Annotated in this window: 46 protein-coding genes (1 of these 46 running past the window's edge); 22 read left to right on the top strand and 24 right to left on the bottom strand. The window is 35.3% G+C overall.

Annotated elements, in window-relative coordinates:
* The 6 genes from VKJ25_RS08815 to VKJ25_RS08800 form a co-directional block, all read left to right on the top strand.
* A protein-coding gene (locus tag VKJ25_RS08815) for a hypothetical protein (protein WP_324236255.1) crosses the window boundary here: on the top strand, positions 1–103 show its 3' portion. Its footprint begins 134 nt before the window's first position; the window shows 103 of its 237 coding nt (coding positions 135–237); the start codon falls outside the window, past its left edge; it ends in the stop codon at positions 101–103.
* A gap of 172 nt (positions 104–275) precedes the next feature.
* On the top strand, positions 276–581 hold the full coding sequence (locus VKJ25_RS24540) for a transposase family protein (RefSeq protein ID WP_375340315.1): 306 nt from the start codon (positions 276–278) through the stop codon (positions 579–581).
* Positions 506–691, top strand: a complete 186-nt coding sequence (locus VKJ25_RS24535) for a transposase family protein (RefSeq protein WP_375340314.1) — start codon at positions 506–508, stop codon at positions 689–691. The genes VKJ25_RS24540 and VKJ25_RS24535 overlap by 76 nt, the downstream gene beginning before the upstream one ends.
* The gene (locus VKJ25_RS08810; protein WP_324236254.1) at positions 654–1,034 is read left to right on the top strand and encodes a hypothetical protein; all 381 of its coding nucleotides are present in this window, start codon (positions 654–656) and stop codon (positions 1,032–1,034) included. The genes VKJ25_RS24535 and VKJ25_RS08810 overlap by 38 nt, the downstream gene beginning before the upstream one ends.
* An 86-nt stretch (positions 1,035–1,120) precedes the next feature.
* Positions 1,121–1,294 carry a hypothetical protein gene (locus VKJ25_RS08805; RefSeq protein ID WP_324236253.1) on the top strand — a complete coding sequence of 58 codons (174 nt, stop codon included), beginning with the start codon at positions 1,121–1,123 and terminating at the stop codon, positions 1,292–1,294.
* Positions 1,295–1,307: 13 nt separating this feature from the next.
* Positions 1,308–1,760: a hypothetical protein gene (locus VKJ25_RS08800; protein ID WP_324236252.1), complete on the top strand. Its 453-nt coding sequence runs from the start codon at positions 1,308–1,310 to the stop codon at positions 1,758–1,760.
* Positions 1,761–1,946: 186 nt separating this feature from the next.
* Here VKJ25_RS08800 and VKJ25_RS08795 read toward each other — a convergent pair whose 3' ends face one another.
* Positions 1,947–2,345 (bottom strand): PIN domain-containing protein, encoded by a 399-nt coding sequence (locus tag VKJ25_RS08795; RefSeq protein WP_324236251.1) that lies wholly within the window; start codon positions 2,343–2,345, stop codon positions 1,947–1,949.
* Entirely contained in the window at positions 2,342–2,593 is a 252-nt protein-coding gene (locus VKJ25_RS08790; RefSeq protein ID WP_324236250.1) for a UPF0175 family protein, read from the bottom strand. The genes VKJ25_RS08795 and VKJ25_RS08790 overlap by 4 nt, the downstream gene beginning before the upstream one ends.
* Before the next feature lie 109 nt (positions 2,594–2,702).
* On the opposite strand from VKJ25_RS08790, the gene VKJ25_RS08785 reads away from it, so the two are divergent.
* From VKJ25_RS08785 to VKJ25_RS08775, 3 genes are all read left to right on the top strand, one after another.
* On the top strand, positions 2,703–3,554 hold the full coding sequence (locus VKJ25_RS08785) for a DUF4058 family protein (protein ID WP_324236249.1): 852 nt from the start codon (positions 2,703–2,705) through the stop codon (positions 3,552–3,554).
* 209 nt (positions 3,555–3,763) lie between these two features.
* Positions 3,764–4,072 (top strand): hypothetical protein, encoded by a 309-nt coding sequence (locus tag VKJ25_RS08780; protein ID WP_324236248.1) that lies wholly within the window; start codon positions 3,764–3,766, stop codon positions 4,070–4,072.
* A gap of 13 nt (positions 4,073–4,085) precedes the next feature.
* A complete protein-coding gene (locus tag VKJ25_RS08775) occupies positions 4,086–4,538 on the top strand; it encodes a hypothetical protein (RefSeq protein WP_324236247.1) in 453 nt (150 codons plus the stop codon).
* Between the two features lie 233 nt (positions 4,539–4,771).
* Here VKJ25_RS08775 and VKJ25_RS08770 read toward each other — a convergent pair whose 3' ends face one another.
* The 6 genes from VKJ25_RS08770 to VKJ25_RS08745 all read right to left on the bottom strand — a co-directional run bounded on the left by VKJ25_RS08770 (position 4,772) and on the right by VKJ25_RS08745 (position 10,847).
* A complete protein-coding gene (locus VKJ25_RS08770) occupies positions 4,772–6,787 on the bottom strand; it encodes an FAD-dependent oxidoreductase (protein ID WP_324236246.1) in 2,016 nt (671 codons plus the stop codon).
* Positions 6,788–7,248: 461 nt separating this feature from the next.
* Positions 7,249–8,046 carry a DNA-binding domain-containing protein gene (locus VKJ25_RS08765; RefSeq protein WP_324236245.1) on the bottom strand — a complete coding sequence of 266 codons (798 nt, stop codon included), beginning with the start codon at positions 8,044–8,046 and terminating at the stop codon, positions 7,249–7,251.
* The gene (gene bufB / locus VKJ25_RS08760; protein WP_324236244.1) at positions 8,046–8,945 is read right to left on the bottom strand and encodes an MNIO family bufferin maturase; all 900 of its coding nucleotides are present in this window, start codon (positions 8,943–8,945) and stop codon (positions 8,046–8,048) included. The genes VKJ25_RS08765 and bufB overlap by 1 nt, the downstream gene beginning before the upstream one ends.
* A gap of 378 nt (positions 8,946–9,323) precedes the next feature.
* The gene (locus tag VKJ25_RS08755) at positions 9,324–9,599 is read right to left on the bottom strand and encodes a BufA1 family periplasmic bufferin-type metallophore (RefSeq protein WP_324236243.1); all 276 of its coding nucleotides are present in this window, start codon (positions 9,597–9,599) and stop codon (positions 9,324–9,326) included.
* A 322-nt stretch (positions 9,600–9,921) separates the two neighbouring features.
* Complete coding sequence (locus VKJ25_RS08750; RefSeq protein WP_324236242.1) at positions 9,922–10,311, bottom strand: DUF3226 domain-containing protein; 390 nt, start codon at positions 10,309–10,311, stop codon at positions 9,922–9,924.
* 194 nt (positions 10,312–10,505) lie between these two features.
* Positions 10,506–10,847, bottom strand: coding sequence for an AAA family ATPase (locus VKJ25_RS08745; RefSeq protein ID WP_324236241.1), 342 nt, complete (start codon positions 10,845–10,847; stop codon positions 10,506–10,508).
* A gap of 171 nt (positions 10,848–11,018) precedes the next feature.
* Between VKJ25_RS08745 and VKJ25_RS08740 the strand changes: the two genes are divergently transcribed.
* Positions 11,019–13,811, top strand: coding sequence for a CHASE domain-containing protein (locus VKJ25_RS08740; protein ID WP_324236240.1), 2,793 nt, complete (start codon positions 11,019–11,021; stop codon positions 13,809–13,811).
* 675 nt (positions 13,812–14,486) lie between these two features.
* Here VKJ25_RS08740 and VKJ25_RS08735 read toward each other — a convergent pair.
* Positions 14,487–14,972: an ankyrin repeat domain-containing protein gene (locus VKJ25_RS08735; RefSeq protein WP_324236239.1), complete on the bottom strand. Its 486-nt coding sequence runs from the start codon at positions 14,970–14,972 to the stop codon at positions 14,487–14,489.
* Positions 14,973–15,143: 171 nt separating this feature from the next.
* Here VKJ25_RS08735 and VKJ25_RS08730 point away from each other — a divergent pair, with 171 nt between their 5' ends.
* Both VKJ25_RS08730 and VKJ25_RS08725 read left to right on the top strand, forming a co-directional pair.
* A complete protein-coding gene (locus tag VKJ25_RS08730; protein ID WP_324236238.1) occupies positions 15,144–16,547 on the top strand; it encodes a glycosyltransferase family protein in 1,404 nt (467 codons plus the stop codon).
* Between the two features lie 284 nt (positions 16,548–16,831).
* Entirely contained in the window at positions 16,832–18,061 is a 1,230-nt protein-coding gene (locus VKJ25_RS08725) for an SGNH/GDSL hydrolase family protein (protein WP_324236237.1), read from the top strand.
* A gap of 239 nt (positions 18,062–18,300) precedes the next feature.
* Here VKJ25_RS08725 and VKJ25_RS08720 read toward each other — a convergent pair whose 3' ends face one another.
* A complete protein-coding gene (locus VKJ25_RS08720) occupies positions 18,301–19,464 on the bottom strand; it encodes a patatin-like phospholipase family protein (RefSeq protein WP_324236236.1) in 1,164 nt (387 codons plus the stop codon).
* Positions 19,465–20,376: 912 nt separating this feature from the next.
* Between VKJ25_RS08720 and VKJ25_RS08715 the strand changes: the two genes are divergently transcribed.
* Together VKJ25_RS08715 and VKJ25_RS08710 are read left to right on the top strand one after the other, a co-directional pair.
* Positions 20,377–22,104, top strand: coding sequence for a succinate dehydrogenase/fumarate reductase flavoprotein subunit (locus tag VKJ25_RS08715; RefSeq protein WP_324236235.1), 1,728 nt, complete (start codon positions 20,377–20,379; stop codon positions 22,102–22,104).
* A gap of 450 nt (positions 22,105–22,554) precedes the next feature.
* Positions 22,555–22,869 (top strand): hypothetical protein, encoded by a 315-nt coding sequence (locus VKJ25_RS08710; RefSeq protein WP_324236234.1) that lies wholly within the window; start codon positions 22,555–22,557, stop codon positions 22,867–22,869.
* Between the two features lie 419 nt (positions 22,870–23,288).
* Here the strand turns inward: VKJ25_RS08710 and VKJ25_RS08705 are convergent, their stop codons facing one another.
* Positions 23,289–23,537, bottom strand: coding sequence for a hypothetical protein (locus VKJ25_RS08705; RefSeq protein ID WP_324236233.1), 249 nt, complete (start codon positions 23,535–23,537; stop codon positions 23,289–23,291).
* A gap of 340 nt (positions 23,538–23,877) precedes the next feature.
* On the opposite strand from VKJ25_RS08705, the gene VKJ25_RS08700 reads away from it, so the two are divergent.
* Entirely contained in the window at positions 23,878–24,027 is a 150-nt protein-coding gene (locus tag VKJ25_RS08700) for a hypothetical protein (protein WP_324236232.1), read from the top strand.
* 15 nt (positions 24,028–24,042) lie between these two features.
* Positions 24,043–24,636, top strand: coding sequence for a Uma2 family endonuclease (locus VKJ25_RS08695; RefSeq protein ID WP_324236231.1), 594 nt, complete (start codon positions 24,043–24,045; stop codon positions 24,634–24,636).
* A 130-nt stretch (positions 24,637–24,766) separates the two neighbouring features.
* On the opposite strand, the gene VKJ25_RS08690 is transcribed toward VKJ25_RS08695, so the two are convergent.
* The 9 genes from VKJ25_RS08690 to rsmH all read right to left on the bottom strand — a co-directional run bounded on the left by VKJ25_RS08690 (position 24,767) and on the right by rsmH (position 38,110).
* Positions 24,767–26,206, bottom strand: a complete 1,440-nt coding sequence (locus VKJ25_RS08690) for a phosphoglucomutase/phosphomannomutase family protein (protein WP_324236230.1) — start codon at positions 26,204–26,206, stop codon at positions 24,767–24,769.
* Between the two features lie 671 nt (positions 26,207–26,877).
* Positions 26,878–27,609: a GTP cyclohydrolase I FolE gene (folE, locus tag VKJ25_RS08685; protein WP_324236229.1), complete on the bottom strand. Its 732-nt coding sequence runs from the start codon at positions 27,607–27,609 to the stop codon at positions 26,878–26,880.
* 590 nt (positions 27,610–28,199) lie between these two features.
* A complete protein-coding gene (gene accA / locus VKJ25_RS08680) occupies positions 28,200–29,174 on the bottom strand; it encodes an acetyl-CoA carboxylase carboxyl transferase subunit alpha (protein WP_324236228.1) in 975 nt (324 codons plus the stop codon).
* Positions 29,175–29,821: 647 nt separating this feature from the next.
* Complete coding sequence (locus tag VKJ25_RS08675; protein ID WP_324236227.1) at positions 29,822–31,066, bottom strand: M16 family metallopeptidase; 1,245 nt, start codon at positions 31,064–31,066, stop codon at positions 29,822–29,824.
* A gap of 1,168 nt (positions 31,067–32,234) precedes the next feature.
* Positions 32,235–32,864, bottom strand: coding sequence for an HAD-IA family hydrolase (locus VKJ25_RS08670; protein WP_324236226.1), 630 nt, complete (start codon positions 32,862–32,864; stop codon positions 32,235–32,237).
* A 574-nt stretch (positions 32,865–33,438) separates the two neighbouring features.
* Positions 33,439–34,365 carry a tRNA epoxyqueuosine(34) reductase QueG gene (gene queG / locus VKJ25_RS08665; RefSeq protein ID WP_324236225.1) on the bottom strand — a complete coding sequence of 309 codons (927 nt, stop codon included), beginning with the start codon at positions 34,363–34,365 and terminating at the stop codon, positions 33,439–33,441.
* Positions 34,366–34,966: 601 nt separating this feature from the next.
* Positions 34,967–35,398 carry an ATP-binding protein gene (locus tag VKJ25_RS08660; RefSeq protein ID WP_324236224.1) on the bottom strand — a complete coding sequence of 144 codons (432 nt, stop codon included), beginning with the start codon at positions 35,396–35,398 and terminating at the stop codon, positions 34,967–34,969.
* 5 nt (positions 35,399–35,403) lie between these two features.
* Positions 35,404–37,056 (bottom strand): SpoIIE family protein phosphatase, encoded by a 1,653-nt coding sequence (locus VKJ25_RS08655; protein WP_324236223.1) that lies wholly within the window; start codon positions 37,054–37,056, stop codon positions 35,404–35,406.
* Positions 37,057–37,258: 202 nt separating this feature from the next.
* On the bottom strand, positions 37,259–38,110 hold the full coding sequence (gene rsmH / locus VKJ25_RS08650) for a 16S rRNA (cytosine(1402)-N(4))-methyltransferase RsmH (protein WP_324236222.1): 852 nt from the start codon (positions 38,108–38,110) through the stop codon (positions 37,259–37,261).
* Between the two features lie 1,072 nt (positions 38,111–39,182).
* Here rsmH and VKJ25_RS08645 point away from each other — a divergent pair.
* The 4 genes from VKJ25_RS08645 (at position 39,183) to VKJ25_RS08630 (ending at position 45,108) form a co-directional block, all read left to right on the top strand.
* Entirely contained in the window at positions 39,183–40,367 is a 1,185-nt protein-coding gene (locus tag VKJ25_RS08645) for an NAD(P)H-quinone oxidoreductase subunit H (RefSeq protein WP_324236221.1), read from the top strand.
* Positions 40,368–40,998: 631 nt separating this feature from the next.
* Positions 40,999–43,224 carry an FdhF/YdeP family oxidoreductase gene (locus VKJ25_RS08640; RefSeq protein ID WP_324236220.1) on the top strand — a complete coding sequence of 742 codons (2,226 nt, stop codon included), beginning with the start codon at positions 40,999–41,001 and terminating at the stop codon, positions 43,222–43,224.
* Between the two features lie 529 nt (positions 43,225–43,753).
* Positions 43,754–43,888, top strand: a complete 135-nt coding sequence (locus tag VKJ25_RS08635) for a hypothetical protein (protein ID WP_324236219.1) — start codon at positions 43,754–43,756, stop codon at positions 43,886–43,888.
* A gap of 329 nt (positions 43,889–44,217) precedes the next feature.
* The gene (locus VKJ25_RS08630; protein ID WP_324236218.1) at positions 44,218–45,108 is read left to right on the top strand and encodes a hypothetical protein; all 891 of its coding nucleotides are present in this window, start codon (positions 44,218–44,220) and stop codon (positions 45,106–45,108) included.
* 763 nt (positions 45,109–45,871) lie between these two features.
* Here VKJ25_RS08630 and VKJ25_RS08625 read toward each other — a convergent pair.
* The 3 genes from VKJ25_RS08625 to VKJ25_RS08615 all read right to left on the bottom strand — a co-directional run bounded on the left by VKJ25_RS08625 (position 45,872) and on the right by VKJ25_RS08615 (position 51,961).
* Positions 45,872–49,099, bottom strand: a complete 3,228-nt coding sequence (locus tag VKJ25_RS08625) for a HEAT repeat domain-containing protein (RefSeq protein ID WP_324236217.1) — start codon at positions 49,097–49,099, stop codon at positions 45,872–45,874.
* Between the two features lie 168 nt (positions 49,100–49,267).
* Positions 49,268–51,172: a HEAT repeat domain-containing protein gene (locus VKJ25_RS08620; RefSeq protein WP_324236216.1), complete on the bottom strand. Its 1,905-nt coding sequence runs from the start codon at positions 51,170–51,172 to the stop codon at positions 49,268–49,270.
* Between the two features lie 636 nt (positions 51,173–51,808).
* Positions 51,809–51,961: a hypothetical protein gene (locus VKJ25_RS08615; RefSeq protein ID WP_324236215.1), complete on the bottom strand. Its 153-nt coding sequence runs from the start codon at positions 51,959–51,961 to the stop codon at positions 51,809–51,811.
* A gap of 241 nt (positions 51,962–52,202) precedes the next feature.
* On the opposite strand from VKJ25_RS08615, the gene VKJ25_RS08610 reads away from it, so the two are divergent.
* Positions 52,203–53,381, top strand: coding sequence for an LptF/LptG family permease (locus VKJ25_RS08610; protein WP_324236214.1), 1,179 nt, complete (start codon positions 52,203–52,205; stop codon positions 53,379–53,381).
* A gap of 623 nt (positions 53,382–54,004) precedes the next feature.
* The gene (locus tag VKJ25_RS08605; RefSeq protein WP_324236213.1) at positions 54,005–55,789 is read left to right on the top strand and encodes a hypothetical protein; all 1,785 of its coding nucleotides are present in this window, start codon (positions 54,005–54,007) and stop codon (positions 55,787–55,789) included.
* Between the two features lie 343 nt (positions 55,790–56,132).
* Here the strand turns inward: VKJ25_RS08605 and VKJ25_RS08600 are convergent, their stop codons facing one another.
* The gene (locus VKJ25_RS08600; protein WP_324236212.1) at positions 56,133–57,272 is read right to left on the bottom strand and encodes a hypothetical protein; all 1,140 of its coding nucleotides are present in this window, start codon (positions 57,270–57,272) and stop codon (positions 56,133–56,135) included.
* Positions 57,273–57,671: the final 399 nt, after the last annotated feature.

Genomic DNA, 57,671 nt, shown 5'->3' with positions numbered 1-57,671 from the left:
TCAACGCTCTATTGGAGGAGGCCGTAAGGCTCGTTTACGCACCAATCAAGACAAATTGTTTGACATTCTATTCTACTTTAAGTGTTACCCAACTTTTGATTGAGCTGGTATCTTATTTGATATCGACCGTAGTCAGGCACATTATTGGGTTCATCGCTGACAACCCCTAGCATTAGAAGCAGCTCTGGAAGAAAAAAAGGTGCTACCAGAGCGTCAAGTTAACAGTGTCCAAGGATTCATAGAACGTTTCCCTGGAGTAAAACGAGTGATAATGGATGGCACTTCAGCGGCCAGTGCAACGACTAACTGACTCAGAAAAACCAAAACTGAATTATTCGGGAAAAAAAAAGCGTCACACTCGTAAACATTTAGTTGCAGTCAATCAAAACCAGAAAGTACTGGTATTGAGCCAGGCACGAGAAGGAAAGCTACATGATAAGAAGTTCCATGATCAGGAGAAATTGCGCTTGAAATATACCTGTAGAGATTCCGATTCAAGTAGACAGTGGTTTCCAAGGTATCCACGCATCAGTATGAAAATATCCGCATTCCCCATAAAAAACCAAAAGGGGGAGAGTTAAGTGAGCAACAAAAATTAGAAAATCGGAAATTGAGCCAATCAAGGGTAGTATGTGAAAACGCATATCAAGGGTATGAAACGTTATGGAGTTGTCAGTCAGATTTATCGTAATCATAAGTATGATTTTGATGACAAATTAATGCTAACAGCAACTGTACCCGTGGAACTTATATCTGATGGCAGCATAAGTAATCAAATTACTCAGGAAATCTATCAGTTTTCGTTTGAGTTTTTTTCTAACCTAAGTTATTTCCCAACAACTCTAATGTTAATTATGCCCTTTGAGAAACCCGGTTTTTCCGAAAAACCGGGTTTCTGGCTTTCCCTAAGTTTGGTTTTTATCAAGAGTGATCGCTTTTATTTTATAATTAGAATCAACCTTTTTTACCAAGCAAAAAACAACACTGTGACAACAGGCCCGATTCCCGATGAAACACCCAATAACTTAGAATAGCAACTACTTCTAGAAGATGCCAAAAAGGGCAAAGTAAGACCATCTTTAATGGCAGTAAAGAACCGCTAAGATACGCTTCGCAACTTGTGGCCAACTATGGCGGTTCTCTCGAAGACTGGGATCAAATGACAACTAAACAGTCTGTATTAATTGATGGAGCTTCCGTACAAGTCCATTGGTATAGAAACAACAAAACAGCTCAAAACGTTGAGTTCAAATTTAAACGGGAATATCCCAAAACAGCACCTAAAAATCAATAAGGAACATCAACCCATGAAAATTCGTTGTATCGCTAACACTGGCGCATCTCTGCCAGAGCATGATCTCGATCCTAATGGAGGTTACACTAGAGACCTAGAATTTGGATTAACTATTGGCAAAGAGTATGTTGTTTATGCTTTTTATGAATGGAAAGGACAAATTTGGTACTACATTGCTGACGACCATTATATGTATTACCCGATGCAAAATCCCGCCCCGTTGTTTGAGGTAGTAGACGATCGACTATCTAAATATTGGCGCTTTAATTTAAGGCCAAACGGCTTGTTAAGAGTAGCGTTTTCTCAATGGTTTACCATTCCCTATTTCTATGATAAATTAACAGACCAAGAACCGGCAGAAGTCGATTTGTTTAAAAGGATAAGATACCTCATGGATAGAGAAGCAGAAAAACCGCCAGAAGCAACAGAAACAGAGGATAAAGAGTTAGCAACTGCTCCCGCTTAATTGTTTAAGAAACCTAGTTTTTTCAAAAAAACCTGGTTTCTGGCTTTCCCTAAATCTGGTTTTGATGTGGAGCGATCGCAACCTTCCCTTTTTAACACTTCACTCACTAGATCAAGTAATAATTCGCTGGTATAAACGATCACTTACTCTAAAACCAGCCTCCTCAATAAGGGTATCCATAACAGGTTATACCATTGGAATTAAACCTTTTTGTTTGGCAGCGACTAAAATCCCCAATACACCAATAACAGATAATCCGAGTTGCAAAGCTTCTCGTCTTCCGAGTCGCTCATCAATAAGCAGATCGTCTGCCTTAAGCTCGATTGCTAAAGCTATGGCCTTGGCTTCTCCTGGATATAATCCCCGCTTCCTCTGAAGGCTTTCAGCAACCTTTGTTAAACTAAGAGTTCGGATTTGTATCCATTCTAGGTGGCAAATATTTTGAATATCCAGATTGCTAGCAGCAGCAAGTTCCTCAGCCACAACATGAGGAATTATAACTATACCATAAAGTTCTCGCAATAACCAGAGAGAATTAACCAGTTGTAGATTACATAAAGGTGAAGTATCGCTAACAATAATCATAACCAACCCCGCTCTTCTAAATGCCGAATGTCTTGTTCAAACTCTTCAACATCGTAATGAATGCAGATACCGCGACTGGCAATTAGCTTTTGAAAATCCATTTGGTGCATTCGGGCAATCCTGCTAGCACGAGCGAGAGTTATTAATTCTTTTTGAAATAGAGCGATCGCTATTTCCTGCAACCATTCTCCTTCGTTTAATCCTTTTCCTTGAAGCATCTCATCAGGAATTTCCAAAGTAATTTGCATTTTGTCCTCCAATCAAGAAGTGAATTTATTTTCTCAAAATTATGTTATCATATCGTTAGAGAAAAAGTTAGCAACAACTCCCGCTTAATTGTTTAAGAAACCCGGTTTTTTGGAAAAAACCGGGTTTCTGGATAGTCTTCAGAAAGCGATCGCCACCCATTCTGCTACATTAAATAAAACCAACTACCTCAGAAAAACCATGCCCAATCCATTTCCCGGAATGAATCCTTATCTCGAACAACCTGAATATTGGTCTGACTTCCACAATCAACTGGTTGCTGCCATAGCTAGAAACCTGGTTCCACCGCTCGCTCCCAAATACCGAGTCGTCACTGACAAGTGGGTTTATAAAATCGGCAACTCAACCTCCATTACTATCGGTAGACCAGACGTTAGCGTACAAAATAATCGAGAATCAAAAACTACGCTGGCAGCAACCATTACTGCCCAAAAACTCTCAGTCAAACCCGTGAAAGTAGCCATTCCCCTACGAGAAGAAGTCCGGCAATCCTACATTGAAGTCAAAGATACAGCCACAAAAGAAGTAGTCGCGGTTGTAGAAGTTCTCTCCCCTGCTAATAAAACAGGAGAAGGTCACCAGAAGTATCTAGCCAAACGACAACAAATCTTAGAAAGTATGACTCACTTAGTAGAAATAGATTTATTACGAGGTGGCTCTGCCATGCCAGTTTTCCACAATAGCAAATCAAAACACTATCGTATATTAGTTAGTCGTGGTAATACTCGCCCCACCCCAGATTTGTACAGTTTTAACGTAGGCGATCGCCTTCCCAGTTTCCCTTTTCCCCTTTTGCCAACAGATATCGAACCGATATTAGATTTACAGCAATTAGTATCTGAGTTATACGAGCAACTCGGATACGAATATTTTATTGACTACAATAAGAATCCGCCTTCGCCTTGGAGTTTTGATGATGTTAAATCTTGGGTATCTTTTTAATGGATAATTGATAATGAAAGAGTGGGGGTTAATGACCATAAACTCCTACAGGTTTCTATTAATTTTATGTCAACCCAGCCCTTTGAGAAACCCGGTTTTTCGGAAAAACCGGGTTTCTGGCTTTCCTTAAACCTGCTTTTGATAAGGAGCGATCGCTTTTATTTTATAATTAGAATCAACCTTTTTTACCAAGCAAAAAAAACAACACTGTGACAACTGGCCCGATTCCCGATGAAACTCCCAATAACTTAGAAGAGCAACTGCTTTTAGAACAGGCTAAGGCTGGGATAGCCATAGAAATTCAAGGAACGCCATTAAAACCTTTGAGATGTTCTCCCCGACTCGTCGAAAATTATGGCGGCGAACCAGGAGACTGGGTTAAAATGTCAAGTACGAATAGTTTAATACTTGATGGAGCAGCGGTACAAGTCCACTGGTACAGAAACCGCAAAACTGCTCAAGACGTTGAGTTTAAATTCAAACGAGAATATCCCAAAGCAGCACCAAGAAATCAATAAGGAAAATAAACCCATGAAAATTCGTTGTATTGCCAACACTGGCGCATCTCTTCCAGAAAATTATCTCGATCCAGCTGTTAATCGAACCACAGAAACCCTCTTTAGATTAACAGTAGGTAAAGAATATATTGTCTATGCTATCGATCAAGCAGAAGGAAAGTTTTGGTACTACATTTGCGATGACAATTTTATCTATTATCCTCAGAAACATTGTGCCCCATTATTTGAGATAGTCGATGATCGAGTATCAAAATACTGGCGTTTTAAACTCTGGGAAAATGGTTTATTAGAAATAGCTTTTCCCCACTGGTTAAATGACCCCTATTTTTACGAAAAATTAACAGACAAAGAACCGGCAGAAGTCGATTTATTTAAAAGGATAAAAGCACTCATGGATATAGAAGCAGAAAAACCTCCAGAAGCAACAGAAATAGTAGAGAAAGAGTTAGTAACTGCTCCGATTTAATTGTTTAAGAAACCCGGTTTTTTGAAAAAAAATCTGCTTTCTGGCTTTCCCTAAATCTGGTTTTGATCGGGAGCGATCGCCTTTTTCAATGAATAATTAATAATTGATAATTGATAATTGATAATTGATAATTGATAATTGATAATTGATAATGAAAGAGCGAATTACATTCGCTCTTTCCTTCTTCCTTCTCTCCTAGATAACTAAAGCCTTCTTTCTTCTTTCTTCTTTCTTTACTTTTGTAATTGGAAATTCATCTGTGGTTGACCGACATTATAAGTTAAAGCATAACTATTAGCTAATATCCAAAACCATAAACCAGGAAAACGAGGTTCTAACCAAGGTTGAATCGAACGAGCAAAACTAGGGAACCATCCGAATAACCAACTTATTAAACTAAACAAAGTGAAATTAATATAACTGGTTATCCACAGTAATATTTCCTGGAAATTAATAAAGTCTAGAATCCAGAATAAAAGATAAGGATTGATTCTGGCTGCTTTGAGAGCTAGTTTTGTAAAAGTCCACCAATCAGCCCTATCTTTAATAAAAGTATCTGCTACTTCTGGGGGAGAATCTGCTAATAAGCCAAAGAATGTATTCAAAATAGAATTGATTTTTTGGGGAGGTAAAAACTTACCAGTAGGAACCATCATACCTTTAGAAAATAACCAAGTAATGGCAATATTGCTTTGATAAGCACGAATTTTATTTAAGTTATTGGCACTGAGTAAATCATATTTTAAAGCAGTATCTAAAAGTTCAGTTAAACGAGGTAAATTTCTCACTAAAGAACCAAAACCAGTAAATACTAAGGGAGACTGGAGAGAAGCAGCATCACCAATACAAACTAGACGGTCAAAAGCAACTTGGCGATCGCTACCTTTAATACTAAAATGCCCAGGAATATAACCAAATGTTGGCTTTTTCCATACTAATTTATCCAGATCACAGCGTCGATATTCTGGTAAAATAGTGAAAAAATCTTCATACATTTCTAACAGAGAACCAGGGTTTTCTGGATGAACTTGATGATAATGAAATAGATAAATTGTTAACTCATTATCTTTACCAGGAAATAACTCCCAAATTAATTGTCTCCCGCGAGAAATATCTCCATGACTATTGAGAACATCTCCATAATTTGAATCCCAAACACCTGGTTCAAATCCACCATCTATTACAGCTCCGACTGTGGGACAAACACTATCGAAAGCTCGTTTTCCATTTAATTGCCAAGCGATAGGAGAAGCAGTACCCATAGCATCTATTAACAAACGACCAGAGAAAATTTGTTCAGTTTTGGTAGATAGATTTTGAGTGTAAACTACTACTTTTTCTGGTTCAATATCAGCTTTAATAAATTCTGTTTCATCGACGATTTTTCCACCAGCTTCTAGGAGTTTATTTCCACATAAAGTTAATAATTTTTCTGAATCTAATGCCAAATTTAAAACTGTGGGAGTATGGAGAATTTCTGCTTTACAAAAATCCGGATTATTAGCATCAAAAAAATTATTAAATCCATCTTTATATTCTCTGGCAATTAAGTTTTCTACTTCTGTATTTGTAAATAAACCTAAATCAATTAAACCTTGAATTTCGGAGCGAGAAATATTCCATTCTCGATTCATTGTACCGAAACGTAAACGTTCTAATAATAATACTTTATATCCCAATCTTGCCATGACTGCTGCATGAACTATTCCCAGAGCGCCACCAACATAAATTAAGTCATATTCAACTGAATTATTATTAGTTTCTGACTCTTTTTTCCAAAGCACCTGTTTAGGTTTTTGAGGATTTTTAACTGATTCTCGCCAACGTTTTTCCCACCAATATAAACGGTTGAGATAATACTCTCCTTTAGGCATTTTTTGAAAGTATTTAACTGTCAAGGGATAATCAGATGCTAAAGCTGTAAAAATTGACTGATTAGATAGATCAATTTGGGGAGGTTCTGGATAGTTTAGAGGAAATTCTTTTCGTAAATTGTTAGTTAAATTTGAGGTAAATTTTTGCTGTATTGAAGATATATTTCCTTCAGCAAATACTTTCAGATAGGTAGTTCGTTGTAATGACCATAAAAAGACAGATATTTCCTGAGTAGGGTCTTCAGGAAGTTTGAGAATAAAGCCATCTGGAGTTATATTTTTTTGGCCAAAACCAGGTTGAAATTGAGATTGTAGCCATTGACAAACAGTTTTCGTATCTGGCGTTGGTACTTCTAAGTAAAGGATTTCTTTCATCTATTCTTTTTTAAGAACTTAAGGTAAACATTTAGCTCTCAGCTATTAGCTATTAGCTTTGAGTTATTAATTTATTATCACACTAAAGAAAAAAGAAGTAAAGAAGGAAGAATAAAGAAGAAAAAAGGAAGAAGGAAGAAGGAAATTACATAAGTCTATGTTCTAATATATAGCAATCCTAAATAGATTGTAAGATTTTATGGTAGGGGTAGGTTTGGTTTCTCAAGGGAAGTGCCAAGGAATTTGGAGATTAAACCCCTACCGTTTTTTTTCTCACAAATGATTTTTATGGCTACAAAATAACAGTTGAATGGATGATTAATTATTTGATAAATGAAAGGGTGGGTTTATATAAATCTTAGAATAAGTATGGAAATTTTAGTTAAAACCCACCCCTACTATTAATTATTTGATAAATGAAAAGGTGGGTTTATATAAATCTTAGAATAAGTATGGAAATTCTAGTTAAAACCCACCCCTACTATAGAAAAATTAGTAATCCAACCTCGTTGCACAAACAATGGCAGTAACAAACCAACATCCACTTCAGATTCAACATCAACTAATTTTTCACAGATAATTTCAACTGGATAATTTCCTTGAAAAACTGTTAATAATTCCCACTCATCATCTTTAGGTAAATCAATTCGCATATCATAACCTTGTCGCCACAAAAATATTTTTACTCCACCTTCATCTAAACTAACTACTTCATCCCCTTGATAATCAGATTGATTAACTTGCCAAATTCTATGAATAGGATAGATAGACTCTAATAAAACACTATTTTTTGGTAAATAAAAAATCAATTCCCCCCATTTTTCTTGAGGAATTTCTCCTAAAGTTTGGAAATCTAAACCATTTGTATTTTCACCAGCAAAAATACGATGCCAATGCCATTCTAAACGGGCTACATCTGACAAATATGGTAAATCTTTTACAGGTTCAAAATTAGCCAAAAAATCTGCAAACTCTTCCCCATAATCTCCTAAGTCTGGTGATAAACAAGGAAACTTTTCAATAAATTTTAATCCCGTAGCATTAAAAAATTTTTCACCTAATAACTGACAACAAACAGGATAAATTGAGACTAATGTATTACTTAAATTTCCCACAACATTATTGTGGTAAATTGCCAAACTTTCGGCAGGTGTTAAATTATTCGGTGCTTTAATATGTTGACTTAATTTTTCTATACTAAAACTATCTTTTTCCAAAACAGCTTGTAGAAATAAATTTTGTAGAGTTATCGCTTCCATTACTTTATATTTTCTAATAATTTTTCAGCTTTATTTGCTTCTGCCATTAATACTTCAAAAGAGGGAATATTAGTATCCCATTCTATTAAAGTTGGTACAGCACCGAACCTAGTTAATGCTTCTTTATACAATTCCCAAACTGGAGAATGTACAGGATAACCGTGGGTATCTAATAGATAATTTTCTTTTGCTTCGTAACCTGCTAAATGAATTTGTTTAACTCTATTCGGAGGAATACTATCTAAATATTGTAGGGGGTCAATTTTATTATTTATGGCATTGACATAAAGATTATTTACATCTAAAAGTAAATAACAATCTGCTGTTTTAAGTAATCCTTCAATAAACTCCCATTCTGACATAGTTGAATCTGTAAAAGTTAAATACGGGGAGGGATTTTCAATCAAAATTTGTCTGCCTAAAAATTCTTGTACTTGCAAAATTCTAGATGCCACAAAATCCATTACCTCTTCTGTATAAACCAAAGGAATTAAATCATTAAGATAGTGACCATTAACAGATATCCAAGATAAATGATCGGAAATTAAATCTGGTTCAACTTTTGCTGCTAATTTTTTTAATCTAGTTAAATAATCTAAATTTAATGGGTCTGTTGAACCCAGAGACATTCCTACTCCATGTAGAGTAACTGGATAATTTTGACGAATTTTTTCTAAATTAAATAGTGGTAAACCACCTGCACAAAGATAGTTATCTGATAAAACTTCAAACCAATTTATTTTGGGTTTTTGACTAAGAATATATTGATAATGTACAGAACGTAATCCAATTCCTGCACCTTTAATAGAGCGTGAATTAATATAGGGAATGTTTGGATTTGTTTGCAATTTAGAACTAATATCAATTTCTAAATTTTTAGATTTTAAATAGGTTGCCATTTCAGTTATTAGTACCTTCTACTGATTGGAAAAAAGAATGCTACAAAAATATAGATGTTTATCGGAAATCCTCAAAAATAGCTGCTCCAATTAATTTTAGATATTTATCTCTATCATTTATTCCTTTTTGTTAAATGTTTCTTCCTTCTTCCATTTGTAACAAATATTTATCACACTTGGTATAAGCTATTTTTATGAAAAAATATGGCATTCTTAAATTTTCAGTTGATTTAATTAACGAACAATAAATAGAAGAAAAGGGGTTTATATATATTCCAAAAAATCACCCCCTTTCCTATTTTTATTATTCTTAAACCATGACTTTATTCAAAAATGCCTGACAATCATTACCTAAATTTTTAACTTATATGTTTTAGCCTATTTATTAACAATTTTTGCACCAACAATTTTCTGACAAGTACCTTCAGGAACGTAAATCCATTCGTTAGGATCTGAATCATTCTTAGCTAGACCTGCACAACTATGACCATTAGCACCACAATCATTTTGACCTGCTTTAACAATACCAGCACATTTCTCCATACCTTCTTTTTCAGCAAGAGCTTCTTGATTATTACCTAGAGTAGCAATACCAACAGCTAATACACCAGTCATTGCAGTAGCTAAAGCTAACTTTTTGTTGATGTTTTTCATAATGTTGTTCCTTCCAGTTAATTAAATTTAATTTTCGCTTATGTATAAAGTATGGAGAATCAATATTAATTTATTCTGTGAAAAATATGAGACTTATATAAGAAATTGATAAATAGTTGGTGAGTATTTTTAGGGAACAGGGAATATGTATGGAAGAAAAAAGTCTTTTTGCAATATTGAGATGAATCCTGATTCTGACTTATTTAGGATTTCTACGATAATCTTTTATAAGGTGGAATCTTAACTGTGTAAATAATTCTGTTTAGGTGCTTAAGGGAGTGCAGCATATTCTGAATATTTGAATGGTAATTAATAATTCGATTCAAAGGCTTTTTATAAAATTTATTAATTCGTTAAATTTTTCGTTATTACAGTCAATATATCCTGCTTTAGCAACTTCATCTAAACGTTTATCTGGTTTTGTTTGAGTAGATAACCAAGCGTAAATTTTAGCTTTAGAAAATTCATTTGGTTCTCTATTTGTATTTTTATTAATGCACTGAAAAAAATCTTCAATACAACTCATTTCATAACTATCAATTGCTTTTAAACAAAGGTAGTATAACATTCCTGCAGACTTATTGTCTGCAAAGATATATGTTTTGATTGTTAAATTTTTACGATCTTTTATTAGTTTAATAAAACCATCAATACTTTGAGAAGCATTATTGAATAATTCATCAGCATCTCTAGTAATTAATAAAGAGCGCAAATCCGAAAACCCTGGACTAAATGCAAAGTTTTTAAACCCTCGTTAAGCTTGGTTTTTCCTCCATAACTAAGAACTTGAATATCATCAATTTCTAAATGTTGAATTAGTGCAGAAAAGAAAGATTATTCATCTTTTCCTTCACCAAGAATAAGCTTCGATTTTTTAATATTTTCAGTTTTTTGATTCTGAATCATTTAGCGCATCTCCCAATTAAGTTCTAAAGAAGTTTCAATATTATCTTTGTCATAAACTAAACTCTTGATAGAATTAGTTTCTTTTTCTCTCTCTAATCTTAAATAACAAAAATTATATGATTCAGAGTTGGAGTTATAAAATGCTTGATGAGCTGCACCAATACATTCATAACTATGAGTAGTCGCAAAAAGTTGAGTATTAAGTTTTATAGTTGCTACATCAATAGACTGCCAAACTTTTTCCATCACTGAATAATGTATGCCATTTTCAATTTCATCAATTAAAACTATTCCTCCTTGGAAATTCATAATTGATAAAATAATGGATAATAATCTTCCCATTCCTTTTTCAAGGGGATGAAAAAAATTGATTCAGTATTTCAAGCCTCCCTATTCCATTGAGGTACTGATAACTTATAACTGAAATGACAGTGGTTTACATTTTTGTATTCTATGTTAATGAAAAGCGCTATAATAATAATCGCTATTTCTTAATGTATATATTTTGCTCCAATGAATACCAACAAATATGAACAAGCTAAAAATAATTTATTCAGACAATATTTACCAGTATGGTTAACTATAATTATTGGCATTTTATTATCTGGTATTGGGTTTACTGTAGTTAGAAATTGGGAATCAAAAAAAATTTCCATAGAATTTCAATCTTTAGCATTAGATAAAGTAGATTATATCGAAGATAAAATCAGAGAAGAAATAAATGTATTATTATCACTTAAAAGTTTCTATGAAAGTTCACAAGAAGTAAATCGAGAAGAATTTAAACAATTTGTTTCATCTTTTTTAGCTCGGATGCCAAGTATTCAAGCTCTAGAATGGATTCCTTATGTTACTGCTGGTGAAAGAGAAAAATATGAATTAATGGCACAAAAAGATGGTTATTCTAATTTTCAATTTACCCAGCATAACGAAGCCGGAAAAATAGTCCGAGCTAACCTCAAAGCTGAGTATTTTCCAGTATATTTTGTCGAACCATATCAAGGTAATGAAAAAGCTTTAGGATTTGATTTGTCTTCTAATTCTAATCGTCTAGCAGCTTTAGAAAAAGCTCGCGATACTGGGGAAGCGATCGCTACTGCTAAAATTAAATTAGTAGAAAAAACAGAAAATACAAATGGTTTCTTGATTTTTCAACCTATATATCAAAAACAATCAATTAATAATTCAATTGCCGATTTCCGCCAAAATTTACAAGGGTTTGTTGTAGGAGTATTTAGTATTGAAAATTTATTTGAAAATTATTTAGATAATTTTTCTACTGAAGGGGAGCAATTTGATATTTATATTTACGATACTTCAGCTAGTACAGAATCAGAAAAATTTCTCTATTTTTCCTCATCTAAGAAAGGGGATAATTACTCAAATAATATTACGGAAGTAGATGCTTTAGCCAAATTAAAACTAGCTACTAATGATTTAGGTAGAAACTTTATCAAAACAGTTAAAGTAGGTGAGAGAGAATGGTTGTTTTTATTAATTCCAAATCAGAAATATATCAAAAATAAAGAAAGCTGGGATGGTTGGTTATTTTTATCATTAGGGTTATGCTTAACAGCAGGTATTAGTAGTTATCTAAATACGAATATTAACCAGACTAAAAAAATCAAAAAATTAGTGGCAGAACGCACTCAAGAATTATTTAAAACTAATCAAGAATTAGAAAAAGCACGAGATGATGCTTTAGCAGCTACCAGGGCAAAAAGTGATTTTATCGCAACTATGAGCCATGAAATTCGGACTCCTATGAATGGGGTAATTGGTATGACAAGTTTATTGTTAAATACTGAACTATCTGAGCGACAAAAAGATTTTGTGGAAACCATCAGAACAAGTGGTGATTCTTTACTAACAATTATTAATGATATCTTGGATTTTAGCAAAATAGATTCTGGGAAACTAGAGCTAGAATACCAACCAGTATTGATTAGTAGTTGTATAGAAGAAGTCTTAGATTTATTATATCCTGTAGCTCAGAAAAAAGGCTTAGAAGTTGCTTATTATATAAGTCCAGTTACACCGAAATGTATCATTACAGATGTTACTAGACTGAGACAAATTTTGACCAATCTTTTAAACAATGCAATTAAATTTACTGATGTTGGTGAAGTAATTTTGCAAGTTAATGCTGAAGATATTTCACAAAAAAATAACCAATTAAAAAATAGCGAAAAATGCGATTTAGTTTATCAAATAGAATTTTCTGTTAGAGATACAGGTATTGGTATTGCTAAAGATAAACAACAAATTTTATTCCAGTCTTTTACTCAAGTAGATGCTTCGACAACTCGTAAATATGGAGGTACAGGTTTAGGCTTAGTTATTAGTAAACGCCTCAGTGAAATGATGGGAGGAAAAATATGGCTAGACAGCGAGTTAGGAAAAGGTTCAACATTTTATTTTACAATAAAAGCCAAAGTTGGAGTTATTCCTACTAATATTAATTTAATTCCAGGAGAGGCTAAATTTGACGATAAGCAAATTTTAATTGTTGATGATAATGCCACTAACCGCAAAATTTTGCATCTCCAAACTCAGTCTTGGGGAGTTGAACCTCACTCAGTCGGATCGGGTTCCGAAGCTTTACAATTACTACAACAAGAAAACCCATTTTCTCTAGCTATTTTAGATTTACAAATGCCAGAAATAGATGGGTTGCAGTTAGCAGGAGAAATTCGTAAACTTAGAAAATGTCAAGATTTACCATTAATATTACTTAGCTCAAGTGGTCTGCCATTAACATCGGATTTACTAGCACAAATAAATTTTGCAGCAACATTACAAAAGCCAATCAAATCATCTCAACTCTATCAAGTATTATTAGCTATTTTTCAGAAACAACCCATTAAGTTAACCACAAAAACATCCAAAGATAAAAACACAGAAATTCCTCAATTAGCTGAGGAACTACCTTTACAAATTTTATTGGCAGAAGATAATAGAGTTAACCAAAAAGTTGCCATAAATATTTTAAAAAGATTAGGTTATTTGGCAGATGTTGCTGCTAATGGTTTAGAAGTTTTAGAAGCTTTGAAACTTCGGAAATATGATATTATTCTGATGGATATGCAAATGCCAGAAATGGATGGTTTGGAGGCAACAAAGAAAATTTGTCAACAATTTTTGCCTACAGAAATACCTTATATTATTGCAGTAACTGCTAATGCTATGGAAACTGATAAACAGTTATGTTTTGATGCTGGAATGAATGATTATTTAAGTAAACCTATCCAGATTCAAGAGTTAATTAAAGTATTACGAATATATCAGGCAATACGGTATACATAAAAAAAATTAACAGTAGGGAGGTTGCATAAAACGTCATGGTTGTAGATGTTAATTTTTCTACATTTCTCCTAGTTTGGTGAGGAAAAATTTAGAGTTTTCAAGTAGGACTTACCCATAGACCATAGATATAGAACCCCTAACCGTATCTAGGATCGGGAGCGAGGAAGTAGGGGAGTAGGGGAGTATTTTTCACAGGACTTATACCAATTCCCATGCATTAGTGCTACACTTGAGCAATACTTCAGTTCAAACATCAATTATTATCTAAATATCTAGTATCTGAACTCAAATATCCTGCAATTAAAATGACGGCTATTTTAAGTTTTTATTAATAAAGAAATGCTTGGCGTTCGCGGAGCGTGGCGTTAGCCGTATCGCTCTCTAAAAATTATACCTATCGCTCGGTTTACCAGTAACTATATATAGTGTCTTGGTATAAGTTATCATATTTTAGTTGTTTAGGCGATCGCTTCAAAAATTATAGTTATCGCTATATTTGGCATGTGCTATATATATTGTCTTTGTGTAAGTCCTGTCTATATATAGTACCTTTGTGTAAGTCCTGTTGATTATTAATTATTCGGTAAAAGGTTTGATATTTAATTAGCCAACCCTAAATATAGCCAAGTGTAAGCATTACACAGGAAATGCTTACAGCAAAGTGTATGGTAGGTATCAGTGAAACAGAGTTCTATCGCGCACCTTATTGAGCAACTCCACTACATCCTGATGATCTTCCGAACTTGCCCAAATTAAAGCCGTCCATTTATTGTTATCTTTAGCTTTAATGTTTGCTCCTTTGTCTAATAAAGTTTGCACCACATTAATATGACCACTACCAGCAGCGATCATCAAAGCAGTCAATCCAAAATTAGTAGCAGCATTAACATCAGCTCCAGCATCTAACAACAATTGCAAAATTTCTAGGTTGCCACTAGCAGCAGCACCCATCAAAGGAAACCAACCATCATTATCATTACTGTTGACATCTGAACCAGCAGTTAATAATTTTTTCACCATTTCTACATGGCCAGTTTCGGCAGCAGCAATTAAAGCAGTTGAACCCTCGGAGTCTTTAGCATTGACATCCGCACCCCCACTCAACAAGGTTTCAACTTGAGAAATATCTCCAATTTTAGCAGCATCTATTAATTCTGTCATTTAATTTTCTCCTATAATTTATAGCAACATGAAATGATTTGTGAGAAAAAACTGTAGGGGTTGGGATACCAAATCCCTCGGTGCTTGGGTTGGGATACCAAACCCCTACGATAAAATCTTACAACCTATTTAGGATTGCTATAGTTTCATTTAGTAAGTATATTATTAGATATGGAAAAAGTTGATATTGTTATCCTCTCCAATGGTCCGGGAGAATTAATTACCTGGGTAAGACCTGTTGTCCAACAGTTGCGACAACAGACAAATATAGATATCAGAATTTCTGTTATTCTTTCCCCTTGTCCTCATGCTACTGGAAAAGAAGTAGCGATCGCTGGTTCCTATCCAGAAGTAGATCGGGTACAACCTCCTGAATATTTTTGGCGGTTTTTGCTCTGGGGTCAGACGGCAGAAAATTGGCATTGGTATCCTCAAGGGGTAGTTTTATTTTTAGGAGGCGACCAATTTTTTACGGTGGTGGTAGGAAAACGTTTGGGTTATCGCACTGTTGTTTATGCTGAGTGGGATGCTAGATGGTGGCGCTGGATAGATAAATTTGGGGTGATGAAGCAGGAAGTCGTTGCTCAAGTGTCTCCAAAATATGCTGATAAATTTACTGTAGTGGGAGACCTAATGAATGAAGTCAGAAATCAACCCACCCCTAACCCCTCCCAGGAGGGGAAGTCAGAATTTGTAGGGACGTTGCATGCAACGTCCCTACAGGAGTCAAAATTCAACCCACCCCTAACCCATCCCAGGGGGGAAAGTCAGGAGTTGGAAGTTGGAAGTAATTTTTTGAGCGGTTCAAAAGATGAGGGTGGTCTAGAGTTAATTGGGTTATTGCCTGGATCGAAACCTACCAAGTTGTCTTTAGGTGTACCTTTAACTTTAGCGATCGCTGAACACATCCACAAAATTCGTCCGCAAACTAAATTTATAATTCCTGTTGCTCCCACCCTTGACTTACCTACTTTAGCCAATTTTGCCGATCCGCAAAAAAATCCAGCAGTTGCCAAAATGGGTGGTGTGGGAGCAAAATTATTAATGCCTTCCCAGGAAACAGAGAGTGGGAAAATTCAAAATGCAAAACTGGTGACAACGGAAGGAGTAGAAATAGAATTGATCGCCCGCACTCCTGCTTATGATTTACTTTCTCAATGTCGCATTTGCCTGACTACTGTTGGTGCTAACACCGCTGAACTTGGTTCCTTAGCAGTACCAATGATAGTTTTATTGCCCACTCAACAATTAGATATTATGAGAGCATGGGATGGTTTACCAGGATTACTGGCAAATTTACCAGGAGTCGGTGCTGCTTTTGCCACCATCATTAATTGGTTTGTGGTGCGCAAAGGACAACTATTTGCTTGGCCGAATATTTGGGCAAAAGATGAAATAGTACCGGAGTTGATGGGAAAACTTCAACCAGAAATGGTAGCAGAATTGGTGTTAGACTTTTTGAGTCATCCAGAAAAATTGGCAGAAATGAGCGATCGCCTCCGCAGTTTGCGAGGTCAACCAGGTGCAGCCCAAAAATTAGCAGAAATTGTGTTATTATTAGCTGCTGCATTCTAATGGTGGTGCATCATCATTATTTTTGTGAATATCCTAGCATCTTGCTCCCGTACTAAATATTCCTTACTTCCTTGCCAAGTATTCTTTTTTATTGTATAACATCACTATGCAGGACGACCTGTTATTAACAGAAGTTAAACACTACTGCTATATATAGCTTATCATTTGGTCATAATTCCCAATATAGCTACTATAATTAGTGTCGTTGTCTAAATCCTGATTAATGTAAGCTAGAAAAATCTTACTTTTGAATTTTGAATGCATGAATTTTGACTTAATAAACTATGGCATTAACAATAAACGAACTATTTGACGAACAATTCTATCTCGAAAACAATCCAGAAGTAGCCGCAGGAGTTGCCAATGGTACGATCGGTGATGCTTTTTCCCATTTCATTGAAGTTGGTCAATTTGAAGATCGTGACCCCAGCGCGATTTTCAATACTGACTTTTATCTCGCTACTAACCCAGACATTGCAACTGTTGTAGAACAAAATATTCTCACTCCAACGGAACATTTTATAAATTTTGGTCAGCTTGAACAACGAGACCCTAGTGCTTTAATTAACACCAGTTTTTACCTAGACCGCTATCCAGATATCGCCGAAGCAATAGAGAATAGCACACTTACTGCCACAGAACACTTTCTCAAAAGTGGTCAATTTGAAGGTCGATTGCCACGTTTGTTATTTAGCGATATTTATGTATTTGGCGATAGTTTGTCTGATACAGGGAATGCTTTTGCAACTACTGGGGGTTTGTTGCCCGAAAGTCCTCCCTATTTTAAGGGGCGTTTTAGTAATGGTCCCCTATGGATAGAAACTCTTGCATCTCAGTTAGAATTAGAAGCTAACCCTAACCTTAATTTTGCATTTGGTGGCGCAACTACAGGAGTTGACAACTTTCTCAACAATTCACTACCAGACGGTACACCTCCACTATTGCTAGGTTTACAAACACAGATTGATGAATTTATTGCAGAAACTCCAGCCACCGATCCAAATGCTTTATATGTTATCTGGGCAGGAGCAGGTGATTATTTGACTGGCGGAATAGATACACAGTCAACTGTTGATAATCTATCAATAGCAGTAAATAAACTTGCCAGCATTGGATCCAGAAATTTTCTTTTACCGAATTTACCAGACTCAGGAGCAGCTCCATTTTCGCAAACTCTTACTCCAGAACAACAACAGGGATTAACTTTATTAACTGAAGGTCATAATAGTGTCTTAGCAGCAACTTCTCAAATATTGGAACAAGACCCAAATATTAATATTATTAATCTTGATATTGGAACTTTATTTGATAACGCAATTGCTAATCCTGGTGATTTTGAGTTAACGAATGTCATAGATAATTTCTTAAATTCTGGTCTGGATAACGTTGATAATTTTTTATTTTTTGACAATGTACATCCTACTGCTAATGTTCATAGTGCGATCGCAGATACAGCGATAACATCAATTACAGAAATTAACGAATTATTGAGTATTGTAGAAACTTCTTTGTGAGGAATCCAGGACTTACACAGAAACCGGGTTTACAGCAGTTTTCATATCAGTAAACCACAGTAGGGACGTTGCATAAGGGCGTCCCTACAAGATTTTGCTTATGACGATATGGTTCATCGAGAGTGAAAAGCGCTGTATGGCTACAGTCTTGTGGCTAAAACTAGAAAAGTCCTTGATAAACCCGATTTTTTGGTGGCTTGGTGTAAGTCCTGCTCTCCAAAAACTACTGAAATTTTTAGCTAGTCAAAGCGATTTTTAAAATGTTGATCGGCATCCCTCTTATTTTTCTCTATAAAATCGTTAACTAAATCTTCTAACTTCCATTCTTTATTTGTCATGTCTGTAAAATCCAAACTTTTAATACAGTCTTTTTGCTTTTTGTAGGTTTCAACTAACTTCTTAATTATACCAGGATCGTCTATGGGTAATGCTTCTATATTAAGATTAACACGTCTATATCGTTGATGTGTAGTTAAACCTAATATTAATTGTCTAGTTACTGCTTCTTCAAACTGAGCAGGAGCTGCTAGAAAAATATCAGAAATTTTGTTTGCCCAATCAACAAGTCCCCAACTATCCACTGTTTTATAGTCAAATGAAAAATCAACTTTCCCTGTTCCGATAGAAAATACAGAGATATCAGAAAGGTCAAGAGCTGGCAGCGCTGGATTAGAATTATCTTCTTGAGAATTTACTCGCGTTTTCGTATACATAGCATGAGTTATTGCTGCCAGATCGGGGTTATTTGCAGCTACTCCCCCATCTATATAATTTTGTTCTCTTCCACAGCTATCAATTAATTTATAGGGAGGGAAAAAAGTAGGCGCAGCAGAAGAACATAGACAAAAATCTGATACAGACTTATATGTAAACCATTCAGGTTCACCACCTTCTTTGTATGCAGCATTACTAGCAAAATATTGTGTATAACCACCTGTGGTATTATAGGCAAGAATCAATAAAGTTGGTGATTTTGGCGATTTTTCTACATCTAAAAGGCTGGGAAGTTGGTCTGTTTTGCGATCGATTAAGTCGTTAGAAAAAACTAATTTTTCTTGGAGAAGTTCTTTTAACCCTTGGTTTGAATATCGAGTAAAAGGAATTAAATATCCACCACCACCAGGAATAAGCTTTCGTAACTTTCGTTTTATACTAGAAAATATTTGATTGCCATTCTCATCATAAAGTTTAAACAGCTCGCTTGCTTTTAAACCAAGAGCAATACCTGCTGCTAATATCGATCCTGTAGAAGTTCCAGCCACTAGATCGAAGTATTCTGTCAAAGATTTATTTTCTTTTTCTAAAATCTGCTGCTCTACTTGTTCGAGAATCTTTGCTGATAAAGCTCCTCTCATACCACCACCATCTAAACTAAGGATTCTAAAAGGGTATTTTTCACTCATAGTTTTTCTTCCTGGTAATTTTTTTATTGGGGTAAATAACTAATAACTATTAAACCAGCTTTTTGTATAAAAAATTATCCAAATCAAGATTTTTTTAAGATTTAATTGACCAAATCTAGGTCGAAAAAAGTCTTAGACAAGCGATCGCTCCACACCTATTTACGAAGAAATCTATTAAGTTTTTTAATTAAAAGGGAACAGGGAACACTTAACTAGAAAAAGAAAGAAATAATTGATAATTTCTCGATCAGATTAGAGAAATATAATAGTAATTTCCAATTAATTTGGTTTATGGACTTATACAATTAATTTTGCATAAGCACTTAAGATTTTTATACACAAATAAAATAGGATTACTATATAGCAATTCCCAACAAGCGCGAGGTACAGTTTTCTATCCCCCCTTTGAAAGGGGGGAAGTGAACAAAAAGTCCCCCGATGATGCGCTATCCCTTATAAGGAACTCCTGAAACCCTGATGATGGGGGGATGGGTATAGGGGGAGATGGGGGGAGAAAAGCCTCTAGTTAAATACTTCACTCTCCGGGAATACCCATCGAATGGTAAATACATAACTTGTCAATAATGCCCAAGTTTTATGAAAAGAGAAAGATGTTTATAAAGCATAGCGCGTGAAAGGGGGGAAGTGAACAAAAAGTCCCCCTTTCAAAGGGGGATTTAGGGGGATTATCAATGTACCTTACAAGAAAAGGGAAATGCTATATCATAATAGTTACTCATAGAAAAAAACAACTTAAAAACATTTATTTTCAAGTCATGGGAAATAGACCCTACTTTTAAGATTTTTTTTAGATTTCATTAGTAAAACTCCTAGTTTAATATAGTTTAATTAAGGTGGGCAATATGCTCACTTTTTTATGAAACAGAACCAAAATACCTGATATTTACCTAAATGCTAGAACACGACATAATTATAGTTGGTGGCGGACTTGCTGGTTGTCGCGCTGCTGTAGAAATAGCCCGCAAAAACCCTAGTTTAAATGTGGCGATAATTGCCAAAACTCACCCCATTCGTTCCCACTCCGTCGCTGCTCAAGGAGGCATAGCAGCATCCCTCCAAAATGTAGACCCAGAAGATAGCTGGAAAGCCCACGCCTACGATACAGTAAAAGGTTCCGACTATTTAGCAGACCAGGACGCAGTAGAAATTTTAGCCAAAGAAGCACCAGATGTAATCATTGACTTGGAACATTTGGGAGTATTATTTTCCAGGTTGCCAGATGGTCGCATCGCTCAACGTGCTTTCGGCGGTCATTCCCACAACCGCACCTGTTATGCTGCGGATAAAACTGGTCACGCTATTTTGCATGAGTTGGTAAATAACCTCCAGCGTAATGGGGTAAAAGTATATCAGGAATGGTATGTGATGCGTCTGATATTAGAAGACGGTCAAGCCAAAGGTGTGGTTATGTATCATATTTTGGATGGGGAAATAGTTGTACTCCGAGCCAAAGTGGTAATGCTTGCTACTGGTGGTTATGGTCGAGTATTTAATACCACTTCCAATGATTATGCTTCCACTGGCGACGGTTTGGCAATGGCAGCAATGGCAGGTTTACCTCTGCAAGATATGGAGTTTGTGCAATTTCATCCCACAGGTTTATATCCAGCAGGAGTTTTAATTTCTGAAGCAGTGCGCGGTGAGGGTGCTTACCTCATAAATAGTGAAGGCGATCGCTTTATGGAAAATTATGCTCCGAGTCGGATGGAGTTAGCACCCAGGGATATCACTTCCCGTGCTATTACTTTGGAACTTCGTGCTGGTCGCGGAATCAATATGGATGGTAGTGCTGGCGGTCCGTTTATTTATCTCGATCTGCGCCACATGGGGCGGGAGAAGATTATGAGTCGAGTGCCTTTTGCTTGGGAAGAAGCTCATCGTCTTGTTGGTATTGATGCCGTCAACGATCCGATGCCAGTACGTCCGACTGCTCATTATTCTATGGGTGGCATTCCTACTAATACTGATGGCAGAGTTTGGGGGAGTGCTGATAGTTTGGTGGATGGATTATTTGCTGCCGGGGAATGTGCTTGTGTTTCTGTACATGGGGCGAACCGTTTGGGTAGTAATTCTTTGTTGGAATGTGTGGTTTATGGACGACGAACTGGAGCAGCGATCGCTGATTTTGTGGAGGGTCGAAAGTTACCTGATATTGAGGAAGAACGTTATGTACAAGAGGCGCAGTCACAAGTTCAAGAATTGTTAGACCGTTCTGGAGAATATCGCATTGACTTTTTACGGCAACAATTTCAAGATGCAATGAGCGAGCATTGTGGTGTATTCCGTTCCCAAGATATCATGGAGCAGGGTTTGAAAAAGTTGGAGCAGTTCCAGGAACAATATCAGCGGGTTTATTTAGATGATAAAGGCAAGTCTTGGAATACAGAAGTTATTGAAGCTTTGGAGTTGCGGAGTATTTTTGTTGTGGGAGAAACAATTTTAAGTTCGGCGTTCAATCGTCAGGAAAGTCGAGGCGCTCATAGTCGGGAAGATTTTCCCCAACGAAATGATGAGCAGTTTTTACGGCATACTTTGACTTATTATTCCTCAGCAGGAATTGATATTAGTTATCGACCTGTAACAATAACTATGTTTGAACCCCAAGAGCGGAAGTATTAAGTATAGCGCTACGCGCTAGGGAATAGGGAATAGGGAACAAGGAATAGTTTAATTTGAAAGGATAGGATTTCAGGATTTAGAAATGTCCTAACCTCAATCGATAGTGCTATAACTATTAGCTTTTTTTCCTCTAATCTGTAGGGAAGTTGCATACAACTTCCCTACTTTCATGCAATAAAGCCTTTCCTAACTATAACAAAATACAGTGTAGAGTAGGTAAATTTTTATTGTCTGTCATACTGATAAAAAACAGTAGATAAACCTCAATACTTCCACTCATAACTCTAAAATTTTAGCAATAGATAATGATTAAAATTTTAAACTTTAAGTAACAAGCTAACTTTTTGAATGCCAAAAGTATTCAATTATCCATTATCCATTGTCAATATTTCTTCAAAATTATGATATAATAGTAAAAGTTTCCAAAACATTTATGTTCACAGAATTAAGATGACAAAATCTACATATCCCCCATTGGTTTTAGAACCAGAACAGTACGACACCCTACTCCAGTTAGCGACTCAAAAACATCAGACAGTCTCTGAAGTCGCTGTGGAAGTGGTACGTCTGGGATTAGAAACCCTTAAACAAAAAGATACAACTTCTCATGTGCGAGATCGCCAACCTCAAAAAGCTTTAGAATGCTTAAATTCCCTCCGAGCAGAAATTCAACAAACTCATGGTATCTATTCTGGCGATCTAGTTGCGGAAATCAGAAGCGAACGAGAAGAGCAGATAGAAAAAATAATTACAGGGGAATTATGAAAATTGTACCGGACTCAAATATAATTTTGGCTTTGGCTATCCCCCTACCCTCTATTCAGTTATCAGTTATTAGTTATCAGATCAGTTGAGGTTTGAAACTTATCAAATCTTACTTTTGAATTTTGAATTTTGACTTGTCAAGGAAGGGAATGGCTATCGGGAAAATATCTTCCGAACAAGCGATCGCTGCACTACTCTCAATCAGTCTAGTAGGATGTGTTTTGCTGCGCAACATGAAAAGGCGAACTTCCGTAACGCACCACTACTAATTCAAAAGTCCAGTTAAGAAATTGATTGCCAGCTAATCTATGGGATTGGTTACGCTTCTGTAAAGACGGTGCGTTACGCTCCGCTAACACACCCTACTGGACTAGACTAATATAATCAACAACAACATTCTCCCAACCTCAAAATTTAAGCTAGAACCAACAATAACTCCCTGCTTCCACCCTACCAGGCTGATATCTTCCACCTTCTTCTCCACATACTCTTTTAAACTTCTCTAGCAGTTTCAAATTATGCAAATACACCCAGTTACCACTTTCCCTGTAAGAAATGTCCTCTGAGTTAAATTTTTTTATAAAAGAAGCTTTACCTGCAAGGGCGACAGGGGCACTAGACAACCACAACAAGGTTGCTCCTATCTGTACAGCAAGAATCTTTTTCATTTCCTATCTCCTTAGTTTTTTTGTTTGTAAGTCTATCCATATAAATAGACAACGGTAGATACCATAGCATCAATTTATCACATTGACAACAGGTTGCTAGATACCTTGCTACTTCTAAATTTTAGTCTAGTAGAGTGTGTTTTGCGCAGCGATGCGTCTCTACTTTCTATTTTCTAGAGATATTTATTAGAGAACTCCAAAAATTAAAAATATAATCAATTATTATCCAGAAATCATTAATTACTCTCCTCTATTGCCTGTTCCCTGTTCCCTGTTCCCTATTTTCTAAAGATATTTATTTGCTAAAATAAAACAACTCAAATGTTACAGTCAAATTATTATGGTAAACTACAATCAATTACTCGACCTACCATCAAGTGACGAATTACCAGATTCAGACGACAAACCCGTAGACCATGAAATACAAATCTTAATTCCTAACCTACTCAGAATAATTTTAAATCGCTTATGGCGCGATCGCTCTGATTGATTTTTTGGCATAAATATGGGAATTTACCACACCACTGGATCAAATCCTAGAGTTGCTATTGTTCCTGATGCTTTCCTCAGTGTGGGAGTTCCCAAACTAAAAAATGATAAATTGCGCTCCTCCTATATTCTTTGGGAGGAAAATTATATTGTTCCGATATTCGTATTAGAGATTGTTTCTAAAACTTATGGCGACGAAGACGAGCAAAAAATGACTGATTACGCTCGGTTGGGAGTATTGTATTATGTTATTTATAACCCAGACTATTTCCACCGAGACAAACATGAGCGTTTTCAGGTGTATCGTTTGTTCAATGGAACATATCAACGTTTACCAATAAATCCCGTATGGATGCCAGAAATAGGTCTGGCGATAGGAACTGAAGTTAATAATTATTACCGTTATCAACGAGAGTTGTTGTATTGGTATGAGTCTGAAGGTAACAGGTTTATGACCCCAGAAGAGGAAAAACTTCAGGAACGACAACGATTTCAACAGGAGCGACAACGAGCTGAAAAACTTGAACAAGAAGCTCAACAAGAGCGGCAACGTGCTGAACAATTTAAACAAATGTTACGTTCCCTTGGTGTCGATCCAAAACAGTTGTAGCTGTAGATCAAGTCATATCAAATGATTTGTGAAAAAAACTCTAGGGGTTTGGTTTCCAAACCCTCACCATCAAATTTACAATCTATATACCTTTCCTAGCTCTTGACTCCTGACTCCTCGACACATACCATTAAATACTATTTGCCCAATTTTTCGCCCATTCCAAAGTTTGCTTCACTTTCTGCATATCCGCAGCTTCACAATAAAGTCGCAAAACAGGTTCAGTACCACTAAACCGAATCAATAACCAACGACCATCAGCTAACCGAAACTTATACCCATCTATAGTCAAACAATCAACCACTTTTTCTCCAGCAACCTCCGTCACAGGATTATTTTCTAACTCCTCCAAAAGTCGCGATCGCACTTCCATATTAGGCAAAGGCAAATCTATCCGATCGTAAACGGAACTAAAACCTGTCTTTTCTTGCAACTGACGATAAATAACACTCAAATCTTCTCCAGACATCACGACTGCTTCCAATAAATAGAGTGCGGACAATAAAGCATCCCTTTCTGGAATATGAGTACCGTAACCAATACCCCCAGACTCTTCACCACCCACAAGCACCTGAGTTGACAACATTCTATCAGCAATATACTTATAACCAATAGCAGTTTCAAATACTGGCATCTTGTATAACTCTGCTACTTTCGGAAATAGATCAGAACCACTAATAGTCTTCACCACCTCCCCACTAAACCCATGTCTAGTAGTCAAATGTTCAATCAAAATGGGAATTAAAATTTGAGAACTGAGAAAATTACCCTCACCATCGACAGCAGCAATGCGATCGCTATCTCCATCAAACACCAACCCAATAGCTAAACTCCCTTCATTTGCTGCTCGATAACTTTTAATTTCCTTAAAAAGTTTACTCAAATAACGGGGTAAAGGTTCGGGCGCTCCCCCATCAAATAAAGGGTCTCTATTACCATTAACTTCTGTAACTTCTACATCCAATATTTGTTGTAAACCTCCAGCCGCAGCACCGTGCATTACATCTACAAAAACTTTTAATTTTCCTTCATTAATAGCCGACTTAATCTTCTCAATCTCTACCATTTTTTGCAGAGTTTCGCAATAACTCGGCCAAGGATTAAAAGTTTCTCTTTTACCTTTTTCTACCCCATCTTTTTCAGTTTCAACTGTTAATAAACTTTCTATTTGTTTAGTTATTTCGGGAGGTACCGAACCACCAAAAGCGCCCTTAACTTTTAATCCTAAATATTTTCCTGGATTATGACTAGCAGTCATCACAATAGCCCCCAGAGCCTGTTTTTGAAATGCTGCCAAACTAAAAGCAGGAGTAGGAGCGTAAGCATCGGTTAATAAAACATCAAATCCTGCATTTTGAATAGCTTCCGCAGCTACTTGAGCAAATTCTTCAGCCATAAAGCGACGGTCATAGCCGACAATTATTGTTTTACTATTATTAGTAGAATCTGCATAATTTTTCTCTAAAATTCTAGCCGCAATAGGAGCTACTAAAGCAACTCTTTCAAAAGTAAAATCATCAGCTATAACACCGCGCCAGCCATCTGTTCCAAATTTGATTGGTTTAGCCATATCAGAAATCTCTTGATGTGTATATTTTTTGGTTTCAGTTATTTAGTTTAAATCTCAGCCTTTCATAATCAAATCCGGATAATTAGTTGATGAAAAACTTTGTACTTTCTCACTCTATTTTTTTTCCTTTTGCCGTTTATAGTTATAGAAAAGAAGGGAAAAAATAACAAAAGTTACTAAAAAGAACTCAGGAGTCGGAATTTATTAATTACAGGACTAAAGCCGTGTGAACCCAGAAACCCGGCACGAGCCTAGATATCTATTGCTCAAAACAACAATTTATCTTAGAAACCGGGTTCCTCCCGTGTAAGTCCTAAATTAGTAAATGTCGCAGGACTTACACGGGAGGCACTAGATATGGAGTACCGATGCGTTACGAGATAGGCTTTTCATATCGCGTAGCGTTTTCCTGACGGAATGCTTCGCTTTCCATGTCCGCTCCAGCGCGGAAAACGCACCCTACGGATAGCGTTAATGCGTAAGTCCTATGTAGCTTAAAGCAGTTTTCAGGTCAATAAACCACGCTCAAAAAATGATAATCCAGTAGGGACGTTGGATGGAACGTCCCTACTATCGTTTATTCAAATGAAAAGCGCACTTTATAACGCACCAAAACTCTATATAGGGTATTGGTGCGTTACGCTACCGCTAACGCACCCTACTAATAGCTATTAAAAGAATGAGGGTTGATGGCGAATTAAATTGAAGTATTCCTCTCTAACTTTCTGATCTTCTTCAAAAACACCAACCATTGCACTGGTGACAGTCCAAGAACCAGGTTTTTGTACCCCCCGCATTACCATGCACATATGAGTAGCTTCAATCACAACTGCTACACCCTTTGGTTCTAATACTGTTTGGATTGCTTCAGCAATTTGACGATTTAGCCGTTCCTGAACTTGTAATCTACGAGAATACATTTCCACAATGCGAGCTAGTTTGCTTAATCCAACTACTTTTTGATTAGGAATATAGGCTACATGAGCTTTTCCCATGAAGGGTAGCATATGATGTTCACAAAGACTAAACAGATTAATATCTCTAACTAAAACCATTTCGTTATGACCTTCATCAAAGATAGCACCATTCACAATTTCTTCTAGGGATTGATTGTAACCACCTGTCAGGAACCGCATTGCTTCTGCTACTCGCTTCGGAGTTTTGAGCAATCCTTCTCGCTCAGGATCTTCTCCTACTGAAAGTAGCATTGTTCTTACTGCTGCAATCATTTCCTCGTTGCTCTCTTCAGCAGGAGGTTGTTGCACTATTGAATGACCATTGGATGAGGAGTTACGGTCAGGTCTATAGGCAATTTTACCATTTCCATTTGTACTAGCAGTCTTCAGACCATTGAGACTAAGTGTTTTGCTAGGATTGGAACCGTTAGAAAAAGTTTGAGTCATATTTAGTAGATCCGGAAAAGATTTCAAAAAAGCAGGTTATATCCTGACCTAACTTTTGCTAGGCCATTTAGCTAAGAGCTTTAATTCTTTACTGATTGGAGGTAATCAATTTTAGTTATTAATTAGCAATGAACTATAATTATGAGAATTTACCAATTTCTCTACTGTAAGTTTGATACCAAGGAGAAATTTATTTTCACAATTCGTCAATAACTATAAAATCAGGTAAATTTCTGTTTGAGTTGGTATCAGGAAAGCATTGATAATTTACTGTGCAACTATATTGAAAATTTTATCATAGTCAAGTTGTTTAAAATTGATCCCCATTAGTTTTTTAATTCTAAAAAGAGGGAATTAACAAAATCATAAATAACTTGGTACTAGATTCACTGAAATTATAACATAATTTTTTGTAGCAAAACGTAACAAAAATATTGCACCAGAAGGACAAAATTTAAGATACAATTTTTAGGTTAATTAACTACTATTAAGTAATAGTAACATCCTCCTGGAATTAAAACTTCCTCTACACAGAATTATCAAAGATAATCTATTCCTATTCACACTGTATAATTGCGATCTATGATATTTCATGTTTCCACAAATACTCCTATAGAACGGAATTTTTGATAACGCTGTTTTCGACGTTGTTGCCCACTTAGTTTACTTAATTCATCTAGATTTATCATTATGGCCTTTTTCAGATTCTCTGCTGCTTGCAGGGGGTTAGCATGAGCGCCACCGTTTGGTTCTAGAACTACATCATCAATAATTCCTACATTTTTTAAATCCCAGGAAGTTATCTTCAAAGCTTCTGCTGCTTGAGGAGCTTTGCTAGCATCTTTCCACAGAATAGCTGCACAAGCTTCAGGACTAGCAACTGTATATATAGAATGCTCTAGCATCAGCAGCCGATCGCCTACTCCCACACCTAATGCTCCACCTGAACCACCTTCTCCAATTACTGTACAAATTATTGGTACATCTAGATGGAACATTTCTCGTAGATTATAGGCGATCGCCTCTCCTTGTCCTAATTTTTCAGCTTCTATACCTGGCCATGCACCAGGGGTATCAATAAATGTTATGATTGGCATTCCAAAACGATTGCCATGTTCCATAAATCTAATTGATTTTCGATATCCTCCTGCTGAGGCCATACCAAAATTACGAGCTACATTATCTTTGGTATCTCGTCCTTTTTGATGACCAATAATTACTACAGGTTGGCCATTTATTCTTGCTAATCCTCCTACTATTGCTGGGTCGTCACTACCGCCGCGATCGCCATGCAGTTCTATCCACTCATCACAGATGGCTTGGATATAATCAAGAGTGCTTGGTCGTCTGGGATGGCGGGCCAATTGTAGTTTTTGGACAGGGGAAAGACTACTAAAAATTTCTTGACGTAGTTGAGTTGCTTTTGCTTCTAGTTGATGAATTTGGTCAGAAACATCTACATTATTGCAATCTTTGGCTAGTTCACGAATCTGATTTATCCGGTCTTCTAATTCTGCCAGAGGCTTTTCAAAATCTAATAGAATTTTACGTTCTGATTTAGGCACACAGATTTTCTTAATATTAAGTTATATAATTACGTCTATAAGTGTAACACGTTTGACTAAGTTTGTTACTAAAGTACAAAATTCATGGCTAAAATCTGAAAAAAGCAGTATGGAGAGGGTGGGACTTATAGGGGTAAGGTTCATTAATGAATAATGGATAATGGACAATGGATCATTACTTTTCCCTAAAAGATATGGTCTACCCATAAGTCTTGAAATCCTTGTGCCAATAAGGATAGCAGGGAACAGGGGAGAAAGGAAAAAGAATGATAGTAGCTGAGTAAAATTACTTGATTTATCGAAAAAATGTAATTTGATATACTTTGTTTCTAGCTAAAAAGCAAATCATTTAAAATAACACAATTTATCTATTTTGTCAAGTTTTATATTAGATGAAGATGTGGGTAATGGATAGGTAGGGGTGGGTTTCTCAGTTAAGTTAACGAGCATCTAGAAATTAGATAAACCCGCCCCTACTGTTGATGAAAAATATTGCATTACATCATTGGGGGCGGGTTTAGTTAAATTTGAGTTAACCACGGAAGTCTTTGCTTAAACCTGTCTCTACTAGGCTTTTTTTTCTTCAGTCCGAACTACTCCACAACCCATAAAGTATAACAAAAAACCATCAAACTTGATATTACTAATCACTTGATCTCTGGTCCGACAATTGAAATATAAGGTTCTATAAAATACTTATTAGCAACTTGTTGTGCTTCAACACTCGTTACCATTGCCAAATTTTCCTGGAACTTACTATCAAAATATATTCCTAAATTTAAGACTTCATACCATCCTAAAATTTGAGCAATTTGTGAATTTGTTTGTTTACCCAAAGCATATTGACCTAATAATTTATTTTTACAAATTTCTAACTCTTCTTCACTAAGCAAATAATTAACTAAACGTTCTACTTCTGTTTTTAATCCTGCTTCAGCGAGGGCTGTATTTTCTGCTGCTGTACCTATATAAACTGTAAAGTTTGAGATATGGAAACGGGTAGGATAAAATGCAGAAACATCATAAGCTAAACCTTTTTTTTCTCTTAATTCTACAAATAAACGACTTGATAAACCATTTCCCAAATAAGTATTAAGTAATTTTAGAGGAGCATAGTCAGAACTACTAACATTTGCTGCTAAATAGCCAAGCATAATAATAGATTGTTGAGTTTCTTGGTATTTTTTTGCTATGAAAGGTTGAGGAGTTATTGTTGGTAAATTTAAACTTGGTAAAGGTGTAGTTGGTGGTTGCCAATCTCCATATATTTCTTCAACTAAAGAAATAGCTTTTTCGTTACTAATTTTCCCTACTATAGATATGACTATATTATCTGGACGGAAGTAAGTTTGATGAAATTCTTGAATGTCTTGGCGGGTGATTTTAGATACTGTATTTTCTCTACCTAAAGTTGATAAAGCATAAGGATGGTTTTGATACATCATTTCTCGTAATTGAGAGAATGCTACCGTAAAAGGTTGTTCTTTTTGAGAACGAATACTTTGAATAGTTATCCTTTTTTCTAATTCAATTTCTGTTTCTGGAAAGGAGGGATATCTGATTATTTCTCCTGATAAGTGAAAGATATCATCAAAGTCTGCTGATACAGTTTTTATACTTACTAAAAAATAATCTGCTGTTGTATCACTTCCTAATCTTGCTCCTACTGATTCAATTTTCTGAGCAATTTCTAAAGACGATAATTTGTCTGTTCCTTTTGTCAAAACTGCTGCTAATAAATGGGAAATTCCTGATTGTTTTTTCGCTTCATAACGACTACCTATTCGCAAGAATATTTTGGCTGATACAATATCAGCAACCATATTTTCTGTTGTAATTACAACTATGCCATTATTTAAAACTGTTCGATTTATTTTTGTTTGATTAATCATTGGGAAAATAGGGAGTAGGGAGTAGGGAGTAGGGAGTAGGGGAGTATAAAAACAACTGTACCTCCATAACTTGAGAAACGCTGTATTATAACAATTCCCATAATTCATGCTATACTTGAGTAACACTTCAGTTATTCATTAATTAGCACTCGCTCTTTGACTTTTTTCCTAATTTTGGCTATGAATAATGTGAATTATTCTTGTTTTTACTTTCCCCCACTTCCCTACTCAATAAAGCATAGAAAAGCTTTTCAGAAATGGTATTACTTAATCAGGATTTACGCAAAGGTACTACATATAGATTTAAAAAACTATAGCACTATATCTATGGTTATGCCTAAGTCCTGTTAATAACTAAAGCATAGACAAAGTATACCATTATTCAGGGGAATTAGTGTCATAAAAAGGAGCAAGAAGTAGAGAAATGGACAGTTATTAGTTATCAGTTATCAGTTATCAGTAGACAGTGAACCTCCGACTAAAGTTGCAGGCTTGAAATACTGAGTTAAATATTTTTTCATCCCCTTAAAAGAGGAGACACATACCCTCATTTTTTGGTAAGGCAGATAAAAACAACTGTACTTCAAGAACTTGAGAAACGCTCTATTACTTAATCAGGACTTACGCAAAGGTACTACCTATAGAGTCAAAAAACTATAGCGCTATAGTTTTAAGCACTATATCTATGGTTTATGCGTCAGTCCTATTAATAACTAAAGCTCCGAAAAAGTATACCATTATTTTGAGGAATTGGTATCAGAAATTTGACAAAATGTTCCAGATTCGACTGTCTTGTGAATAGCGCTCTAGCATTTAAAAATTTAGAATCATTTACCAGTATTTACTACTTCCTAACTTTTAGTAGTAAATGTTTTTTACTCAAAAATTTCTACTTACTATAGCAATCCTAAATAAGGCTTACTGATTAAATTTAAAAGTATTTATAGATAAATATTTTATTATTTTTAGGTGTATAAAAAGTGCCATATTTTCGCTCCTTAAAGGTAAAAAAGTTAGTATTTAGGCAAGCAAGATAGAGGCAAAAAAAAATGTAAGAGAAAATTTTTCTGATTTCTCGGAAACCTTGTACCTCCTTTATAACTCTCTCCAACTCTTGACTTTTAACTAATCCCTACTCCCTACTTCCTACTCCCTTAAAATAAGATTGCTATAGTTTATTAATTACTTCAATTAATTCTTGAGGTTCATCAACCAAAGCATCTGGTTTATATTCTGATAAAGCTTCTCTAGAATTAAAACCCCAAGTCACAGCTATTGCCTTAACTTTAGCTTTTTTTGCAGAATTAATATCTCTAGTTTCATCTCCAACATAAACTATTTCTTCTGGCTGAATATTCTCAGATTTAGAGTATTTTTCAATAGCTCTATGTTTACTAAAAAGTGTTTTACTGGAAACTATAAAATCAAAAATTAACAAATCATATTTTTGTAAAACAAGTTCTACATTATCTAGAGCATTAGAAGTAACTATCCCTATTGTATAACCTTCAAGTTTAAGTGAAATTAAAACTTCTTTAATTCCAGAAAATAATCTCACATTATTAATTTCTTTTTGAAACTCTGTTCTGATTTTTCTCAGCAAAAAAGGTACTTTAAACAGAGAGATTCCTGACTCTTTAATAAGTTCTATAGGACTTAATTTTTCAATTTTTTTGATTTCTTCTTTCTTTGTTTGTTTATATCCAAATTCAATTGATAGACGATTTGTAATAGCAAAAATTAGCTCGAAAGTATCTGCTAATGTACCATCAAAATCAAAAATAATTGTTTTTATCATTAGAAGGAGTAGGGAGTAGGGAATAGTTAAAAGTTAAAAGTTAAAAGTTAAAAGTTGAAGGGAGTTGTTATAGAACCCCTAAGCGTATCTTTGCAAAAGTAAGGATTAGGAGACAGGACTCAGGAATCAGGAAACAGGAGTTACGAGATTAAGTTAGAGAATAGGAAAAAAAGTATAAAAGTACCCCCATTATGCACCATTTCCTTAGTGAGGATTAGGAGACAGGAGTCAGGATTCAGGACTCAGGAGACAGGAGTTACGAGATTAAGTTAGAGAATAGGAAAAAAAGTATAAAAGTACCCCCATTATGCACCATTTCCTGATCTCCCCTACTCCCATACTCACCTACTCCACAGCTAATTTTATAGATCCGCTTAGGGGTTCTATAGAAGAGGTACTCGGATGACAGATAAAGCTTTTAGCATTTTTAGGTCAAAAAAGTTCAGACATATTAGCACAAAAGGCTCACTAGAACAGAAAAATTAAGATACAATTATTCTATAACTTCTATCCCTCTTGACTTTGTACGGACGTTGCATAAGTCCCTACCTACTCCCTAAACCCTAATTAATACTTATTCAAGATTAGCACGAGCATTTCTTTGCAGCATTTCCGGTTTAATACGTCGTAGTGCAGAAGCGGTAAATTGCTTATTCCAATCTTCTTCTGATATTTTCGCTAATTTTGTTAACTGAGGTGCTAAATTATGAGGATATGGCTGAAAATCATTAACATCTGTCTCTTGAGCAAATCTTTGATTCCAAGGACAAACATCTTGGCAAATATCACAACCTGCCACCCACCCTTTTAAATTTGACTTAATATGTTCTGGCAAGTCTGAATTTCTATTTTCAATCGTATGATAAGCAATACAAAGATTTGCATTAACAACAAAAGGTTCTACAATGGCATTAGTTGGACAAGCTTCCAAACAACGAGTACAACTACCACAATGTTCAGTATGGGAGCGATCGCTTGTCAACTCCAGGTTCGTCAGTATCTCTCCTAAAAATACCCATGAACCATATTCTCTAGTAATCACATTAGCATTTTTCCCGATCCAACCTAATCCAGCTTGCTGCGCCAATGCTTTTTCCATAATAGGGCCAGTATCTACATAATAGCGGGTTAAAATCTCTTTACCTTGCTCTTGTAACCAGTGTGCCAAAGCTTTTAACTTTTTTTGCATCACTTTGTGATAATCTCTACCCCAACCATAGCGAGAAATTTTACCAATTTCACTATCTTCAGAGTGTTTATGTGGTGTATAATAGTTGAGGGCTACACAAATAATAGACTGTACCTCTGGCATGACCCCCTTTAAATTTTGACGTTTGGAGCTGGCCATCCACTCCAGGTCTGCTTGATAACCTTTATGCAACCAACTTTGCCATCTATTTATTTCTGACCCAAATTCATTAGCTGAAGCTATTCCCACTTTATGAAATCCTATTTCTAAAGTTTTTTCTTTGATTTGACTACTGCTAATAGGAGATTTCATTAACCTAATTTGTTTTTAAAACCAAACTTTCCTCAAGATTCTTCTTATTATATACAACTAATTTTAAATAAAAGAATATATATAAAAATAGCAGTCTCTTTTATTCATCTCAGTTAAAATATTAAATTATTTATTTAAGTTGCCTATGTTGATTTTATCAATTCCATATTTCCATTTCCCAGGTACTCAAAAGCTGACTAATAAGTTAAGATATTAACCCTACCATTTCTAAGGTAATAAGCATTTTTTTTTATAATAGCAGTAAAAGGAAAGAGCGCAGACATTTATAAACTATGAAATCCTTTAACAGCATCCTATCCTATTACCAGTTAAGTTTTCCCTAGGGTCTAGCACTCTATTTCAATTATCAAGTTTCAGTCTTGCATACTAATAACCAGTAATTGAAATTCCTCAACACTTAATAATGAGAGATATGGAAAAAAAGACTGCAACTCCAGAAAAAATATTTTTAGCTTGTTAGAATTTCAGCAAATATTTTTACCTAAAAATTAAGGTATAAATTATCTCCATTTATCGAAAAAAAAAGGAAAAAACCTTTTAGCCAATTCTATTGTCTATCAACATAGGTAATTATTAATTATTAATTAGCTTTGTCTGGCATAATCGCTTCCAACTTGAGACAATTTCTACCATCTCCATCTATGTGTAAAACATATTCTACACTATCCATTAGTCTATTAATAATCAACCACCCATAACCACTTTCTTGTTTGTCCTCTGGTGTCGGTGGATTATAATCTCCTGTCTGATAACCTTGACCATAATCCCAAATTTCTAAAGCAATATTACGGTCTTTAATTTCTAAACGTATTAAAACTGGTAAATGAGGTTTGTCCTTATGAGCATGACGGATTACATTGGAGTAAGCTTCAGCCAGTACCAAGCGTAAACGGTTGGATTGACGTGGCCAATCAATATCTTCTCCTAGCTCTACTTCTAGACTGCTTAATAACCAATTTTCAACTATAGTTAGAAAATTTAGTTTGCTTGGTACTTGAAGCTCGGTCTTCATAAATTTTACAGAACCTCCAGAGATAGTATGGTTTGATCGTCTTCTTGAACTTGATTATCGGCTCGAATATAGGCCAATAATTTATCGAGGTTTAATTGGTCTTTATGCTCCTTTAAGAGTCTCCATAAACCTTCTTGTTGCAACATGACACGAGTTGTTTCCCTACCATCAGCAGTTCCTTGAACTACCGTAGCTTCTGTGATTCCATCACTTGTGAGTAGGAATACATCCCCTGATTTTAAATCTATCGTACCTGCTTTTCCCCTCCATTTTGGTAATATTCCTATGGGAATGCCACGTTCTTTGAGAAAACTTGGTTTTACTTCCTCGGAATCTTTTTGTAATGAGGTTTTAGACCAAACTAAGGGATATATATGGCCAGCATTTGCATAAGCTAATAATCCGGTTTCTGGTGTGTAACGAGCTAAGACCATTGTAATAAAGCAATTGTTACTAATCAAATCGTCTGCCAGAATGCTATTTAGATTTAGCATTACTTCATAGGGGTCTGGGGGATTTTCTTGAGAAAGTTCTCGTCGCATGACCGAAATAGCACTTGCCATGAATAAGGCCGCAGGTACTCCTTTACCAGAAACATCTCCTAATGCTAACCAAATATCTCCTTGAGAATGAGTATAAACTTCAAAGAAATCACCTCCTACTTCTCTAGCAGGATAGCAACAACCTTGTATTTTGACTGTTTCAAACTCCGGCCAACTTTGACGTAATAAGTTGCTTTGGATCTGACGAGCTACTTCTAGCTCATTACTCATTTGTTCCGCTAGTTTTCTAGTCTTTTGATACAGTTGGGCTTGGGATAATGCCAAGGCTGCCTGAGATAGTACACTTTCTATAAGATCAACATCTTCAGTAGACCAAAAGTTATGACTATTTTCTTGATTAAGGGCTAAAACTGCTAATAAATCTTGCTGATAAATTAGAGGGATGATTAATTTACAACTACTTTTATCTGAACCTTCTTCAAAGTAGGTTTGAGGATTCTGCAATATTTCCAGTAGTAGTTCTTCGGAGATGGGAAACTCGTTGGGAGAATTTTCAGCGCTCTGATAAGAAAAAGGCTCAGACATGAGGCGATTACCTACTACTGGCCATAATTTACCTTCTGTAGCTGCAAAAGTTCGTCCTACTGTTTCTACTATTGTGGATAACATACTAGAGTAATCTAATGATTCTCTAATGGCACTCATTACTTCATTAAATATTGACTCTCGTCGCAAAGCCAAAGTTAAAGTATTGGTCCGTTGCTTAACTACTTTATAGGTTTCTGAAGCTTGTTGAACTACTACTTTTAGTTCTTCTGGATTCCATGGTTTGGTGATATACTTAAATACTTTACCCGAGTTGATAGCTTCTACCAAATCTTCTACATCTGTGTAGCCTGTAAGTAGAATCCGAACTGTGTCTGGAAATTTTTCTAAGGTTTTGCCCAAAAATTCTGTGCCATTCATTTCTGGCATTCTTTGGTCAGAGATAATCAGTGCCATTTCTCCTTCTGCTTCTAAAACGTCCATTGCACTGAAGGCACTATCTGCTTTATAAACTTTAAAGTCTCGCCGAAACGTCCTGTACAACAAATCTAGGTTGTCTGGTTCGTCATCGACTACCATCAATTTTAGTTTCGTTTCTCGCCGACTCATGCTATAATCTGACTCCCAGAAAAATTTTTAATTCCTATACTCTCATATTGGCTGTTAATGTATTTGAAAACAAAATATTTTTGCTTTACAAAATAAATAACATATAGATATCTTGAATAATTAAAAGTTAAGTCAATTATTCCACATAAATTATCAATTATTCTCCTCTACTCCCTCTTTCCTCAGAACTTCTAGTATAAATCTAACAATACCTTTCTGCCAATCTTAATTTAGCAGAACGTGCCCTTGGATTCATAGATATTTCATGATCTTGAGGTTGAATAGGTTTTTTTGTCAATACTTGCAAAATAGACGAATCTCTTAGGCCATGTTTAACTAAACGATCCTCTAAACTATGAAAGCTAATCATTCCAATTCTACCTCCAATCTTGAGCCAATTAGGAGCTTTTTTCAGAAAAATTTCTAGGCTAGAAAGTTCTTGATTAACTTCTATCCTCAGAGCTTGAAAAACACGGGTTGCTGGATGTATTCTAGCATAACGGTATTTGCGGGGTACAGAGTGGGCGATCGCTTCTGCTAACTGGGTCGTAGTTTCAAAAGGACGACTTTCTACTATTTTTCTAGCTATACGTCTGGATAGGCGTTCTTCCCCATAGGTATAAAAAATATTTGCTAATTTGGTTTCTTCCCAGTGATTAATTATTTCGGCTGCTGTTATAGTTTGTTGCTGATTCATCCGCATATCTAATTTCGCCTCATACCGAAAACTAAATCCACGTTCTGGAGTATCCAATTGTACAGAGTTTACTCCTAAATCGGCAATTATACCATCAAATTGAATATTTTCTGGTTGATAATTGGCAAAGTTGCCGTGCCAAAATTCGATATTAGAGTTTTCATGGACTAATGAGGTTTGGCAGTTAGTGATCGCTTGTTCATCTTGGTCTATAGCTATTACTTTAACATCTGGAGCAGCAGCTAAAATCAACTGAGTATGACCACCATATCCCAAGGTTGCGTCTAAGTAGATACCTCCTGGACGGATAGCTAAACCTGAAATTAATTCATTACTTAAAACTGGTATATGGTTCATTTCAGTTATCAGTTATCAGTATTTCTGGTTGTTTGCGCAGCATGACCTAGGAAAACATTGGCATTGAAATACTGAAGTTTATTTTCTCTTAGTTTATTGGAAAAGGGGAGACTTTAGACCCTATTTTCCAGTTAAAATTTAATATTATATTATGCAAAAGTTATTTCAGTTATCAGTTATCATTATTTCTGGTTGTTTGCGCAGCATGACCTAGGAAAACATTGGCATTGAAATACTGAAGTTTATTTTCTCTTAGTTTATTGGAAAAGGGGAGACTTTAGACCTAATTTTTTCGCTCAAAACTTATTATTATATCATAGAGTTTTCCATAGATTGTCAGATAAACCAGCCCCATAATATAAGTCGCGTCTCAGGGCTATGCTTGACCCACATCTTTCTTAACATTTCTCAAAAAGCAGGGATTAAGCATTAGGAAGGTCAGAAAGGGCGGGATATGGTAAATAGCATAGATGCTGGCAAAAGTCAAGCCATCTGCTGTTTTTAAATCTCGAAACCATTAACTAATCAGGCTTTCAAGATTGTAAATAATTAGGGCTGGCTGATTAAATCTAAAAGTATTTACTGGTAAAGGTTTTAGGCTTTTAAGATACTGAAAAAGTAGCAGATTTTCGCCTGATTAGAAAAAGTGAGTATCTGGGTAAGACTTTTTCAGCAAATCCTAATTATGTTGGTAATGGATAGGTCTCAGAGGGGGGGTTTATGTAAATCCTAGAAAGAGATGAAAATTTCCTGAAAAACCCGCCCCTACCCCATGCACCATTTTAGGTGAAACAATGCAGTAGTGTTTCTCTCTCCATTTGAGGTGGAAAATCTTAGAGAAATTTGCTATAAAAATATCTTATCAATTTCTAATTTTTTATTTGAGAGTTTTGTCAGAATAGTTGAAGAGAGATTTTGAGGGTTTAAACGCTATATATTCTCTTGCGCAATAGTTTTTCAAGCATAGGGCTTCCCTAGGTCATGCTGCGCAAACAGCTAGAGGTACTGATAACTAATAACTGAAATGACCTAGTATTTCTATAATTATCTAAGTCATAGGAAAATATTCAAAATGAGCCAAATTCAAACTAGAACCGAACCCATGGTCATTAACATGGGGCCTCATCATCCCTCAATGCACGGGGTATTAAGGTTAATTGTCACATTAGATGGAGAAGATGTAGTTGACTGTGAACCTGTGATTGGTTACTTACATAGGGGCATGGAAAAAATTGCTGAGAACCGCACCAATACAATGTTTGTTCCTTATGTTAGTCGTTGGGATTATGCTGCGGGAATGTTTAACGAAGCTGTAACAGTTAATGCTCCAGAGAAATTAGCGGATATTGAAGTTCCGAAAAGGGCGAGTTATATCCGGGTCATAATGTTGGAACTAAACCGGATTGCTAATCATTTGTTATGGCTTGGCCCATTCTTGGCCGATGTGGGTGCCCAAACTCCTTTCTTCTATATCTTCCGGGAACGGGAAATGATTTATGATTTGTGGGAAGCTGCTACAGGTTATCGAATGGTAAATAATAATTATTTCCGTATTGGTGGGGTAGCTGCTGATTTACCTTATGGTTGGGTGGATAAATGTGAAGATTTTTGTGATTATTTCTTGCCCAAGGTTGATGAATATGAACGTCTGATTACTAATAACCCAATTTTCCGTCGCCGAATCACAGGGTTGGGTGTGATTAGTCGGGAAGATGCGATTAACTGGGGGCTTTCTGGTCCAATGTTACGAGCTTCTGGAGTTAAGTGGGATTTACGAAAGGTTGACCATTATGAATGTTACGACGATTTTGACTGGGAAGTTCACTGGGAAAAAGATGGGGATTGTTTGGCGCGATATTTGGTGCGGATTCGAGAAATGCGGGAGTCGGTGAAGATTATTCGTCAAGCTATTCAGGGACTTCCTGGAGGACCTTATGAAAATCTGGAAGCTAAACGGATGGCTGAAGGGCCTAAGTCTGAGTGGAATGGTTTTGATTACCAATTTTTAGGTAAGAAAATTCCTCCGACTTTTAAGATTCCCAAAGGTGAGCATTATGTTCGGATTGAAAGTGGTAAGGGAGAGATTGGGATTTATATTATTGGTGATGATAATATGTTCCCTTGGCGTTTTAAGATTAGAGCAGCAGATTTTGTGAATTTACAGGTTTTTCCTCATATTTTGCAGGGTGCAAAAGTGGCAGATCTTGTGGCTATTTTAGGTAGTATTGACATTATTATGGGGTCTGTAGATAGGTAGTTAAATTCAAAAGTCAAAACTTAAAATTCAAAATTCAAAAGTCAAAATTGAAAATTCAAAAGTAAGAAATGTTTATTCATCTTTTACTTTTGGTCTTTTGGTTTTTTTCTAAGATTCAAAAGTCAAAAGTTAAAAGTCAAAAGTTAAGAAAGTAAGGAAATGTTATCAAAAGTCAAAAGTAAGAAATGCTTATTCATCTTCTACTTTTGGTCTTTTGGTTTTTTTCAAAACTTAAAATTCAAAAGTCAAAAGTAAGAAAGTAAGAAAGTAAGAAAGTAAGAAAGTAAGAAATGTTTATTCATCTTCTACTTTTGGTCTTCTCCTCGACTTCCTATTTTTATTAAAGTATGCATCTGAAATTGTTTCCTTGTGTTTTTATCCGGCATTATATAACCTATAAGAAAAATTCACCTTTAACTTCAAAAAAATTAAATAATATTAACAAATAAAAATTATATTCTCAGGACTTACCAAAAAATTACATCCGTTTTCAGGCCAATGAACCACACTCTGTAGGGACGTTGCATAACAAAAATGCGTTTCATGTCGCGCAGCGTTAGCGGAGCTTTGCGTTAGCAATACGTCCCTACAGTGGTTTACTGAAATGAAAACTGCTGTAATCAAATAAATTATGTTACCTAAACCAAACAAAATCTGGAATCCGAAAATTTGGGCAAGTTGGAAACCATTCGGTATTGGCGAACAATACCCCAATAACTACTGGGAAGTTATCCGCGCTGGCATTGAAAACTTCGATCAACTCCCCTACGCTTGGGAAATACTCAACAAAGGAGTCTGTGATGGTTGTTCCCTCGGCACAACAGGCATGAAAGACTGGACTCTGGATGGTTTTCATCTCTGTAATGTTCGCCTCCGATTATTGCGTCTGAATACGATGTCAGCATTTAACCCGGAAATACTGGCAGATGTTTCTCAACTGGAAAATAAAAGTAGTGGGGAACTGCGAGAAATGGGGCGATTACCTTATCCCATGCGCCGTGACAAAGGTGACAAAGGGTTTCGGCGTATTAGTTGGGATGAAGCGATGGCAGTTATTAGCGATCGCCTGAAAACTACTCACCCAGATCGCACAGGTTTCTATCTCACGAGTCGCGGTACTGTCAATGAAACTTATTATGCTGCGCAAAAAGCTGCACGGGCGATCGGTACTAATAATATTGATAATGCTGCTCGCATTTGTCATTCTCCTAGCACGGGAGCGTTGAAAACTACTATTGGTGCTGCTGCTACTACTTGTTCTTATAAAGATTGGATTGGTACTGATTTATTGGTATTTATTGGTTCAAATGTAGCAAATAATCAACCTGTTACTGTTAAATATTTGCACTGGGCAAAAAAAGCAGGTACAAAAATTGTTGTGATTAATACTTATCGGGAACCGGGGATGGAACGTTATTGGGTTCCGTCTATTCCAGAAAGTGCTTTATTTGGTACAAAATTTGCTGAAGATTTCTTTTTAGTTAATGTTAATGGAGACATGGCATTTATTAATGGAACTATTAAACATTTGATTGCTAATGATTGGATAGATAGACATTTTATTGATAATTATACTAATAAATTTGAGGAATTAAAAAGTTCTTTAAATTCTCAATCTTGGTCAGATTTAGAACGTTTTTCTGGAGCTAGTAAAGATGAAATGTTTGCCTTTGCTAAAATGGTGAAAAAAGCCGAAAAAGCGGTGTTTGTTTGGAGTATGGGAATTACTCAACATGAGTGTGGGGAAGATAATGTTAGGGCTATTATTAATTTGGCTTTAACTAAAGGTTTTGTTGGTAGAGAAGGTTGTGGTTTAATGCCGATTCGGGGTCATTCTGGGGTGCAAGGTGGAGCCGAAATGGGTTGTTATTCTACGGTGTTTCCAGGAGGCAGAAAAATTAATTCTGAAAATGCTGAAGTTATGAGTAATTTTTGGGGTTTTTCTGTGCCGAATAATCCTGGTTTAATTGCTTCAGAAATGATTGATAATGCGGCAGATGGAAAGTTGGATGTTTTGTTTTCTGTAGGGGGAAATTTTTTAGAAGTTTTGCCAGCTCCAGATTATGTGGAAGTTGCTATGAAAGGGGTGGCTTTGCGAGTACATCAGGATATTGTTTGTTCTAATCAAATGTTAGTTGAACCAGGAGAAACTGTAATATTATTACCTGCGACGACTCGTTATGAAATTCCGGGAGGAGTAACAGAAACTACCACGGAAAGAAGGGTGATTTTTAGTCCGGAAATTCCCGGTCCGAGAATTGGGGAATCTCGTCCGGAATGGGAAGTTTTTATGGATTTAGCAAAGTTAGTGCGTCCGGAATTAGCAGATAAGTTAGAATTTAAAAATACTGAAGAAATTCGTCAAGAAATTGCTTTGGTAATTTCTCAATATTCAGGTATTCAACATTTAAAAGAACCAGGAGATAATTTTCAATATGGAGGTTCTCATTTATGTTTTGGTTGGAATTTTCCAACGTCAGATGGTAAGGCGAAATTTTCTATCCTTTCTCCACCAAAAGAAGAGTTGCCGGAGGGATATTTTTTAGTAGCAACTCGCCGAGGTAAACAATTTAATAGTATGGTGCAGTCTCAGAAAGATGCAATTACTGGTGCGGTACGAGAAGCAGTTTTAATTAATCCTTTTGATGCGGAAAAATTAGGATTGAAAGATGGGGATAATGTACGGTTAAAAAATGATTTTGGTTTGTTGTTTGGGAAAGTATTTTTAGCACCGATGAAACCAGGTAATTTACAAGTACATTGGCCGGAAGGAAATGTATTATTAGATAAAGGTAAACGTTCTGTGGAAGGTGTGCCTGATTATAATGCTTTGGTGAGTTTAGAAAAGTTGAATTAAAGTTAGATTTTGAAGTTTTTATTACAGTAATTATTTCTAAAAAAAAACTGTAGGGGTTTGGTCTCCCAACCCCTTTAATTTTGAGAAATAAAGATGTCTGGGTTTGGTCTCTAAACCCCATTAATTTGGAAAATTTCCCCAAAAATTAATCATAAAATCTATAGTAATCTTCAAGCATTTGAGAAAAAAAATATCGGGGTTTAGTTTCCCAATCAAGTTCCAAAATGGGATTGGGAAAAGTTGGATAAAAGTTATATTTTGAGTTTTTTATTACCGTGATTATTTGTTAAAAAAACTGTAGGGTTTGGAGACCAAACCCCTACGGTAAAATATTAAATTGCTATAGTTGATAAATAAATATGAAATGATGTATCCTGTAATTTACAGAGAAATATAATAATCTGCCATTTATTTAATAGTTTAGGAGAAAATCGCAATGTAACCAATTCGACAAGGTGACGTTATCTGGCAACCAACCGAACTAACTTTAGACAATAAACTATCCCATCTGATTTTAGCAAAAGGAGAAGTGACAGGACATTCTCATCGCATTACCAGTGGATATCCAGAGCTATACGAAAAAGATGGCACGCTCTACCTGAAGGTGTTGTCAGAAACAGCAAGTTTAACCTACTGGACTGTTTCACCTAAAATAGTGCATTAGGGAGTAGAGAAGTAGGAGGGTAGGGGAGAAAAGATTTTTGCCCTTGTTTCGTACCTCAACCCAACCTACATCTATTGCATTATTTAAGATGAAACAGTCCACTACCTACCAACCTTCCCACACTCTTTTTACACCGATACTACCGGATTTGATATAACCCCTCCCAGGAGGGGAAGTTAATCCACCCCTTTATCGCAACCCTAAATTAGGTTGCGACAAATCAAAAAGTAGATAAAAAAACTGATTTATCGGGAACCGTAACTCTTACTTGTTCCCGAAAAAGTAGTAAGATTTTTGACACGAATAAAATAGGATTGCTATATATAAATATGATTCAGCCAAAACATGATTTTAATAATTCTGAATTAAATTATTCGGAAAAAAAGCCAGTTTCCGAGGCACAACATTATCTTCAGGTTATTGATGAAATAGATACCCAAGTATATGATTTATTAGCCCAAATCAATGAACTAATTACCGACCCTAATTTTATCCAGGAATTAAGTGAAGAAAATCAAGAAGAAGTTTCTAAAATTTTGATATTACTCTTAGATATCAAAACTCTATATCTATCTGGAAAATTAATTAAAAATATTCACAAAAAATCAGAAGTAGCTAATTTACTATTGAATCTTAAGATTGCCATTCAATCTTTTCAGCATAATCCTCAAATACTGCTGATTAAAAGACTGCGAATAGATGGAGAATTTAGAATCAGAAGAATTAAAAATTTTTGGCTAGCTTTACCTATTAATTTTTATCGAAAAGTTACCTCTAAGATTATTCTGAAAATTTTACTAGGGTTAATTATAGGAATTCCATTTTATATTCTTACTCCTCTAGGTTTATTGTCGGGAAGCGATAATTTAGAAATTTTTCTAGAGTCAAAAGGAATTCTTTCATCAGATATTTCTAGCAGAACAAATGACTCGCCAGATATGTATATAAACGATTTTAAAATGACAGTTTGGTTAGGCGACTTGTGTTTTACTGCTGGTGCTATAGGTAGCATAATTAGTATCTTATCTAGACTGAGTAATTATCAACAATCTGAAGAAGATTATCAGTATCAAGACTCTATAATTCCTATCTTAGTTGGTTTTTATAAGCCTCTAATCGGAGGTACATTTGGTATTTTAATCTTTGCTGTTTTACAGGGAAGAATTATTCCTATTACTTTTGGCGAACTTGATAATGAAACGAGACAAGAGCAAAGATGAATGTCTCTATTTTCTTTGTCTTTTGTGGTGGGATTTAGCGAGCGATTAGCAAAAGATCTTATTAGCACAACAGAAAAAAAGTTTGGTTCTGAGCATGAGAAATAGAAGGTGATAGAAAGTTTTAGAAAAAATTCTTTCAAACATCCAACTTATTTAGCTTTAATAGAATTAGGATAAATTGCTTTAACAAAATCTCTAAGTCTTTTTGAACTTGAAAACTGGAAAAAAGCGATCGCCTGAACATAGCTAGGGCTTTCTGAATAAATATCAAAGCATCTATAGATAATTGATAATGAATAATTATTTAGTTGAAAAACTTTTGTATTAGATTAAAAAAAAGATTACATTTTTCTTCTCTAAAAAAAGAGTTTATTACAAAGTTTAGTATTTTAATTCATTATCAATTATTAATTATTAATTATCCATTGCTAAAGTCAGAATACCAGCTTTTCTATCCACTACCAAGCGCCAATTTTCCAGCCAAAGCTTAATTTTAAATTGTACTATCTTTTTGAATTTTAGTAATTGAAGAAGCCCACTATGTTAAAATAAACAACATTAAATTATCAAGAATATATTTAGTTCTTTTGATGAATTTGCTGAAGCCCAACGTCATAAATATAATTTATAACCTTAATGGTTTAGCTTTCAGCTATGAGCTAAACCCAAAACTATTGGTTGTAAATAATTTTAATTTTATTAATATCCTAATACTTTTTTTTGGGAACTGATAGGTGGGTAGCACTGAATAATTGCAGCAAAATCAAGGAACAATAGTAGACCCCAACAAATGTACTAAATCATCAATAGCTTTTTGATTGCTCATGCTAATTTTATCCAACCTTTTTGCTGCTTTCCAGCGAGTTTTGTCATCAGAAGTAGACGCCAACAATTGTACAAAACCATCAATAGCTTTCTGATTTCCCCAGCCAATTTTTTCTAGAGTTTCTGATGCTATCAAGCGAGTATAATCATCAGCAGTAGACCTCAATAAATGTACTAAATCATCAATAGCTTTTTGATTGCCTATGCCAATTTTTTCTAAAGTTTCTGCTGCTATCGAGCGAGTAAAATAATCAGAAGTAGACTCCAATAAATGCACCAAACTATCAATAGCTTTTTGATTGCCTATGCCGATTTTTTCTAAAGTTTCTGCTGCTATCGAGCGAGTAGAATAATCAGAAGTAGACTGCAATAAATCTGCCAAACTATCAATAGCTTTTTGATTGCCTGTACTAATTTTCTCCAAGCTTTTTGCCGCTATTGAGCGAGTTAAATCATCAGAAGTAGACTCTAATAAATCTGCTAAACTATCACTAGAAGTAGACTTCAATAAATGTGCTAAACTATCAATTGCTCTCTGATTTCCACTGCCAATTTTCTCCAGGGTTTCTGCTGCTGTAGTCCGAGTATACTTATCAGAAGTAGAGCCTAATAATTGCAGCAAACTATCAATTGCTTCCTGATTTCCCCTGCCAATTTTTTCTAGGGTTTGTGCTGCTAAAGTGCGAGTATTTTTATCAGAACTAGATGCTAACAATTTTAGAAAAATATCAATAGTTTTCTGATTTCCCCTGCCAATTTTCTCAAGAATTTCTGCTGTTATAATGCGAGTAAAATAATCAGAAGTAGACCCCAATAATTGAACTAAACTATCAATAGCTTGCTGATTTCCCCTGCCAATTTTCTTGATGATTTCTGATACTATAGTGCGCAGATAATCATCAGAAGTAGTTCCTAATAATTGCACTAAACCATCAATAGCTTTCTGATTTCCCCTGCCAATTTTCTCTAAGGTTTCTGTTGCTCGCCAGCGAGTATTCTTGTCAGAAGTAGACTCCAATAATTGCACCAAACCATTAATTGCTTTCTGATTACCTATGCCAATTTTCTCTATGGTTTCTGGTACTTTCCTGCGAATCCAAAGAGTAGAGTTAGACACCAAAAATTGCACGAAACCATCAATGGCTTTTTGATTGCCCATGCTAATTTTCCCTAGAGTTTCTGCAGCTCGCCAACAAGTCTTATTCTCAGAAGTAGACTTCAATAATTTCACTAAACCATCAATTGCATACTCATTGCCCATGCCAATTTTCTTGATAGTTTCTGCTGCTATAGTGCCAATATAATCATCAGAAGTAGACCTCAATAATTTCACTAAACCATCAATTGCATACTCATTACCCATGCCAATTTTTTCTAGAGTTTTTGTTGCTATAGTGCAAGTAGAATTATCAGAAGTAGACCTCAATAATTGCACTAAACCATCAATTGCATACTCATTACCCATGCCAATTTTCTCTAGAGTTTCTGCTGCTAGAGTCCGAGTATTATCATCAAAAGTAGATCTTAATAATTGCACTAAACCATCAATTACATATTCATTACCCATGCCAATTTTCTCTAGAGTTTCTGCTGCTCGCAAGCGAGTATAGTTATCAGAAGTAGAACCCAATAAATTTACTAAATCATCAATGGCTTTCTCATTGCTGGTGGTAATTTTCCCTGAGTTTTTTGCTTTTATAGTGGGAGTAGAATTATCAGAATTAGACTCCAACTGAGGCATCAAATCATCAATGGCTTTTTGATTACCCATGCCAATTTTCTCTAGGGTTTCTGTTGCTATAGTGCGAGTATCATCATCAATAGTAGAACCCAACAATTGCACCAAACCATCAATTGCATACTTATTCCCCCAGCCAATTTTCTCTAGAGTTTCTGCTGCTATAGTGCGAGTATAATCATCAGAAGTAGACCTCAATAATTGCACCATACTATTAATGGCTTTCCGATTGCCTGTGCCAATTTTCCCTAAGTTTTCTGCTGCTATAGTGCGAGTATAATCATCAGAAGTAGATATCAATAATTGCACTAAACCATCAATTGCAGATTTATTGCCCCAACCAATTTTCCCTAGACTGTCTGCTGCTTCCCTGGAAGTATCATCATCAAAAGTAAACTGCAACAAATCTACCAAACTATCAATGGCTTTTTGATTGCCTGTGCCAACTTTCCCTAGAGTTTCTGCTGCTTCTATGCAAGTCTCACGATCAGAAGTAGACTGCAACAAATCTATCAAACTATCAATGGCTTTTTGATTGCCGGGGTCAATTTTTCCTAAAATTTTTGCTGCTCTTCTGCGAGTTAAATTATCAGAAGTAGACTCCAATAAATGCACCAAACTATCAATTGCATACTGGTCGCTCTTGCCAATTTTCTCTAAGCTATGTACTGCGATCAAGCGAGTATTATCATCAGAAGTAGACTTCAATAAATCTACCAAACTATCAATGGCATACTTGTTACCTATAGCAATTGTTCCTAAGCTTAATGCTACTTTTCTGCGAGTATTATCATCAGAAGTAGACTTCAACAAATTTATCAAACTATCAATGGCATACTTATTGTCCATGCCAATTTTCTCTAAACTATATACTGCGATCAAGCGAGTATTATCATTAGAAGTAGACCCCAATAAATTTACCAAGCTATCAATGGCATACTTATTCCCCATGCCAATTTTCTCTAAGCTATATATTGCTTTCCTGGGAGTCAAATAATTAGAAGTAGATCCCAGCAAATGTACCAAACTATCAATTGCGTACTTATTGCCTTTACCAATTTTCCCTAAGCTTTCTGCTGCTAGAGTGCGAGTATTATCATTAGAAGTAGACCCTAACAATTGCACGATACCATCAATGATTATCGGATGAGGATTTTCTTCTACTGCTATTGCTAATTCTTGCATTGTCTTGGCGACATCAGGATTAGCTACTCCTTTCTGCATTTCCAAAACCTTCTCACCGTAATCTAAAGGCTGCTCTGAAACTTGTTCAATAGCAGTTAAAATATCGGGAGATTTTTGTTTGAGAGATTCCAGAAATTTAACGCTTTTGTCCCAAAGTTCCTCCCCAATATTTTCTCCGGTTTTTTCCCCAGCTTTTGTCCCCAATACAGCAGATAGGGCTATTGCAATAGTAGTAGAATCCATATTTCCTCCTAGAATTTAATAATTACAGAAAAATCAAGGGACAATTCTTCTGACTACCTTTTCGATAATCCCCCAATTATAATTCTGAAATTCCTAAATTTCCAAATTCCCCATTTTTGCTAACTATTCTTTTTGAGTATTTTTCAACTTTTTGAATAGCATTTTTTGTTAAAAGATTAAAGGAAGTGTCAAGACTAGGGCTATTCCTAACAAAAAGCATAGCAATAAAAATAACCAACGATGTTTTTTGGCTCGAAAGCCAGTATGATCAGAAGTAGACCCCGGTAAATACGCAAAACTATCTATTGCTGTTTGATTACCAGGGTCAATTTTTCTTAAAGATTCTCCTACTCCCCAGCGAATATACTTATCAGAACTAGACTTTAATAAATTTGCTAAACTATCAATGGCTTTCTGATTACCGATACCAATTTTCCCTAAACTATAGGTTGTTATCAAGCGAGTAGAATCATCAGAAGTAGACTCTAATAATTGTAGTAAACCATCAATTGCTTTCTCATTGCCCATGCCAATTTTCTCTAAGCTATATGCTGCTTGTCTGCGAGTTTTATCATCAGAAGTAGACTCCAATAATTGTACTAAACTATCAATCGCTTTTTGATTTCCGGGATCGATTTTTCCTAGGGTTTCTGCTGCTTGTCTGCGAATCTGATTATTAGAAGTAGACTCCAATAATTGCACTAAACTATCAATCGCTTTTTGATTGCCAGGATCAATTTTTCCTAGGGTCTCTGCTGCTTTCCTGCGAGTATCATCAAAGGTAGATTTCAATAAATACACTAAACTATTAATAGCTTTTTCATTTCCGGTGCCAATTTTGCCTAAGCTTTCTGCTACTTGGTTGCGAGTCCAACGATTGGGGGTAGACTGTAACAAATTTACCAAACTATCAATTGCATATTCATTTCCGGTGCCAATTTTGCCTAAGCTTTCTGCTGCTTGAGTGCGAGTCTTATTATCAGAAGTGTACCCCAACAATTTGACTAAAGCATTGATAGTTTTTTTTCTGGGAGTTTCTAGTAAAATCCTTTGAGCTTTTGTTTCTATTTCCTTTAACCTATGATTGCATGCCCAATAAACTACTGTGTTCACTATTTTATCAGTTTGGCTGCATTGGGGAAATTCAACAACTCCAGCAGCAGCTAGAAAATAAGCCTGATATGTATAAATTTTTTTTCCGGTTTGAATCAAAAAGTCTCCATATCTATCCTTAAACTTGGTTAAAGCTTTAATAAATTCTTCTTTCTTTTCCTCCTCCAAATCCTCTCTCCCTAACCACAGCAAAATCACTTGTTTCCACTGTGGCTGAAAAATTCGATAACGTTCAAGTTTTACAGGTTTATTATTCTCTGGGGGAGGGAAGAAAAAATTGCAATTATTGATCGCTATGGCAGCAAAATATTCTTCAAACCTGGGATGAAAAAAAGCATAGACTTTTTCTGTGGGTGAACCTGCTGCTACCTGCACATTATTTAGCCAACCAATTTGCAATGCTACATCAAATAAAGAATTTTCATCATCAGCAACTCCCAATATTTGCTCAATCAAATTTTTCTGTAATGGGGAGCGATCGCTATTAGAGTCAATATTTTGTTTTGCTAGTTCACCCAAAGCTTTTTCTAATTCCTGTCGCCTAGTTTTGTGAATGGGAAAGCGATCGCTTTGAGAGTGATAAAACTCTTCTACTAACTGACTATACAACTGTGCTTTTGTTTGCTGCTGAAAATTTAGTATTTTTTCTATTTCTTGTAAAACTTGATTGATTTTAGGATGAGGATTTTCTTCTACTGCTGCTGCTAACTCCTGTATTGTCTGAGCTACATTACGATTAGTTACTGCTCCCAGAATTTGCAAAACCACCTGACGATAATTTAAAGGTTGCTCTGATGATTTTTCAATGGCAGTTACAGTATTTGGAGATTGTTGTTTCAGAGATTCTATAAATTTAGCACTTTGATTCCAGACTACCTCATCAATATTTTCTCCTGTTTTTTCCAAAGCTTTTGTCGCCAATACAGCAGCTAGTGCTATTTGAATAGTAGTAGGGTTCATACTTCCTCCTCAAACCAGAATAATGGCAGAAAAATTAAGGGACAATTCTTCTGACTATCCTCTCTATAATTCCCCAGTTTCCTGTTTTTCCTAACTATTCTCGCCAAGCATTGAAATCCGTGGGCTTTTAGCTTAAGTCATCTTTAGATAACTAAATTATCTATGCCGTCTTTTTGTATCAGGACTTACGTTAAGGCACTACATATAGACTATTGGCGCGTTCACTGGCGCTAACACACCCTGCCCATAGCGTTAATCGCTAAGTCCTGTGTATTAATGATAGTTGAACTTACCGCACTTTTGAGCATAGTGAAGTACAGTTGAAGATTAATCTCTATCCAGAGTAACACAGCCTTCGTTTGCTGTAATAACTTGGAAGGTTGTGTTACCACTCATTACTGTAATTTCCCATTTAATTACTATTGGCCAATAGATGAATCATACATCAATAAGATGACAATGAGTGGTTGCGTAAATAGTGTGTGGCAAAGCCGAACAGAGCTTATATCCCTACTTTCCTTGGATTGATCAAAATCTCATAAATAATGGATTTGCTTGGTATTTTTGTGGTAATTGATCGCAAAATTTGATTGTATTTCCCATTTAATTACTATTGGTCAATAGATGAATTAAACATCAATAAGCATGAAAAGAAGCGATCGCGAAACGGAACGGATGTGCTATCGCTACTTGGCTGTAAATGCTGAATAAAACTGATGCTAGCGGACTTGATAGAATGGTAAGGCGATCACTGTTTAATTTTTTGATATTTATAATTTCAGTAATCATTTTTTTGAATAGTTATTTCTCATAATTATAGCAGATTTAATATAAACAGGACTTACGCAAAGGTACTATATATATAAAACTATTGCAACCTAGTTTTAAGCACCATTGTACTAGAAACATAGGATTGAAATTAAGCTAACCTTAAATAACATCCTCAAACATATATTTAATAAAGGATAGAATTAAAAGCTAACTAATAGTCAATTCTGCAATTGTAGATTCAACCCTAAATCTAAAGAATATGGAGCGTACTACCTCAAAATCCTTATCTCCCCTCCCAATATTTGGACCAACAATTTCTGTCATGGATCGCTACATCATCACAGAATTAATTGGGCCTTTCATTTTTGGTGTCGGATTATTTTCATCTATTGGTGTCACAGTCGGAGCAATGTTTGAGTTAGTCCGAAAAGTTACAGAATCTGGACTACCTATTTCCATTGCCATCCAAGTATTTCTCTTAAAAATGCCAGAATTTATTGCTTTAGCATTACCTATGGCAATGATACTGGCCACTCTGATGGTTTACAGTGAGATGTCTAGTAATAGTGAGATAGTTGCTCTCCGTAGCTGTGGTGTTAGTGTATCGCGAATAATTATACCGGCAGTTATAGTTAGTTTAATGGCAACTGGTTTGACCTTTGCTCTCAATGAGGTAATTGTACCTAATGCTAACTATCAAAGCTCTCTCATCTTAGAAAAAACTTTGGAGCAAGACAACCCTCCTTTCAAAGAGGAAAATATATTCTACCCAGAATTTGGCAAAGTTAGACGACCAGATGGTAGTCGAGATGATACACTTACTCGGTTATTTTATGCCGAAAAGTTTGATGGTAAATACATGAAAGGTATAACTATTTTAGACCGTTCTAAGTATGGAGTTGAGCAAATTGTATCTTCTGAATCAGCAACTTGGAATCCAACAAAAAATATTTGGGATTTGTTTAATGGTACTATTTATTTGGTATCTTCAGATGGTTCATATCGTAATATTGTTAAGTTTGACCATCAGCAATTAAAGCTTTCTAGAGCGCCTTTAGATTTAGCAGGAAAAAAACGTACTTATACACAAATGAATATTGCTCAATCTTATGAGTATTTAGAGTTAATGCGACTCAGTGGAAATTATCGAAAAGTTGTGAAAACTCAGGTTAGGATTCAACAAAAATTGGCTTTACCATTTGTGTGTTTAGTAATGGGTTTGGTAGGAGCGTCTTTAGGAGTTAGACCTCATAGAAATTCTAATCGAGGTACTAGCTTTGGTATTAGTGTGATAATTATTTTTACCTATTATTTACTTTCTTTTATGACAGGAGCAATGGGGCAAAAAGAAGTTTTAACTCCTTTTTTGGCTGGATGGCTACCAAATTTTATCGGTCTTGGAGTAGCGTTATTATTGTTAGGAAAAGCTTCTCGTTAATCAATTCAAAAGTTAAAAGTAAAAAGTTTAGTAGGGTGCGTTAGGCGCACTTCTATAAAGCACTAATTAATTATTTGCTAAAACATTCTACTAGAGATGCTAATTTATAACCTAAAAATTTGGTGCGTTAGGCTGACCCTAATACACCTTACTTGACTGACCTAAAAATTTGGTGCGTAACGCTGACCCTAATACACCTTACTTGACCGACCTAAAAATTTGGTGCGTTAGGGAGTAGGGGAATGGGGGAGTAGGAGAGAAAGATTTTTGTTGGGTTTCGGGGTTCCATACTCCGCAACCCTAACGGGAACAACAAGGACCTACATCTATTGCACCATTTAAGGTGTGTCAGTCTACCACTTCCTACTGGATTGACACAGCTAATTTTGTGCATTAGGAAGTCGGGAAATCGGGAAGTCGGGGAGCAAAATTTTTGTCCTTGTTTCGTTCCTCAACCCAACCTAGAGCTATTGAACCATTTAAGGTGTGTCAATCTACTACTACATTGTTTCAGCTAAAATAGTGCAGAGCGCTTTTTTCGTGACCCCATCCCCCCATCACCCCATTTCCTATTGTACCATTTAAGGTGTGTCAGTCTACTACTTTCTACTACCTAATTTAATATGTCAAATCCTTTAATATTAAAATCAAAAATAACTAAATTTTTATCAATCTTACATCAAAACCTAATAACTAGAAGCCGGATATTTTGGTTAGGTTTAAGCATAGCAGTTCTATTAATTTATGGTATTGAATCTCTAAAAGCCACTTTTGAAACTGAATATATAATCCAAGATGATGCCCGACAACATATATTTTGGATGCGTCGTTTTTTAGATGCAGAATTATTCCCTAATGACTTAATTGCTGACTATTTTCAGTCAGTAGCACCTTGGGGTTATAAAACTTTTTATTGGTTAATTACGTCTCTAGGTATCGACCCAATTTTTTTAGGTAAATTATTACCAATATTTCTGGCATTAATTTCTACATTTTACTGCTTCGGAATCAGTTTACAAATTTTGCCAATTCCTGCTGTGGGATTTTTTAGCTCATTCATTTTAAATCAAACTTTATGGATGGAAGATGACTTAGTTTCTGCTACTCCCAGGGCATTTTTCTATCCACTTTTTTTAGCATTTTTATATTACTTACTCCAAGGTTATTTATTTCCGGTTTTGGTAGCGATCGCTCTCCAAGCAATTTTTTATCCCCACACAGTTTTATTATCACTAACTATCATCACTATTCGACTATTCTCCTATCATAAAAAACGGTTAAAATTTACCTCAATCAAGTTAAATTATTGGCTTTGGTTGGGAGGAATAATAACTGCCACAATCATACTTTTACCATATAAATTACCTGCTACGGAGTTCGGACCAATTATTACTACTACCGCAGCCAAAATCCAACCTATTTTCAATTATGTTGATGGTAAATACGGGAGAGCATTCTTTTTTCATCAAAACCCCTTAGTTTTTTGGCTCACAGGACCGAGGAGTGGTATCTTATTTTTAGGATTATTTTCACCACTAGCTATAGGTTCATTACTATTACCTTTTTTGCTCAAAAAAGAAAAATTTCCTCTAGCCAAAGAAGTATCTACAAAAGTAGAAATATTAGGTCAAATTTTTATAGCATCAATAGGATTATTTTTTCTAGCTCATATATTTTTATTTGATCTTCATTTTCCCAACAGATATATTTATCATAGTATGCGAGTAACAATGGCAATAGCTGCTGGTATTGCCTTAATAATTTGGCTGGATAATTATTTAAAGCAAATTATTTCTGAGTCAGAAAAAGGTTTAACTTTCTCACAAAAAATATCTATCGGATGTACAACTATATTATTAGTAATATTGAGTCTTATTCCTTTTTCTCAAGACCTAACTATCAATAATCAATCCTACGTTAAAGGTAAAGAAATAGAATTATATAAATATTTATTAGCACAACCTAAAAATACATTAATTGCTTCCATATCTAAGGAATCAAATAATATTCCTACTTTTGCTCAACGTTCTACTTTAGTAGCTCAAGAATATAGCTTACCTTATCATGTCGGTTATTACAGTCAATTTAGTCAAAAAGCTATAGATTTAATTCAGGCTCAATATACCTCTAAACCAGAACAAGTTAATAATTTTATTCAGAATTATGAAGTTGATTTTTGGTTACTCGATCTGAATGCTTTTGACCCTAGATATGTAGCTGATAAAGAGTTAATTCGTCAGTATAATTTACCAGATTCAATTATTGAGCAACTAAAACAAAATATTATTCCTGCTTTATCAACTACTTTAGAAAGCTGTACTGTATTAAACAGTAAAAAAATAGCATTATTACCAACATCATGTATTCAGAATGAGTTACTTAAATTAAACAATAATAATCTTAAATAACCCCGATAATTTTTCCAATAAAATTTAGTGGGGTTTGGTCTCCAAACCCAAGCACATAAGGGATTTGGGAACTAAATCCCTACCCTCAAATCTGACAATCTATTTAGGGTTTGCTGATTAAATCTAAAAGTTTTTACAGATAAAGTTTTTAGTCTTTGAAAATGCTATTTTAAAGATATATATAGGTATTAGAAATTATTGGTGAGAAAAAACTGTAGGGGTTTGGTCTCCAAACCCAAGCACATAAGGGATTTGGAAACTAAATCCTTATCCTCAAATCTGACAATCTATTTAGGGTTTGCTGATTAAATCTAAAAGTTTTTACAGATTTAGGAAACCTTATTTAATTCTGATTTTTAAAAGGATTATTCCAAGGTTGGCTATATCCGCGATTATTAAAATTATTATTATTTGTAGAATCAGGATTATTCTGAGGAGTTTGTGATAAGTTTTGATTTACTTGATTAGGATTAACTCCATAATTATATTGTTGTTGTTGATTTTGTGTATATACTTGATTACCATAATAATTATTAACTCCATTTATCTGATTTTGATTATTGATTAATCCATTAGGTGTAACAGGATTTAATGGAGGTAAATTTGGATTAGTAGATTGTCTTTGAAGAGAATAATTATAACTTGGTAAATTAGTGGGATTATGTGTCGAATTTGTCTGATTTACTCCTCCTGATAAGTCAGTATAGTAAGGTTTTGGAGGAGTAACATTTATAGGTTCGGAAACGGAATTAAAATTACTCGTTTCTTGAGATTTAGAAATATTCGATCTTGGTATATTTACAAAAGGAGAAGGTTTAATATCCTTTGGCTTTATTTCTGTGGGAGAGAGGTTAATATTATTTGTTTGAGACTGATCATTCGAGGAAGACTCAGATTTAGTTTGCAAACCTAGATAATTATCCATAGCAGTTTGAAGAGCATTGACTGGTTTTTCCTTCATTGCCTCCTTATTTGTCGGCTCTAATAGATTGATCTTATTTACCAGAGGTTGATTTTTTGGAGACAAATTTTGACTTTTATTACTTTCATAAATATTAACTTTAGGCAGAGGTTTAGCTATATATTCTTCAGGTTTTGTAGCTTTTTTCTCTTTATTAGATTTCTTGGCATTTTCTTCTTCTAATCTATCTAATAAATTAATCTGAAAATTTTGTAGAGCATTAATTTCTTGTTGTTTAGCAGCTTCTAATTCTTTCTTTAAAACTGAAGAATTACCAATATCGTTTATAACAGAAGCTTCTTCCGGAGATAAAGTTTCAGTAATAGCATTACCGTTTGATACTGAATCATCATTATCATCATCTTCAATGGCTAACCATTCTGGGTGAACTGATAATTCCCAAGCAAATAATAGCACTAGAGCAGCAACACCAATTGGTCCCCAAACTAAGGGTTTTGTTAAATGACTAAATCTAGCTAGGAAGTAACGTACAGGATTAGGTGATCTTTTTTGATTAGACATTATTTTTTTCCTTCATTTATTATGAGGACTTACGCCAAGGTACTATCTGTAGGGTGAAAAAACTATTCTACAATAGTTTTAAACACTATATGTCTCGTATATGCGTAAGTCCTGATTATTTTTGTAAGTATTCAGCTTTTCCTCTAAGGATGGTAAGGTACAGTTATTTGTAACACAGCCATCCTGGCTGTAACAACCAGGATGGTTGTGTTACCATATCTTAGAACTTATTTTCCGGCTGTAACAACCAGGATGGTTGTGTCACCATATCTTAGAACTTATTTTCCGGCTGTAACAACCAGGATGGTTGTGTCACCATATCTTAGAACTTATTTTCCGGCTGTAACAACCAGGATGGTTGTGTTACCATATATTAGAACTTACTTTCCGGCTGTAACA

The sequence above is a fragment of the Okeania sp. genome, assembly GCF_035285525.1.
GTDB lineage: Bacteria > Cyanobacteriota > Cyanobacteriia > Cyanobacteriales > Microcoleaceae > Trichodesmium.
The sequence above is the reverse complement of the archived record's forward strand: the minus strand, read 5'-3'. Positions and strand labels throughout refer to the sequence as shown.

What these genes read in the sequence shown, in the direction of transcription:
- VKJ25_RS24540 (WP_375340315.1), top strand. Translation starts at nt 276, where the DNA reads ATGGCACTTCAGCGGCCAGTGCAACGACTAACTGACTCAGAAAAACCA.
- VKJ25_RS08810 (WP_324236254.1), top strand. Translation starts at nt 654, where the DNA reads ATGAAACGTTATGGAGTTGTCAGTCAGATTTATCGTAATCATAAGTAT.
- VKJ25_RS08800 (WP_324236252.1), top strand. Translation starts at nt 1,308, where the DNA reads ATGAAAATTCGTTGTATCGCTAACACTGGCGCATCTCTGCCAGAGCAT.
- VKJ25_RS08795 (WP_324236251.1), bottom strand. Translation starts at nt 2,345, where the DNA reads ATGATTATTGTTAGCGATACTTCACCTTTATGTAATCTACAACTGGTT.
- VKJ25_RS08790 (WP_324236250.1), bottom strand. Translation starts at nt 2,593, where the DNA reads ATGCAAATTACTTTGGAAATTCCTGATGAGATGCTTCAAGGAAAAGGA.
- VKJ25_RS08775 (WP_324236247.1), top strand. Translation starts at nt 4,086, where the DNA reads ATGAAAATTCGTTGTATTGCCAACACTGGCGCATCTCTTCCAGAAAAT.
- VKJ25_RS08770 (WP_324236246.1), bottom strand. Translation starts at nt 6,787, where the DNA reads ATGAAAGAAATCCTTTACTTAGAAGTACCAACGCCAGATACGAAAACT.
- VKJ25_RS08765 (WP_324236245.1), bottom strand. Translation starts at nt 8,046, where the DNA reads ATGGAAGCGATAACTCTACAAAATTTATTTCTACAAGCTGTTTTGGAA.
- bufB (WP_324236244.1), bottom strand. Translation starts at nt 8,945, where the DNA reads ATGGCAACCTATTTAAAATCTAAAAATTTAGAAATTGATATTAGTTCT.
- VKJ25_RS08755 (WP_324236243.1), bottom strand. Translation starts at nt 9,599, where the DNA reads ATGAAAAACATCAACAAAAAGTTAGCTTTAGCTACTGCAATGACTGGT.
- VKJ25_RS08745 (WP_324236241.1), bottom strand. Translation starts at nt 10,847, where the DNA reads ATGGGAAGATTATTATCCATTATTTTATCAATTATGAATTTCCAAGGA.
- VKJ25_RS08740 (WP_324236240.1), top strand. Translation starts at nt 11,019, where the DNA reads ATGAATACCAACAAATATGAACAAGCTAAAAATAATTTATTCAGACAA.
- VKJ25_RS08735 (WP_324236239.1), bottom strand. Translation starts at nt 14,972, where the DNA reads ATGACAGAATTAATAGATGCTGCTAAAATTGGAGATATTTCTCAAGTT.
- VKJ25_RS08730 (WP_324236238.1), top strand. Translation starts at nt 15,144, where the DNA reads ATGGAAAAAGTTGATATTGTTATCCTCTCCAATGGTCCGGGAGAATTA.
- VKJ25_RS08725 (WP_324236237.1), top strand. Translation starts at nt 16,832, where the DNA reads ATGGCATTAACAATAAACGAACTATTTGACGAACAATTCTATCTCGAA.
- VKJ25_RS08720 (WP_324236236.1), bottom strand. Translation starts at nt 19,464, where the DNA reads ATGAGTGAAAAATACCCTTTTAGAATCCTTAGTTTAGATGGTGGTGGT.
- VKJ25_RS08715 (WP_324236235.1), top strand. Translation starts at nt 20,377, where the DNA reads ATGCTAGAACACGACATAATTATAGTTGGTGGCGGACTTGCTGGTTGT.
- VKJ25_RS08710 (WP_324236234.1), top strand. Translation starts at nt 22,555, where the DNA reads ATGACAAAATCTACATATCCCCCATTGGTTTTAGAACCAGAACAGTAC.
- VKJ25_RS08705 (WP_324236233.1), bottom strand. Translation starts at nt 23,537, where the DNA reads ATGAAAAAGATTCTTGCTGTACAGATAGGAGCAACCTTGTTGTGGTTG.
- VKJ25_RS08700 (WP_324236232.1), top strand. Translation starts at nt 23,878, where the DNA reads ATGGTAAACTACAATCAATTACTCGACCTACCATCAAGTGACGAATTA.
- VKJ25_RS08695 (WP_324236231.1), top strand. Translation starts at nt 24,043, where the DNA reads ATGGGAATTTACCACACCACTGGATCAAATCCTAGAGTTGCTATTGTT.
- VKJ25_RS08690 (WP_324236230.1), bottom strand. Translation starts at nt 26,206, where the DNA reads ATGGCTAAACCAATCAAATTTGGAACAGATGGCTGGCGCGGTGTTATA.
- folE (WP_324236229.1), bottom strand. Translation starts at nt 27,609, where the DNA reads ATGACTCAAACTTTTTCTAACGGTTCCAATCCTAGCAAAACACTTAGT.
- VKJ25_RS08675 (WP_324236227.1), bottom strand. Translation starts at nt 31,066, where the DNA reads ATGATTAATCAAACAAAAATAAATCGAACAGTTTTAAATAATGGCATA.
- VKJ25_RS08670 (WP_324236226.1), bottom strand. Translation starts at nt 32,864, where the DNA reads ATGATAAAAACAATTATTTTTGATTTTGATGGTACATTAGCAGATACT.
- queG (WP_324236225.1), bottom strand. Translation starts at nt 34,365, where the DNA reads ATGAAATCTCCTATTAGCAGTAGTCAAATCAAAGAAAAAACTTTAGAA.
- VKJ25_RS08660 (WP_324236224.1), bottom strand. Translation starts at nt 35,398, where the DNA reads ATGAAGACCGAGCTTCAAGTACCAAGCAAACTAAATTTTCTAACTATA.
- VKJ25_RS08655 (WP_324236223.1), bottom strand. Translation starts at nt 37,056, where the DNA reads ATGAGTCGGCGAGAAACGAAACTAAAATTGATGGTAGTCGATGACGAA.
- rsmH (WP_324236222.1), bottom strand. Translation starts at nt 38,110, where the DNA reads ATGAACCATATACCAGTTTTAAGTAATGAATTAATTTCAGGTTTAGCT.
- VKJ25_RS08645 (WP_324236221.1), top strand. Translation starts at nt 39,183, where the DNA reads ATGAGCCAAATTCAAACTAGAACCGAACCCATGGTCATTAACATGGGG.
- VKJ25_RS08640 (WP_324236220.1), top strand. Translation starts at nt 40,999, where the DNA reads ATGTTACCTAAACCAAACAAAATCTGGAATCCGAAAATTTGGGCAAGT.
- VKJ25_RS08630 (WP_324236218.1), top strand. Translation starts at nt 44,218, where the DNA reads ATGATTCAGCCAAAACATGATTTTAATAATTCTGAATTAAATTATTCG.
- VKJ25_RS08625 (WP_324236217.1), bottom strand. Translation starts at nt 49,099, where the DNA reads ATGGATTCTACTACTATTGCAATAGCCCTATCTGCTGTATTGGGGACA.
- VKJ25_RS08620 (WP_324236216.1), bottom strand. Translation starts at nt 51,172, where the DNA reads ATGAACCCTACTACTATTCAAATAGCACTAGCTGCTGTATTGGCGACA.
- VKJ25_RS08615 (WP_324236215.1), bottom strand. Translation starts at nt 51,961, where the DNA reads ATGATTACTGAAATTATAAATATCAAAAAATTAAACAGTGATCGCCTT.
- VKJ25_RS08610 (WP_324236214.1), top strand. Translation starts at nt 52,203, where the DNA reads ATGGAGCGTACTACCTCAAAATCCTTATCTCCCCTCCCAATATTTGGA.
- VKJ25_RS08605 (WP_324236213.1), top strand. Translation starts at nt 54,005, where the DNA reads ATGTCAAATCCTTTAATATTAAAATCAAAAATAACTAAATTTTTATCA.
- VKJ25_RS08600 (WP_324236212.1), bottom strand. Translation starts at nt 57,272, where the DNA reads ATGTCTAATCAAAAAAGATCACCTAATCCTGTACGTTACTTCCTAGCT.